The following is a 45,620-nucleotide window of genomic DNA, read 5'->3' on the forward strand; positions in this document are numbered from 1 at the left end:
GTACAAGGCTGGTATGACATCATTGGAGAAAAAACCATAGCTGATGCAATTCTGGATAGACTCATACATCAATCTCACCGACTCGAATTACATGGAGAATCTATGAGAAAGAAAAGAGGAATAAACAAAGGGTAATATTTTAAGTATATTTGAACACTAATTAACAGATGAAAAAAAGTAGTTTTTGATGTAAAATGTAGGTGGTCATTTTGCTCCGGAATTAGGTGGTCATTTTGAATTGGAATCAGGTGCTCACTTTAAATTGGAATTGGGTGGTCAATATCACTGGAATTTGCAGTAGGCTACCTAAATATTTGTTAAGAAAGTTAATTACTTTAATAATTTGCTATAGCTCTTATTTTAGTTTCATCTTTTGAGTAAATACCAAAATCTTTTATTAATCCTTTTGATTTTAATTTAGTTAACAATTCTCTATTGAAAATATTATCAATAAAAACTGGTTTATGCTGTTTTAAAAATAATTCACTATGATAATGTCCAATACCTTTTACCAAAGAAATAATGTTTTCATTACTAAATTCAGCAAAATACATATTAATTAACCGAGTTTTATTTTCAGTAGAATCTAAACTTTGTACGATGTTTTCAATTGTATTGAAATCAAATTCAATTTTTACAGATTTACTAATGATAATTTCTCCAACTTTCTTTGCAATATTTTTATGCTCAAAAATTGTTTGTTCATCTAATTTAGAGATAAACTTAAATCTATTTTCAATTGTAATTTTATCAGATTTAAGTAGCATTACAATATCATCTTTATCAATTTCAAAATCTTCAAATTTTTCATAGAATTTGTTGAAATTTTTTTCAATTAATGTTATGTGATGATTTGGAAAATGTTCCCTTAATAAATCGTAATTTGCTTTAGTTGTAGTAAGAATCATATTAGTTAAAACAACTATCTTGTCTTCATTCAAATTTTCAAATCCTAATTTATTATATCTAAAATAAATACTTTTTAATATTTTTCGATAAGTGTCATCAGTAATGTCATTACGCAATAAAAGACTTCCTTCGAATTTTTCATTCTCTTTTAATAACTTAACTTTTGATAATTCTGTATTAACATTTTCAAACTCTAAAAACTGAATTAGATTTTCGTTTATTGTGTCTTCAGATGAAGTGTAATAATCTAATAAGTTATACCATTTTGGAATTACTTTGTTATTTAATAATAGTTGTGATTTGATTTCTATATCGCTGATTTTCTTTAAATCAGAAATTTTAGTTTCAGTTTTTTTTATTATTTTGATTTTTAAATTTTTACTTAATTCTATGCTATGATTTAAGAGTTTAATTAAATTCTCCTCTTCTTCAATTTTATTTTCTTCTATCTTCAAATATACATTTTCAATATAAATAGCAATATTTAAACCAACGTATGAAATTAATGGTTCACAGTCTGATTTTAGTATTGTAGAATAATTAGAACGAATGAAATCTTCTTTTTTACTTTCCTTTCCAAATAATAAGAACATTTGTAAAAGATTATCTTTGTTTATTGAGTAAAGGTTATTCTTATACACATACTCAAACAATTCTTCTGTTACTTCACTTGGATTATCTAATTTTTCAAATTCAACATCTAGTTCCTTTAGGAGTTGGGTTATTTTATCATAATAATCGGTTTCACTTGAATTTTTAATTAATGAAAGAAAGTTTGATCTTTCTCCAATTTCAGTTCTTAATGAGTCTTTGTTTTGACTTTTCAAAATTGTTTCATTTTTTGAAAACCTAATGATAAGATCTAGGTATTTAGTTACCCTATCCTCACTATACTTACTTTGCGAATAAATAAAGTCCCAAAAATCTGTCCAATTCTCTACCAATTTTTCAATGAAAATTTCAATTGGTCTATCTTCATTTTTAATGTATTCATCTACAAACTGTATTGACTTTTCTTTTTCGTTACTTAACAATTGAATTATTGAATCATATTTGTTGGAATATGTATTGTAGTTGTTTCCTAAATAATCTAATAAATCAAAGTTTAATATTGTTTCTCTGTCAAAATACTTCCCATCGATTTTCTCAACTAAATTTTCAATTTTATATAATTTAAAACTGAATTCTGTAGAGTTTCCACTCATAACATTTCTTCTGAAATACAAATCATCTTTTGTTATTGATACTTCGTGAAATAAAGAGATATAGTCGTTGTAGTTTTCATTGATATAACCATTCAAAATAAAATTCCTCAATAAACCATTATTCGAAAAACCGTTTAGGTATTCGTTAATATCAACTTCATGGAATATTTTTTTTAAATCCCAATTTTCGATTTCTGATTTCTTTGTTTTCAATTTATCAATTTCCCTCTTCAACAAATCAACTCTATTGTTGTGCTTTGATTCGATTAGTTTAACTCTTTGCTGATAAGTGTAATTTGGATTGACATTTTTTTCAATTTCTGAAAAAATATATTTTAATTTTGTATTACCTGATTCTGAATATAAAGTTCCATTATAATGATTGTAATTAGTATAAAAGATATTTTCAGTTAATAGGTTTTCAAAACCATTATCTTCTAATAATTCATCAATTTTAATATTATATAATGCAGTTCTTGCAGGAAGTTTTGATAAAACTTCATTTATATATACTGCCCTTAATTCCGTAATATCTCTTGGTGAGTGATTTTCAATATCTTCTATTTGAGATTTCTTAAGTTCAATTTCAGCATCTATTTTATTGATGAATTTCTTTATGTAACTTCTCTTATTTTTGATTAACTCATATAACTTCCCTTCTTTTTTGTTGAGCATCGTAAAGTCTTTGGGGTCAATATTTTTATAAGTTATCATCGCAAATAACTCATCATTTTTCGTAATGAATTCAGGCTTTAACGTTTTTCTATAGATTACAAATTCGTGGAATATATTTGTAAGTAAACGCATGTCAATATCATCAATAAAAGTAGTTACATCGGATATAAATTCTTTGGTAAATATACTTTCCTCTAATCCAGATTCCTTAATTAATGTTCTTAACTGTTCATCAGCGTTTGATGAATTAATAAAAGGAATAACAGGAATTATGTATTCAAAGAATTTTACTCTTTCCTTTTTATCATCAAATAAATCATCCCCAACGGCATAAACAAAATTGATTTCTCTTTCTATGAGTTTTGAATTATTCAATAGTATATTAATTTCTCTAAGTTTTGTAAATATATCAGTACTATCAAATCTATCTAAATCTTCAATCAAAACTACATTATACCCAGTTACTTCAAAAAAATATAAAATTTCCTCTAAATGTTCATTAAAAACTGATTTATTTACATTATCCCCTAATTCTAATTCTCCTTTTATGTTTACTTTATTGATTTTGGAGTTACTGAATAATTTTATAATTAATTTTGATAATAAACCTAAACCTATAAATGCTATTACAAATACGAATAGAGCAAACCAGTCAAAACTATCTTTAGTACTCCAATTTTCTGGACTAATTTTATCTAAATAATCGTACTTTAATAGTAAAACAGAACTTGAAATCCACAAAATAAAACCGATTGATATACTCCAAATTTTCCAATCAGGAATATTAATAATTCTTTTAAAACGAGATTCAGGAATTTCTTCTGGTTTAACGTGATAGAATATTTGTTGTAAAATACTAACTTCTAATAACCTTTCTAATTCTTCTTTATGTTCTTTTTTCTCAGCTACTGTTAACGTATCATCACTCTTTTTTTTATTAAAAGAAGCTAATGAAATATTTAAGAATTTGTATTTAGGATTTAGCTCTTTAAATGTTCCAATTATTGTACTCTTTCCCGAGCCGTATCCACCAGTGAGTGCAATATTATTAATACCCTTTGTATCTATTGTTTCATTTAGTTTATCTAAATAAGGCTGAATCTTTTCGATATCTAAGACATTTGTTAAAACCTTTGGAGCAAGCGAACTAGTTAAAGTATTCGGCTTCTTAACTTCTTCCTTTTTAGATGCAAATAGATTATGTAGATAATTTTTCATAGAGCGAAATTTATGTTGCCTAAGCAAATATAACATCTTATTGTTATAAATAAATAAACTTCAGTTAATGAGAAAAAAAAGACAAATTAAAGTATCATTTTGTGCATTGATTTTATTAGTGTCTTTACTGAGAATAAGTGGTGTAACCGAATATGGGATAAGAATAGTACAAATTACTATGTAGTTGGGCTCTTTTTTTAACATTAAAAAAATGGAAATTTTACAGGGATAAGTATTGGCAGTTAAAAATTTTTGAGTTGTAAAAATATGTCTTCCCCTCCTTTAATTTTGTATTTGGCTTTAATCCGCTAGATAAATCAATCTTAAAAATGGAAATGAATGCTAATGTATTTTCTAAGAGAGTAAATAGATTAAAAATTTACTCTCGTTTTATTTTTGAGAGTAAAATTTGTCCTTGTTCATTTCTACGGTTATACTATCGTTGAATTCAGTCGTAATATAAGTTGAATAATTTTCAATGTTTAAATTCGATTAGTCTAAAATGTTTCGGATTTTCTCAACTTCTATAGTAAGTACTGCAACACATTTATTATCACTGCTACCTAAGGTCAAACAATTCCCTTAACTGCCACTTTGTAATAATCTTACCGATTGCAAAAGATATTTGTCCATAAATCCTGCAAAGCGTAGGAATACAGAATAATAAAATATTCAAATCATGGGAAATCAAGTTAAAAAAGTAGTGTTGGTATTGGCTGTACTATCAACAATTAGTGCGATGGCACAGGGAGACGGTTCAGCTGGTATCACTGAAGCCACTCAAATGGTTACGTCCTATTTCGATCCTGCCACACAACTCATCTATGCTATTGGAGCCGTGGTAGGTCTCATTGGAGGGGTTAAAGTGTACGGCAAGTTCAGTAGCGGAGACCCCGATACAAGCAAGACTGCAGCAAGCTGGTTCGGTGCCTGTATCTTCTTGATTGTTGCGGCTACTATTTTGCGTTCATTCTTTCTTTAATCCCTTGCCTTATGAATTACAATATCAACAAAGGCATCGGAAGAACGGTAGAGTTTAAAGGGTTGAAAGCACAATACCTGTTCATATTCGCAGGCGGACTGCTAGGAACGCTTATTCTGGTCATGATACTTTACATGGCCGGGGTCAATTCCTACATCTGCCTGTTTCTTGGAACTGGTGGTGCTTCGCTGATAGTATGGCAGACCTTTTCACTGAACAAAAAGTATGGAGAACATGGTCTGATGAAAATCGGTGCAAGAAAAAGGCATCCTCGTTACATCATCTGTCGCAAGCCTGTACATCGCTATTTAAAGTTCACCCCTAAATCGAATGCCGTATGAGGAATGTAGCCAAGACCACAACGTTGGAAAATAAGTTTCCATTACTAGCGGTAGAAAACAACTGTATCCTGTCAAAGGATGCAGACATTACGGCCTGTTTTGAAGTGCGTTTGCCGGAACTGTTTACGGTAGCTTCTGCGGAATACGAAGCCATTCATTCTGCTTGGCACAAAGCCATCAAGACGTTGCCCGACTATACCGTTATCCATAAACAGGACTGGTATATTAAGGAAAATTATGCACCCGATATTGCTGATGACGGTTTGAGCTTTTTGGGCAAATCCTACCAACAGCATTTTAACGAACGTCCTTTTCTTAACCATTATTGCTACCTGTTCCTGACTAAAACCACTAAGGAAAGAATGCGTACGCAGAGTAATTTTTCATCACTTTGTAAAGGTGCTCTCATACCAAAAGAAATCAGGGATAAGGAAGCGATTCATCGTTTTATGGAAGCGGTTGCACAGTTTGAGCGTATTGCAAATGACAGCGGATTTATCGGGTTACGACGCCTAACGGAAGAAGATATCATCGGTACGGATGAAAAACAAGGATTATTGGAACAGTATTTAACGCTGTCAAGGAAAGCCGTAACACCAATGCAGGATATAGCAATCGGAGCTGAAGAAGTGCGCGTTGGTAACAAAAGATTGTGCCTGCACACTTTATCCGATACGGACGATCTGCCTTCAACTGTATCAGCAGATACCCGTTATGAAAAACTATCTACCGACCGGAGTGACTGTCGTTTGTCGTTTGCTGCTCCCGTGGGATTGCTCTTAAACTGCAATCATATCTACAACCAATATCTGTTTTTGGATAACAGCGAAGACAACCTGCAAAAGTTTGAGAAGTCCGCAAGGAATATGCACTCACTGGCTCGATACAGTCGTGCCAACCAGATCAATAAAGAATGGATAGAGCGGTACCTGAACGAAGCACACAGTTTTGGACTGTCGTCCATCAGAGCACACTTTAACGTTATGGCTTGGTCGGATGACCCTAGCGAATTCAAACAGCTAAAGAATGATAGCGGTAGTGCTTTGGCACTGATGGAATGCAAACCCCGCCATAATACCACCGATGTGGCTACGCTCTACTGGGCAGGAATGCCTGGAAATGCCGGAGATTTTCCAAGTGAAGAAAGCTTTTACACGTTCATTGAACCCGCATTGTGCTTCTTTACTGAAGAAACCAATTATCATAATTCGCCATCACCATTTGGTATCAAGATGGCAGACCGTCTGACTGGAAAACCTATCCATCTTGACATTTCCGACCTGCCGATGAAGCGAGGTATTATCACGAACCGAAACAAGTTTATATTGGGTCCTTCGGGAAGCGGTAAATCTTTCTTTACCAACCACATGGTTAGGCAATACTACGAGCAAGGCGCACACGTTCTGCTGGTAGATACGGGTAACTCATATCAGGGATTATGTGAACTTATCAAAGGAAAAACCAAAGGCGAAGACGGGGTTTACTTCACTTATACAGAAGACAATCCTATTGCCTTCAATCCATTCTATACCGATGATGGAGTGTTTGACATAGAGAAAAGAGAAAGTGTCAAAACCCTGATACTTACACTTTGGAAACGTGATGATGAACCACCAACCCGTTCCGAAGAAGTGGCATTATCCAATGCGGTAAGTGGTTATATAGAGCGTATCAAACAGAATGATGCATATCCTTCATTCAATGGTTTCTATGAGTATGTGCAGGGCGATTATCGTAAAGTACTACAAGAAAAAAAGGTCAGGGAAAAAGACTTTGACATCGCTAATTTTTTGAACGTACTGGAACCTTACTACAAAGGAGGTGAATACGATTACCTGCTCAATTCCGATAAGCAGCTAGACCTGCTTTCCAAACGCTTCATTGTGTTTGAAATTGATGCGATCAAAGACCATAAAATTCTCTTTCCAATTGTGACTATCATCATCATGGAGGTGTTCATTAACAAGATGAGACGATTGAAAGGTATCCGCAAACTCATTCTGATTGAAGAGGCTTGGAAAGCGATTGCTAAAGAGGGAATGGCAGAATATATAAAGTACCTCTTTAAAACGGTCAGGAAGTTTTTCGGAGAAGCCATAGTAGTAACGCAAGAGGTAGATGACATCATCCAATCACCCATCGTCAAGGAAAGTATCATCAACAATTCCGATTGTAAAATCCTGCTCGACCAGCGCAAGTACATGAACAAGTTTGATGACATACAGGCAATGCTTGGCTTGTCTGATAAAGAAAAGGCACAGGTACTTTCCATCAATATGAATAATGACCCATCACGGCTCTACAAGGAAGTTTGGATTGGTTTGGGTGGAACCCATTCTGCAGTTTATGCCACAGAAGTGTCCGTTGAAGAATATCTCGCCTATACCACCGAGGAAACGGAGAAAATGGAGGTGATGAAGCTTGCCGGTGAACTAGATGGAAATGTAGAGCACGCTATCAAACGGATAGCCCTACAAAGAAGAGAAAAGTAAATACAATTATTAATCATTTAAAAATCGAAGAACAATGAAAAAAATACTATTCATGGTGTTGACAGCACTAATATTGGCTGTAGTACCGTCCGCAAAAGCCCAATGGGTGGTTACAGACCCCACAAATCTGGCTCAGGGAATTGTTAACAGTGCCAATGAAATGGTACAGACTTCATCCACGGTATCCAATGTTATTAAAAATTTCAAGGAAGTGGAAAAGGTATATAAACAGGGCAAAGAATACTATGATAAGTTGCAAGCTGTCAACAATTTGGTGAAAGATGCCCGTAAGGTGCAGCAGACAGTACTGCTGGTTGGCGATGTTTCCGAAATGTATGTTCAGAATTTTGGCAAAATGATGAACGATCCCAATTTTTCTCCTCAGGAATTGATGGCTATCGCCAATGGTTATGCAGCACTGCTCAACGAAAGTACAGCACTGCTGAAAGAGCTCAAACAGATCGTAAGCTCTTCCAGTTTGTCATTGAATGACAAAGAACGTATGGATATTATTGACCGTGTGTACAAAGAAGTGAAGGAATACCACAGCCTTGTACGCTATTACACGAACAAAAATATCTCAGTAAGTTTTCTAAGGGCAAAAAAGCAGAACAATACTAAAAGAGTATTCGAACTCTACGGAACAGCTAACCAAAAATACTGGTAAGTTATGGAATTTAATAATCTTCACGAGGTTCTGCGCTCCTTGTACGATGAGATGATGCCACTGTCCGCAGATATGGCGGCAGTGGCTAAAGGAGTGGCTGGTCTGGGAGCTTTGTTCTATGTAGCTATTAAAGTATGGCAGGCACTAAGCCGTGCAGAGCCTATTGATATGTACCCTCTGCTCCGTCCTTTTGCATTGGGTCTTTGTATTATGTTTTTCCCGACCATGGTACTTGGAACCATCAATGCAGTGCTAAGCCCAGTGGTGCAGGGGACACATGCCATTCTCGAAAATCAGGTTCTTGACCTGAACGATTTGCAGGAAAAAAAAGATCTGCTGGAGCGTGAGGCAATGCTCCGCAACCCTGAAACCGCGTATCTGGCATCGAACGAAGAGTTCGATAAAAAACTGGAAGAACTGGGTTGGTCGCCATCTGATTTGGTCACGATGTCGGGCATGTATATGGAAAGAGGGATGCACAGCATTGAGCAGTCCGTAAAAAACTGGTTCAGGGAATTGCTGGAAATTCTATTTCAGGCAGCTGCTCTAGTAATTGACACCATACGTACTTTCTTTTTAATTGTGTTGTCCATTTTGGGTCCGATAGCTTTTGCTATATCGGTTTGGGATGGTTTTCAATCCACACTTTCGCAATGGCTTACTCGATACGTTAGTGTATATCTATGGCTACCCGTTGCCGACCTGTTCAGCTGCATGCTTGCCAAGATACAATCCCTGATTATAGAAAGGGATATCGAAATGCTTGCTGACCCGACTTTCATTCCCGATACGTCAAATACCGTGTATGTGATTTTTATGATCATTGGCATTGTGGGATATTTTACTATCCCAACCGTGACAGGCTGGATTATTCAGGCTGGTGGGGCAGGGAATTTTACTCGTAATGTAAACCAAACCGCAATGAAAGCCGGAAATATTGCTGGAGCCGGAGCTGGCTCGGCAGCAGGAAATATTGGCGGGCAATTACTCAAATAATGTAGAACGATTAATCAGTAAAAAATGGAATTTAAAACGCTAAGAAATATCGAAAACAGTTTTCGCCAAATCAGGTTGTACGCTCTTGTATTTGCCGTTCTCTGCATCAGTGTTGCAGGATATGCAGTATGGCAATCTTACCGCTTTGCAGAAGAACAGCGCCAGAAGATCTATGTACTGGACAATGGCAAATCACTAATGCTGGCACTTGCACAGGATGCGTCCATCAACCGACCGGTCGAAGCAAGGGAACATGTAAGACGTTTTCACGAACTGTTCTTTACGCTGGCTCCCGATAAAAATGCTATCGAAAGTAATATGAGCCGGGCGTTTAACCTTGCCGATAAAAGTGCTTTTGATTATTACAAAGACCTTTCGGAAAAGGGATATTACAACCGTATTATATCGGGCAACGTACAGCAACGTATCGAAGTAGATAGTGTGGTCTGCAATTTCGACACCTATCCCTATGCGGCACGTACCTATGCCAGACAGTTCATCATCCGTTCCAGTAATGTGACCAAACGTAATCTGGTTACTTCCTGTTTTCTTGTGAACTCTGTCCGTTCGGACAATAACCCGCAGGGCTTCAATATCGAAAAGTTTACTGTTGTGGAAAACAAAGATATAGAGGTCATTGAACGCTAAAAACGTAGGATATGAAAAAATTACGAACTGATATGGACAATTGGTTTGAGAAACTGGATGAACGTTGGCGAACACTGCCTTTAAGAAAACAGCACAAGTACACGCTTTACTTTTTTGCGGGGTATCTGTTGCTTAGCGCAGGGGTTATTTTCAAAGTATGGTATGATACCAGCAAGTCCAATAACGATATGGTCATTGAGCATATCGAAAATCCTGTTTTCAAAAAGAAATGAAGTCCTGCACTCTTGCAGGATACAGTATCAACAATTTTAAAAAATGACATTCATGAAAGAAAATGAGAATAAAAAAACGGTTGTTCGGGTAACGGAAGGTAACCCAGCAGCAACCGAAGATGTTTTGCAAGAAAGTACACAGAACAAAGCCCAAAAGCTTAAAAAACCACTTATATTCGGTTTGATGGGTGTTGTGTTCATCGGCTGTATGTACTTGATATTTAAACCGTCTTCCGAGAAAAAGGAAATCGATAAAATCGGACTGAACGAGGTTGTACCTCAGGCTACTGGCGCAGGAATGCCTGCCGATAAGGGTAAGGCATACGAGGAGGAAATGCTAGAACGTAAGAATCAGGAAAAGAGGAACGCTCTCACATCTCTTTCTGATTACTGGAATACCGACGAAAATGTAGAAGCGGAGGAGGAGCTACCTAAAGAAGAAGAAAGCTACAGCAGTGCCAACGGATCTGGAAAACAAAGTAATCCCGCTTTAAACAGTTACCGCAACGTGCAAAGCACATTAGGCTCTTTCTATAAGGACGATAATTCTGAGACGCAGGAACTCCGCAAGCAATTGGAAGAATTAAAGGAAAAACTGGCTGAGAAAGACGTTCCAGCCAAAGTAACGGTTGATGATCAATTAGCATTGATGGAGAAATCCTATCAGATGGCTGCAAAATATCTTCCTTCAGGTACAAATATGGGGGAAGTTGTACCTGCCAATGATGCTGTTTCTAAGTCGTCTTCATCTACACAAAAAGAGCAGTTCGTGGCATTCACTTCTGCAAGAAAGAACACCGTATCTGCCTTGTACCGTGAGCCTAACGATAGTGCCTTTTTAGCAGATTGGAGTCAAAACAAGAACAGCGGTTTTTATACTGCCAGTGCTTTAGAACAAGTGGTACAACCCAAAAACAGTATTAAAGCCTGTGTACAGGAAACGCAGACCATTATTGGTGAAACTGGAGTACGATTACGGTTACTGGAACCCGCCCAAACGCCTAATCGTAGCATTCCCAAAGGAACAATTTTAACGGCTAATGCCAAACTTGAGGGAGGACGTTTACAGCTCAAAGTTACTTCCATAGAACTGGACGGAAATATCCTCCCGGTTGATATTACGGTTTATGATCTGGACGGTCAGCAGGGTTTGTATGTGCCGTATTCGCCCGAAATGAATGCCCTTGGCGAAATGGCTGGCAATATGAGCCAGCAATCCGGGACGAGCCTGATGCTTACCCAATCGGCAGGACAACAGGTTGCCGCTGATTTGAGCCGTGGTGTAGTACAGGGCATTTCGGGCTATTTCTCCAAAAAAGTGAAGACACCGAAAGTTACCTTAAAGGCAGGGCATCAACTGTTCCTTGTTTCCAAAAAATAATGTTAAACATAAATAGAATTAAACAATGAAAAATTACTTAAAAACCTTTTGGGCATTTGCCATGATTATTGGCTTTGCAGTATCCTCTTTTGCACAGGACAGCGCAATAACTCCTCTTGCTTTGGGTAAGATAGAACCGTACCTTATGAAAGTTACTTATGACAAGACTTCGCATCTGATTTTCCCGACCGCTATCCGCTACGTGGATCTGGGCAGTGAATACTTGATTGCAGGAAAAGCAGAAGATGCCGAAAATGTACTACGTGTAAAAGCATCGGTAAAAGAATTTGAACCGGAAACCAATTTTTCGGTAATTACCAATGACGGCCATTTTTACAGTTTCAATGTGAATTACAGCTCATCCCCGGAGGTGTTGAGTTATGACCTGCTAACAATGCAAAAGACAGAGGACAAGGCTAATGGAAGTGATGTACTTTTTGAAGAGTTGGGTAACAACTCACCATCTCTGGCAGGCTTGTTACTGGAAACAATTTACAAAAACGATAAAAGCATTGTAAAGCATATCGGGGCGAAAAGTTTCGGCATACAGTTTCTCCTGAAAGGAATTTACATCCATAATGGTAAATACTATTTCCATACGGAACTCGCAAACCGTACCAATGTTCCTTTCCAGATTGATTTTATAAATTTCAAAGTGATGGATAAAAAGATTGCCAAGCGAACCGTGGTGCAGGAAAGACCAATGATGCCATTACGCACTTACAAGCCGCTGGACGAGATTGGTGGGAAAATGACCGAACAAAATGTGTTTCTGTTGAATCAGTTTACCATTGCCGATGACAAAGTGTTATTAATTGAGATTTTCGAGAAGAATGGGGGCAGAAATCAAACACTTCAGATAGAAAATTCAGATTTGATCAAGGCTCGCTTGATTAACAATATGCATCTAAAATTTTAGTAATCCATTAAACGTAATAACAGAAAAATGAAAAAGTATATTTATACGATGATGTTTGCCTTTATGGGTATTACTATCGCACAGGCACAACGAATGTTGCCTAAACAGAAAGGATTGGAAGTAAACGCAGGAACTCTATCTAATAATAATCCTAGCAGGAACTACTACTTTAATATAGGTATGACCGTAAACGGTAACAACGGCAATTATAAGCTTTGGGCTTTGGAATATACCCATCAATATTATGGATACAAAGATCTCGGTATACCGAACGAAACCTATACAGCCGAAGGCGGTTACAGTTTCTTCCTGCTGGGTGATACCCGTAAGAACATTACCCTGAATGCAGCAATAACTGGTATACTGGGTTATGAAAGCATTAACCGTGGCGAAGCTTTGTTGTATGACGGGGCAAAAATACTGACTGAGGACAATTTCATTTACGGGGCAGGCGGACGGCTGTCTTTTGAAACATACTTGTCCGACCGTTTTGTGATGATTCTTCAGGGTCGCACAAAAGTTTTGTGGGGTACGGATCTGGAACAGTTCCGACCTTCAGCCGGTCTGGGATTGAGGATTAACTTTTAACTTTTAAAATATAAAACAATGATAGCATTTTTCAATAAATTCAAAATTGGCTTACTGCCAATGTATGTATTATTGGCAATCCTGATAAATTCTGTTACATCCTGTGGCAAAGACGAATTGGAAATACAAGATGATTTCCCTTTTGAGGTAAAGGTGATGCCAGTACCCAAAGAAATTGCTAATGGCAATTCCGTTGAGATTAGGCTTACGATACAGCCAACCGGTAATTACAGTAACACACAATATTTTATTCGTTACTTCCAATTTGACGGACAAGGAACTTTGCATTATTACGATGAACCTCCGTATCTGCCCAACGATTTGTATCCGTTGCGGGCTAAGCAATTCAGGTTGTATTATACTTCGGGCTCCACCGTCTCCCAATCCTTTGATGTATGGATTTCGGATAATTTCGGGAACGAAAGGCAGTTGAACTTTGAGTTTAACAGTAGCGATTAACTGCCAGGTATTCGTTTACGTTTATATTATAAACATTTGCATTTAATCACAACCCGAAGTTGATCTTCGGGTTGTTTCATTTCCTGTTTTCCAGACGTATCTATAATACAAACATTGGATAACTCCATAAACCTTACTATCTTTAAATAAAATATAGAAAAAAGACTTTACGAAAGAGGATATTATTTCAGTGATAAAGTAATTTAACTGCATTCCTATGAAAGATGTTATAGCACGTACCAATAGATTTTATATCGAAATGTCCCGAAGAGTACTTTCTGAAAAGGAATATGATGTATTGCTGAAGCTCCTGATAGAAAAAATGACACTACAGGAAGTGGCCTCCATTTATGGGGTCACCGGTGAAAGCATCCGCCAAATTTACGAAAGTACATATAAAAAAGTACAGAGCGTAACCCAGTTACTTGCTGAAATTGAATACTATAAGCAAAAATTAGAACAGTTAAAATATGACTTTAAATGCGAGACCAAGCAAATCAAAAAAAGTAAAAATAATACTGAAATTGTCCTGCATATAATGCTTTATGAAAGCCATTTTCCTTTTAGTAAGAGAATGCATAACATGTTCGAGGTTTTGGATATTCAAACCATAGGACAACTAGCCGAAATACCTCTAAAAAGTTTTGGGTGTTTCAGGGGATTTAAAGAACAGTGCAAAAAAGAACTGACCGCATTTATAGAGTTTGAAAACATTGAACATCTTTTTGAGGGTTTTTCTGTGTGGAAAAAACAGCCAATCCAGTAATTTGGAATGACAGAAAATCCAGTTATAGTAAGGCGACGTTCTTTTGCTTCTTTTCTTTGGTGGCTGATGTGGAAAGAAAAGAAGTCGGCTGAAACAACGAAAGGGATAATGAATATCCCTTAGAAATAAGATTCCAACCTGTTTGGTAAAATGCGGAGTGAGGAAGTGCGAAAGGTGCATTTTGGTAAAGTGGTTGCACCGATTTGGCGCAAAAAGACTGTCCCGACCATCGGAAGGGAGTGTCTTTTTGCCGCCCGATTTTGACTATCAGGCGACTTTTATGGGATGGGTGCGAAAGTCCTTTAGATTGTGAAAAAATCCCCTGTACGGTGTCATACCATGCCGAAATAAGTTCCATAAAAGGGAGCATCCCATTTGGGTTAAAGAGGAATTGATAAACAAATCCTGTTTCTCAAGTGCTTCTGCTAAACTGCAGCTTGGCGTGTCATCCTCTTGTTCGGACTGCTTTAATAACTCTCCAAATTCTTCGGTAATCATTGGCAGGCTTGCCACCGTTTCGTATTTCTCCGAATTGGGTTGATGAATGTTTCCTATGGTAGACAGCAACACTTGTCCTGTATGCTGGCTATTGCCAAAATCCAGCCAATATTTCGGTTCGTCCCTGTGGTGTCTGCGGTTGCCTATTTCTTTCAGTATTTCAGCAACGCCAAACCTTGCCTGTACATTATCCACGCAGGTAATGTAAATAGTTGCCTGTGCTTCTTCGGGTATTCTGCCCGAACTGTCCTTTTCAAACTTTGCGGTTTCGGCTTTCCAATTCGTCCCTGAAAAGCGGTTTACACGGTTGATTAGTGCAACGGACTTGTACAAGCCTGTTTCACTCTCTGCAAAACGCTGTCTTCCTAAATTGGCATTGGTTACAGTATCATCATCCCATAGGCGGACACGTAAGCCTGCGTGTCCCAATTCGATTAAGCTGTGGTTCATTTCCATTAAAGCGGTCAGAACCTTTGAGCCTGTCCCACCTGCACCGATTAAGTTTACCGTAATGGGATTGGTAGGGCTTATCAGATAGTTATCGGTAAAATGTACTTTTAGTTTCTCGGTATTCATCACAATAGATTTTTAATGGTTTTGTTGTTCTTTTTCAATACATCATTAGGAAAGGCTTCGCTAGTTTCAATCAATTTTTTCCAAAGGCTTACGCAATTCCCTTTTATGGGACTGTGTTCTCCTAATAGATGGCTGAAATAGCTATTAAAAAAGTAGTCTTCCCAAGCACTTATAAATTCCTCCACGGAAGCGGAATTTTTAATGTCTATACTTACAGTTCCCATACACACTTTACCGTCTTCATAAATGTTGAAGAAAGGAGCAAAATACAATGGTGTATTTTCTGTTGGTCTTCTGTCAGTAGTAATAGCAAATAGTGCTAGGCTGTTTTTACTGGCATACCAAAGCATTGATGGTACATGTGCTTTGCCGTTGGGTATGCCCAAACCCTTCACAAAATAAAATTGCTGTTTCTGTGCTTTGGTGTACCAAAGTACCGTGCCTTTTTCGCTCGGATTGATATGCAATATATTGGTCGGTAAAATTCCTTTTGGCTTTAAAAAGGCTTTGTCCTTTTCTTTGTCGGTGTGTAACGCCTTTGCTAACACTTTAGCTTCATTTACGGTCAATGGATGGGCATTGACAGGATTTCCGTTTTTGTCCATATCAAAATGCTCCACGTACATATTGGTATTCGTTCCTTTGGTTTGATAAAAAACCAATGCGGATTTTGGGTGGTAAAGCGTTCCAAAATTCTCAGTTATGTCATTTATGTTGTTCATTTTCTAGAGGTTTTATAGTCATATAATAGTGTGCATAGTTCATCCAAAAGGGCAAATAAACGGTTCTCAAAATCAAGATTGGTTTGTGTTATGTTGCTTCCGTCAAAGCGTTTGCAAATAGTAGGTTCTTCCATTGCTCCATACTCGTTAAACTCATTGTTAATGCTGTCGGTAAGCCTCTCATACAGCCAACCTGTGGTATCTGCTATAAAGGAGATATACTTTTCCATTCCAACGGTTTCGGAGTCATTCTCATCATTATAGGGGTCTACTTCGGGTCTTGGAGCGTTTCGAAAAATGCTCTCGTGTGGATATTGCGTATAGAGAACAAAGGCATCGCAAGCCACTTTTTGACATTCCAAGTCGAATGTATCACGGCTTTTAAAGTGTCTTAAGCGTTGTTCAAATATCTGTAAATTGATACGGTTGAATAGTTTTTGTTCTATCCGTTCGCCTATCCATTCGGCTTTTACAATCTCTGCAATACAGCTATTTGTTTCTTCGGTATAATCATCCTGTTCAATCCAATCGTTCATCATTTCGTACATCCAATACAGATAGCTGTTTTCCTGTCTGTAATAGGGTATATCGGCAATATGATACAGATAACTGCAAACCGAAACGAGCAATTGAGCCGTCTTTTTACGCTTTGGGTCATTGAGCATTTGAAAGAGTGGAACAATTGGAATATAGTACAGGGTTGTACCTGTGCCGTATCGTTCCTCGCTTGTAAAAAATGTTTTCTTACTATCCTGTACCAAACGTAAATTATCCCAATTGACATTGTTCTTTTTTAACTTGTTTTCCGCATCCCACATAGCCAAAGCTATATTATAGGGATAGCCATAATCTTTCGTTTGTAACGGTTCAATGCCGTAATGTTCTGCAAGTTGGGAAAGGGACTTGTAAAAATCCCTCTCTATTTTTGCTGTTTTCTTACAAGCTTGTACGGATTGAACTGTTTTGAGTTTTGGCAGAAACGCACACTTTAGAAAACCATTGGCAGCATTGCTATCGGTACGGATTTCTGTTTGTCTTTCTGTACTTCGTTTGTGTCTTTGGCTCTCTGCATACATTGTGCGAACTCGCCCAATTGTCGGTGCAGTTGCCGTTGTGTTTTTTGTTCGGGTATGCTGATAGTTCCCGATAGGATATTGCTTTGCATAGTTCATCGTTTTTAATTTTTGGTTTAACCTTTTGTTCCCATTACGCTTTCCAATTTGTATTCTATCCTATCATCACGGATAATAGGGGCAGATACTTTTGCCGTGGTTAGTATGGGATACGTATTGGCGTAAAAATTCAATACCGCTTCCACACTCCAACGTGGTTCGGGGTCGGTCAGTCTGATGTCCTGTCCTTTATCTTTAAGTATAAATACTCTTTCTAACTGTGTTGCTAATAACATAACTCTTGGATTTTGTATTAAACATTAGGTTGCTCTGTCGCAAACAGACCTGTTGAAGAAAATTGGTTTGATAGTTCCGATTTGCGTTTTCGTATCTCGTCCGCTTTTTCGGGGTAGTCGGTAATTTCGGGTACTTTCATCCACGCATCACGGAATTTGCCTTCTTTTTCCAATTCATCCGCTTTTGCCATTCCCTCTTTAAATTTCTTGTCTTTGGCTTCCTGTTCCTTTTTCTCTTTTTCGCCTTTTTCCTTTTCCATTGCCGATTGCTTTTTAGCTTCTTCCAACTGTTTCATAAAGGCTTCCATATTTACCATTAAACCCGAAGCGGTTTGTAAAGGTGTTGCTATCTGCTGAAAAAATCCCTCATCCAATTCATCTGCTGTTCCCCTTAAATTAAGCGGAGGTATCAGTTGTTTTGCAGTATCTCCGCATTGTTCGTTTTGGAGAATAACCGATACAATAAGGTTGTTTTCTGCTCCCTTTGCTATGGTTAGGTGCAAATCTCCTTGTATGTCCATTTGTGCTATCTGATTGAAAAAATTTGTGTTCATCGTTCTAAAATTTAATTGTCCATTTTTTTTAATGTCTTCACATTATAAAGTTTTTTAAAGGCTACCACCATTTAAGACGGTAGCCTAAGGGTATTTAATTAAGGTTTAAGATTTCCGCTCCTTCTGTTGCAAAAGAGGTACACAGTTCAAAAGCCTTTTGGGTTTTTAGCTGTGCCGTACCACCCATTACAATACTCTGTAGCTTGGCTTCATTATCTTTGTAATTGCGTACATTCTGATAGTATCCTGTCACGGCGTTATACGCTCCAAACAAAGTACCTTTGGTTGTTTCCATCTGCTGTGTATCACTAAGCATAGCGTAGGTAAAAGCATCTTCTACTGTGTTTTTGAACAAGGTGGAAACTTCATCTTCCGCACCTTTTTTCAATAAATCAAATGTTTCCTTATTTGGACAAAGCGATAATTGGATTAGCTTTTTTACCTCTTGGTCAGTTACCTTTACTTTAGCCCATTGGTTGAATATGCCCTCTAATTGGTTGCTCAGTGTATTTGCCAATCCCATAACCTTGTGAGCATCATCCAAACGCTGTTTTGCTCCCGAAGTATGTTTGATGCGTACCACGTTACTCATCGAACGAAGCGAAGCATTAAGGGTGTTTTGGCATACGATTCGGATAGGTGTAAATGCTGCGGTAATGCTTCCGCTGCCATCGTGCGAAGTAGTCAAAAAAATGTACTTTTCGGTAACATCGTCTCCATTGCCTACTCGGATGTAGTCGGGCAGTTTTGCGGTGATAAAAATGCGCTCCCCGTTGCCCAATGCTCCTGCGGTTTCATATAATATGCCTTCGTCACCGCCTACAATGGCATCGAAGAAATTGAACGCTTCACGGTTTTGTACAATGTGGTAATCCTTGCCGACTACTCCCAATACCGCATTGTTATCGGTGCGTATGTTGGCGAAATAGTTAGGTACTTCCAATTCGCTGTTGCCTATCTCTATGCCGTTAGCCGTTTCGATAATGCCGGAACCTTTTGTAAATAGGGGGCTTTTAGCTACTTCATAGTCTAATCCTGCATGTTTTATCGCTTCTCCGCTTGTTGGGTATTGCTCCACAATCTGCCCCAATCCGTGCCATGCTTTTTCTTTTACGCTAAAGAATGAATAACGTCCTGTTTCGCTGTTAAAATTGATATTATGTGCCATGATTTTAAAATTTTAAATTGTTAAAAATTATTTAGATGCTCGTTGTTAAAACGGGAGGTCGTCCTTTGTATCGTCATTGTTGTTTCCTGTAGAAGCCTGTTCCGCTTCGGTTTTCTTACCGCCCCCGTGAAGCTTGATTTGCGAGGTGTTGAAGTTCAGTCCTGCGTGTGGTTGTCCGTCACTGCCTGTCCACGCTCTTGCACTCACTTTGCCTGTCAGTTCTACCACCGTGCCTTTTGTGAGTATCTGCGCTACTTTTGGACTAAGCCAATAGGCGCAGTCGAAATACGTTGTCTGCTCTATGCGCTCACCCGCTTTGTTTTTGTAGCTGTCGTTGATGGCTACCGAAAAGTTTACTACTGTTTTGCTGTTGGACACGTTGCGTACCTGCGCATCCGCTGTCACTCTTCCTGTGATGTTCATAATTTCTACGATTTTTAGTGATTAATTTTTTTTGAAATTTTATTCGGCAATGTGAGGAGGTGCTGTTTTGTTTCATCAAATCCATTTGTAATATTTTATTTCTCATTGCTGACATTTTTTTTATTCGTCTAAAGAGCCGGAGTATGCTATGTTTTGTTTCATGAGCATAAAAAGGTGAGTGTTTAGCAATAGCAAGGCTTTGATAAAAAATACAACCTGGATGGGTGGAGATTTTTTATCAAATCTGAAGGACCAGGCCTTGCTATTTCGTTAAGAACACGGAGTTACCTTTGCTCCTGAAATAAGACAAAAGCATACTGGTTTTTGAATACAAAAATGAAGGGGAAGTAATGATGATTTGTATTAGACAAATGCAAATGAGATTAAAATTTGACAAAGGATTAAATATCCTAGCTCAATTACCGACCCATCCATTGGATTTAGTATACTCAATCTGTAAGCCGCATTAATTATTTTACCATTATGGATGAGCTTTGAAATAATAAGGTATGCATAAAATGATCTAAGTTGCCGTGGGAAAAGATTGTAATTGATTTGGAATAGGAGCGGTAGCGCAACGAGGACATGGAAGATTTAGTATAAGGGATTGAAAGAGTGTTTATCAAGCCCTATTTTTATGAATTTTCCATCGTTACCTGTCTAAAAGTAAGTTTGATTCTTGGGTAGAAAACCGGTTAAATTGACCAGCATTTTTTAGCATAAAATCGTATGAAATTGTATGCAGGATTTTATAAGAAAATTGAAAAATAAGTTTTTACCGTATATAAGTTTATAACTACTTTAGCCAATATTCAAAAAAGTCAAAAAAATACAATGTCAGACGAACAAAAGAAACTCTTAGAAACCCAATTATGGGCGATTGCCAATATCCTAAGAGGTAAAATATCAGCCAATCAATTTCAAGACTACATATTAGGTTTTATCTTTTACAAATACCTTTCGGAAAAATTAGAAAAAAAAGCCAATGAGTTCCTAAAGCCAGATGGAATTGTGTTTAATACTATTGACGAAAATAGTATTGATGGTAAAGCTATTTTAGAAGCTTTAAAAGAAGCCATTGTTGAATCCTTAGGATATTTTCTAAAACCATCCGAACTGTTTACAAATCTTGCAAAAAAAGGAAATGCAAAGGTTATTAATCAAGACGATGAAGAGCAAATTCAAAGCACTTTTATTCTCGAAGATTTAGCCAACGTTTTAAACTCTATCGAAAAAAGTACCATGGGATCTGAGAGTCAAGACGATTTTGACAACCTGTTCTATGATATCGATTTGAACTCAACTAAAATTGGTCGTACCACCAAAGACCGTAACGATGTTATTGTAAAAATACTTACGGCCCTTGACGAAATTGATTTTGATTTAGACAATACCGAAGGCGATGTTTTGGGTGATGCCTACGAATACCTAATTGCAAAATTTGCAGAAGGTGCCGGACAAAAAGCAGGTGAATTTTACACACCGCAACAAGTATCGAGTATCTTGGCCAAAATTGTTACAACTCGCAAAAGCAAGTTAAAATCAGTTTATGACCCAACATGTGGTAGCGGATCGCTTCTACTTCGCGTAGCTCGTGAAGTAGAAGAGGTTGGACATTTTTACGGACAAGAACAAAACCGTACGACCTACAACTTAGCGCGAATGAACATGATTTTGCACGATGTAAATTATCATAAGTTCGATATTAAAAACGAAGATACGCTCGAAAAACCACAACACTTAGATTTTAAGTTTGATGCCATCGTAGCCAATCCTCCATTCTCAGCAAAGTGGTCTGCCAATCCTATTTTTACCAATGACGAGCGATTCTCGCAATACGGCAGACTAGCACCTGGAACCAAAGCTGATTTTGCTTTTATCCAACACATGGTGCATCAGCTAGACGATAGTGGTATTATGGCGTGTATTGCACCGCATGGCGTATTGTTTCGTGGTGCTGCCGAAGGACACATTCGTAAATATTTAATTGAAGACTGCAACTACATTGATGCCATTATTGGTTTACCGTCTAACTTGTTTTATGGCACGAGTATTCCAACCTGTATTTTGGTATTGAAAAAATGCAAAGAAACCCCAGAAAACATTTTATTCATTGATGCCAGTAATGATTTTGAAAAAGTAAAAAATCAAAACGTACTACGTGAATTTGACATTGATAAAATTATTGAAACCTATCAAAACAGGACCGTAATAGACAAATATTCTAACGTAGCAACTCTCGAAGAGGTAAAAGCTAATGATTACAACCTGAACATTCCACGGTATGTAAACACATTTGAAGAAGCGATCGCTATTGATCTAAATGCGGTGGCTGATCAATTGCAAAGCATTGATTTAAAAATGAATGAAGTAGACAAAACCATTGCTGCCTTTTGTAGTGAACTCCAAATTAAAACCCCTTTTTAATATGGAAATAGTACAACCAAAATTAAGGTTTCCAGAGTTTAAAGGAGATTGGAATAAGAAATTGATTAAAGAAGTATTGTCAATTGGCAGCGGTAGAGACTATAAACATTTAGAGAAAGGAAATGTTCCTGTTTTTGGTACAGGAGGTTTAATGAATTATGTTAATGATTTTTTATACGATGGTGAAACAGTTTGTATTGGAAGAAAAGGAACGATAGATAAACCTATGTATTTTGATGGAAAGATATGGACAGTAGATACATTATTTTACACTAATAAATTTATCAATTCAACACCTAAATTTATATATAATCTTTTTCAAAGAATTAATTGGAAAGAATACAATGAAGCTTCGGGCGTGCCAAGTTTATCTAAAAGTACAATTGAAAAAATTGAAATTAAATTACCGCTAATTGAAGAACAAACCCGTATTGCCAATTTCCTTTCATCAGTAGATGAAAAACTAAACCTTTTAAAAGAAAAAAAAGCCCTTTTAGAAGACTACAAAAAAGGTATCATGCAAAAAATCTTCAACCAAGAAATCAGGTTTAAAGATGATAATGGTGAGGATTTTGAGGATTGGGAAGAGAAAAGTATCGGAAATATACTTACAATTGGTAGTGGTAGAGATTATAAACATTTGAATTATGGAAATGTACCTGTTTTTGGTACAGGTGGTTTAATGACATTTGTAGATAGTTTTTTACATCAAGGCGAAACTGTTTGCATTGGACGTAAAGGTACAATTGATAAACCAATGTATTATAATGGAGATATTTGGACTGTAGATACTTTATTTTATACTCATACTTTTATAGAATCAATACCAAAATTTGTTTATTATGTTTTTCAAAGTATAAATTGGAAACAACATAATGAAGCTTCCGGTGTACCAAGTTTGTCTAAAAGTACAATTGAACAAATTTTAATAAACGTCCCTTCAGTTGCTGAACAAACCAAAATAGCTAATTTCCTGTCAGCCATTGATGAAAAAATAGCATTAGTTTCCAATCAAATACAAGATACCCAAGAATATAAAAAAGGATTGTTACAGCAAATGTTTGTGTAAATAAAAACACTATAGAAAATAAAAAAATTATCGATTACATTATTTTAGAAATGGAATCAAAAGAGTTTCTAGTAATTGAGGTTTTAAACAAGATTAAAGAGGGATATCTTCCATTAGGAGGAATTGCATTGGCTGTAGATTCTGGAAAATTGACAGTATTTAAATATTTTGCTCAGGCTATGGTTAAATACGATGATAAATAAATGATATCCTAATCCGAAATACTATTAGAATAAAATCTAATTGAAAAATTGGATGATAAAAATGTATTGTTGCAGCAAATTTTTGTGTAAATACTTCGAGATTTATCAATAATCTCGAAGTATTTACTATATTTGAACTCTTTAATAATACTGTTAAGATGGAAGATGCACCGAAAATGATTTTTAATCAAAAAATATTTGCACTGGCAAATAAACCAGATGTGGTTGTTAAGATAAAAGAAATTAATAACGAGTATTTATATTGGGATAAAGTAAAATATAAAAAAATATTAGATTTAGATCCTATACAACTTTGGTCTGCCGTAAAAATGGCAAGAGCGGTAAATTACAAAAATATCTCTTTTGGTAGTTATCAATTTAATTATGTGACTACTGATTATATTCAAAAAATACTTCACTATTTTGATATGAATATCGGTGGTTATATGGGAGCAAATAATGTTGTTCCAGATGCTGATAAAACTAGATATTTGGTAAGTGCTATTATGGAAGAAGCTATCTCTAGTAGCCAGATAGAAGGAGCCAATACTACCCGTAAAAAAGCTAAAGAAATGCTTCGTAAAGAAGTAAAACCAAAGACCAAGTCAGAACAAATGATTGTAAATAATTATGTTACAATCAAACACATCACACAAAATCGCAATGACGATTTAACCCCTGAAAAATTGTTATACGTTCACGGACTAATTGCTTGTGATACATTAGACGATAAAAAAGAGGAAGGCGCATTTAGAATATCTGATGATGTACAAGTTGTCAATCATATTGATGGCGAAGTCGTGCATACACCTCCTAGCCATAAAGAACTGGAAATATTAATTAAAGACTTATGTGACTTTTTTAATGCTGATAGTAAAGAAACTTTTATGCACCCTATCCTTAAAGCAACTACTATTCATTTTATGATTGGTTACATTCACCCTTTTACAGATGGAAATGGTAGAACGGCGCGTGCCTTGTTTTACTGGTATTTATTAAAAAAAGGATATTGGCTTACAGAGTATTTATCTATTTCAAAGATTATTCAGGATACTAAAAATCAGTACGAGAAAGCCTATTTATATACCGAAGCAGATGCCAATGATTTGACTTACTTTATGACCTATCATTTAAAGGTGATGGACAAATCGTTCGAAGCATTAAAAGAATATATTCAACTGAAACAAAAAGAAAATTTACAAATTGCAAGTTTTGTTAGAATTCCAAATGTTAATGAACGTCAAGCGCAATTATTAAAAATACTATACGATGAACCAGAAAGTATTTTTACTGTAAAAGAAGTAGAGAATAGATTTTTAATATCAAATTTTACAGCACGAACTGATTTGTTAGGTCTCGTAAATCTTGACTTTTTAGATATAATTCAAGTCAATAAAGTGAAACAAAACTTTGTGCGTTCTGAAAAATTCTTAGTATTATTAACCAAATATAAAATTAAATAAACTTCGAGATTTGTAAAGAATCTCGAACTATTAATATAACATGACATCACAATCCGAATTAATTTTAGAGCAAAATCTAGTCAACCAATTAGCTTCAAATGGATACGATAAAGTAACTATTAAAGATGAAAATAATTTACTAGTCAATCTTAAAAAGCAATTAGAAAAACACAACAACAAAGTGTTTTCTAATTCGGATTTTAAGCAAATACTAAACCACTTAACCAAGTCTAACAATGTTTTTGAAAAGGCGTTATTGCTACGCGATAAGTTTGCTTTCAAAAATGACAATAACGAATTGGTTTATGTGGAGTTCTTAAATATGGATTTCTGGTGTCAAAATCAATATCAAGTAACCAATCAAATCACGGTTGAAGGGACGTATAAAAACCGTTATGACGTAACCATTTTAATTAACGGTTTGCCCTTAGTGCAAATAGAATTAAAGAAGACGGGCTTAGAATTAAAAGAAGCCTACAATCAAATCAACCGCTACCAAAAACACTCTTTCTCAGCCAATACTGGGTTGTTTAATTATGTGCAATTATTTGTAATTAGTACCGGCGTAAATACTAAATACTTCAGCAATTTCGGAAACAAAAAACCCGATTTCAAACAAACCTTCTTTTGGACAGACGAAAACAACAAACGTATTTCTAAATTAGAGGATTTTGCCAATACCTTTTTAGAGAAATGTCATTTATCTAAAATGATTACGAAATACACCGTATTGCATGATTCTGATAAAATGTTGATGGTATTGCGTCCGTATCAATTTAATGCCGTAGAACGTATTATTGACAAGGTAAAAAACAGCAACCACAACGGTTATATATGGCACACTACAGGTTCAGGTAAAACATTAACTTCGTTCAAAGCCAGTCAAATTTTGTCACAATTACCAAAGGTGGATAAAGTAGTTTTTTGTGTAGACAGACAAGATTTAGATTACCAAACGGCTAAAGAATTCAATGCCTTCAAACCAGATTGTATTGACCCAACTAATAATACTGCCAACTTAGTACGACAGTTCAAAGAAAGCAATAGCAAGCTTATTGTAACAACGATTCAAAAATTGTACAATGCTATTACGAGAGAACACCATCTTAAAACAATGGACGATCTAAAAGACAAAAAAATTGTCTTTATTTTTGATGAATGCCACCGCTCTCAATTTGGAGATACGCATAAAAAGATAACCCAATATTTTGAAAACTATCAAATGTTTGGGTTTACCGGTACACCTATTTTTGCAGAAAATGCCTCGTCTAAAAACAAGCAAAACCAAACCACGGCAAGCTTATTTGGTGAGCAATTGCATAGTTACGTTATTACCGATGCGATAAAAGATGACAATGTATTGCGTTTCTCTGTGGAGTATGTAGGGAAGTATAAAGAGCGTGAGAATTCGCAAAATGAAATTGACATTGAAGTAGAAGCAATTGATACCCAAGAATTATTACAAAGCAAAGACCGCATTGAAAAGATTACCAATTATATCATTCAGCAACATCCCATTAAAACGCAAAACAAAACGTTTACGGCTATGTTTTGCGTGAGTAGCGTAGACATGCTGATTAAATATTATGATCTATTCCTTAAATTAAAAGAAGAGGGTAAACATGATTTAAAGATGGCTACAATTTTTAGTTTCGGTGCCAATGACGAAATGATTAGCGATACAGACGATTATGATAGTAAAGATTTTAATGAGGTAGCAGAAAAGGAAGAAGTTTATAATGCCTATCATAAAAGAGATAAGCTAGAAAGTTATATAGAAAATTACAACAAAACCTTTAAAACCAATTGGACTACAAAAGACAGTCAATCCTTTTACAATTATTACAAAGACATAGCACAACGAGTACGTTCTAAACAAGTAGATATTTTATTTGTGGTTAATATGTTCCTAACAGGATTTGATAGTAAATCATTGAATACCCTATTTGTAGATAAAAATTTAAAATACCACGGTTTAATTCAAGCCTATTCCAGAACCAATAGAATTCTTGGTGATAAAAAATCACAAGGAAATATTGTCGTATTTAGGAATCTTAAAAAAGCCACTGATGATGCCATTGCCTTATTTTCAGATAAAAAGGCTAAAGAAATTATCATCTTAAAACCATACGAAACCTACGTTAAAGAAATTAATGAAGCTTACGATAATTTAACAGCAATTACTCCAACTTTTGAATCAGTTGATGATTTATATACCGAAGACGAAGAGCTAGAATTTGTAAAAGCGTTTCGTGAAATTATCCGGTTAAAAAACATAATTGCATCATTTGTAGATTTTACTTTTGACGATATTGTTTTAGGAGAACAAGAATTTGATAACTATAAATCGAAATACTTGGAGTTATCTGATAAAGGTAAAAAAGAAAAAACCTCCATACTTAACGAAGTCGATTTTGAACTAGAATTGATTCATCGTGATGATATTACAGTAACCTATATTTTAGGATTATTAGCCAAGTTAAAAGCAACAAACCCAGAGGAAAAAGAACGCAGACAAAAAGAAATACTAGATATCGTTGCAGGAGATGTCAAACTGCGCAGCAAACGCGAATTGATAGAACGTTTCATTGAAGAAAACTTGCCATTACTTGAAGATGCTTCAATAGAGGAAGGTTATGCAGCATTTATGATCGAAGAACAGCAAAAAGCCTTCAATCAATTTGTACAAGATGAAAAGATAAATGCGGACAAGCTAAAAAAACTAACAGAAGATTATTTATTCACCCAAAGAATCCCCACCAAACAAGAAGTAGTGGAAGTATTAGAACATCAACCCTCTATTTTACAAAGATCAAAAGTAGGTGATACTATTCTAAATAAATTTCTTACTTTTATCGACACGTTTTTTAATGATTAATATTTAATTTGATTGTGTAAAATAAAAATTTATGACAGTAGTAAATATAGTATTTCACCATATAATAAAAGAACTAAAAGGAAAAGCATCTTTAAAATGCTCTGATAAGTTGTTACCCATTAATGCAACTGTCAATGAATTTGTAACAAAATTAATTAAAAACTACAGTTCAAAAAATCCAACTCAAGGAACTTTTCAAGACGATCCTGATAATTATCCATTTCAAAAAAAGGTTGAATCTTATCTAAATGATGGAGATTTCTTGGCTTTTACTCAAGAATCAATGAAAATTCTGGAAAGAGCGATAGATATACCAACAACAACAGGAGGATATGTCGTTTTTGTGCATTATACTGAGAAAAATGTTGATTTTTTGATTACAGCAATGCTTGATAAAGCTGCACAATTCACAGTGGATGACGAAAATTTAGATATTGAAAAATTGATGACTCTTGATGTTGAAAAATTAGCCAGAGCTAATAGATTAAATATTAAAAGATGGCAAGATAAAGATATTTTATACCTATCGTTTATTAAAGGAACAAGAGCAGTTTCCAATTACTTTATTAAATTTATTGGCTCTACTGACATTACTTCTTCAAAAGAAAATTTTGATAAGCTAAAGGATGCTACAAATAGATATTTTATTGAAAAAAATATAAAAGCATTAGAAAAAGATAAAATTAAAGACAAATTTAAAGCCTATTTCGATGTTTGTTTTGATCAAAAAAAAGATGCTGAATTAGAGTCTATTTCCTCTCTTATTAATGACCAAGAACCAAAGGCTTTTTTAGATTTCATAAAAGAAAAAGAACTAGAAGTTAGTGGTAAAATTGCTATTCATAGAAAAACTGATTTTGATTCTTTTGTTAGAACTAAAATTGTTGAAAAAGGATATACGTTGTTTTTTGATAAATCATTGATTAAAACAAATAAAATAACACACATAGGTAATCAAATTATTATCAACGATGTTCCAGATGAATTGATAAAATTAGCTTTTGATGATGAAAAAACTTCTTGATAGTGTAGTTCAGGTTAGAAGACTTATAGATTTACAAAGTGCTGATTCAATTTCTACAATAGGTTTCCTTGTTATTACTGAAACAAATATTGAATATTTTGATTCATTGCTTGATAGTGAAATAATCGATATACTAAGCGTTGGTGAACCAAATGAAATGAAGAGTATAATGAAGGAGGACATTCCTAATTTTATCAACCAACAAGTTTATTTGGACATAAGAACAGGGAATATTAATTGCTATTTTGAAACGGTAAATGATTTTCTAAATGGTAATAAGTTTAAATTAAAAAGTGAGTTATTCTACATTGCTGAAAATGATTATTATTCAGAAGAATCAGCAGTTGTAAATGAAATAGTTAATAACTACAATAAAAACATCGAACTTATTGATTTTTTAAATTCATTATCTCATACTCATCATCTAATAGGAAATCAGCTGAAATATTATTTTTACAGGATTTCAAATAGTATTGTTGAAATTGATATAAAATATTCAATTCAAGATTTAGATTTTTTTTCTGAATTAGAAGGATTTCAGGAATTAAAAAAGGAATTTTTAGACCCGATAAGTCATAAAGACAAAAAGGAATTATTTGTAAATGAATTGGTGAATTTTATAGAGTGCAATTCAAGTGATTATTTGACAATTGTTAAAAATTGGAAAACTATTCTAAATTCTTATAATAAAAGCTATAAATTATATCTGGCTGGTTTTTCATTTGAGAAAATTAAAACATCTTCAAATGAACATTTTCAGAAATTATTAGATCGTATCTATGATTCAATAAGTAAAGTATCAGGATATATTTTTGGAATCCCAATAGGCTTTATTTTATTATTGAATTACTTTGACTATAGCGGTTTGTTAATATTCAAAAACGTCATAATTCTAATATTATCAATTCTTTTTTTTGTTTTGATATGGTACATTTTACTAAAAAATATTAAAGAATCAATAGATGCAATTGAAGAAGATATTGACGAATTTATTAATCTGATTAGTACAGTTATTGTGCTTAAGCCTATTAAAGAAAAATTAGAAAGTCTTAAAAAGGTTTCTATAAAAAAACAACGAAATAAATTACTGATAGTGAAAGGAGTTACAATATCAATATTTGCCCTAACAGTTATTGTGTTTTCTTATATATTCTTAGATATAAGTATTTATTTGTAAAAGGTTTTTATTAGATACAAAGTGCTAATGACTATAGCACTCATATTTTGCTTCGTTGAATGGTATTATAGTTTCTATCATAATTTAATTTTTTAAATTATAAATATATAATTATGACGTTCTTCAGTTAAGTCGTTGGTCTAGTTTATATATTTTAAATCAGTGGTTTAATTTATTTTGTAAGAAAATTTAGATATTTTTTTGTTTAAATGGTAAAATGCTACGATACTGCCATTTAAATTTTGAGCACTTTTAAAAATTTTGATAGTTGCGGGAAAAATAAAAAAGCCTGCAAGAAAAAAAATGTAGTCTTTAAATCCTCGCTCGCAGCATTTTGTCCGTTTTTATAAAAAATCTGCAATATAAACCATTTGCCTTCGACTTTAAAGTGGCTTTCAAAGCCACTTTAAAGTAAAAGCTAAGAATTCATTTTCTTTTTTTAACCAGTTTTAAAAAAAATTATTTAAATGAAATTTTATTAGTTGTTTCTCTTTTTTTCTCATCGATGATTTTTGTATATATCTGCGTTGTCTTTATGTTTTTGTGCCCCAGCATTTTCGATACCGTAAAAATGTCGGTACCTGCTGCCATCTGCAATGTTGCATACGTATGACGAAAGCAATGAAATGTAATATGTTTCTCAATTGATGCGTCGTTAACCCATATAGGCAGCAACCGGTCAACATCCCATTTTTTTAAATCATAAAAGACTCTCTTATATTGATCCACTTTTTCACCTAAAAACTCGAATGCTTCGGGGGATATAGGAAGGGTTACTGGTCGATCAGTTTTTTGCTGCTTAAATCTTATGTAATATCCTTCACTTTTACTGTATTGTACTTCTTCCCATGTAAGTTTTGATATATCGGAATAGCGCATGCCTGTGAGCAGAGAAAAAAGACTGACACGTTTTACAATTTCCTTTTTACAAGGGGTTTTAAATAGCCTTACAGCTTCTTCCATGGTTAGAAAATTCCTTTGAGACTCTTGTTCCTTTATGCTTTCAACCGCAGCATTAACATCCGTTTGAAGTAATCCTTTTTTGTAAGCTTTTCGAAGAGTAGCTTTGATCTTATTGAAATAAGTTAAAGCTGTATTCTGAGCTAAAAACTTACCCTTTTTCCTGATACATTTTGCCTTTAAGAGATACTCCCTAAAATCTTCTATAACAGTCACATCGATATCCTGTATCAGTAAATCCTCATTTTTAAGAAAATTTTCAAAGTGGATAATGGCATAAGTCCAGATATCACCGTTATTACCCGTTTTATGCTCTGCAACAAGCTTGAGATACTGCAGAAATGATTTTTCGCCAATCTCTTTAAGACGAAGTTGCTCTAACTCAAAAGGATTGTAGATCTGTGACTTATTTACTTCATTAAACCTATTTGCACAGATAATTTCAGCTTTATAGAGATTCTCAGAATTCATAGTCTTGTCAACATTATTTTTTGGTTTAGGAACGAGGTATAAACTTAAATACTCCCTACGGTAAAGTTTATGAGTCTTAGGATTGTAAACCGGAGGGAAAAAATCAAGATATAGTGTAATCTTACCACTTGGCAGCATCCTTTTTCTTAGCGTAACATTTATATTTTTCATCTTCCCGCAGCATTAAAAATTATATCAATATCCTGTTTGGATACACAGGTGAATTTTCCAACGGAATATTTTACTATACCCTGCCGTTGAATCAATAGATAGAGCGCTCCTGAAGAAATATTATACTTCTGTTGAATTTCCGTTATAGTATAGCAATTGTCAAAACCAGGAAATTGCTGTCCAGTTTTCAAGGTCACATCCTGTATAGGAATTGCAAAAAAAGCTTCAAGATCGCATCTGCGGATAACAGTTCGTTTGCCAAACTTTGCAATGTCCAGCTGTCCATTGTTAACTAACCTGTAAAGCGTACTTCTGCTGATTCCAAAAAGAAGGGTTGCCTGAGTAATTTTTAAAAACTCAAGAGGCTTTATTTTTTCCAAATCTGTGTTTAAAAGCTGAACGATCTCGTTATTGCTTTTTTCTACTTTTCCTTTGCGTACCAGTGATTTATAACCACGGCTGTTGCAAATGTGCGAACAATACCGTGTGCGCGTTGTTCTGGCTGTGAACTGTTTTTTGCAGTGCTCACAAATTCTGATAACCTCAATGTTAGAACTCATAATGTGACTAATTTTGTGTCCCATTGTGTCTATGTGTCTCTCTGTGTGTCATAATTTCGCCAAAAAAAAATCCAACAAGGAAAATTATTTTCGTGGTACAATAATGGTACAAAAAGGAACAAACTATCTGCAAATAAAGCTAAATAAACAGAAAGAAGAATCCCAGTTAAAATGCCGTTTTATGACATTTTAACTGGGATTCTTTGTTTTATTTTGTGATGTTTTGTGAAACCTATTTTCCGATACAGAAATTAGCAAAAATATTTCCCAAAAGCTCATCATTAGTTACCTGTCCGGTAATGGTCCCAAAATGAAACAAAGCTTCCTTAATATCAATCGCCATCAGGTCGCTGGACAAGTTAGTTTCCAGTCCGTATTTTACTTTCTGGATTTCGTCCAAAGCTTTAAGCAAGGAATCATAATGTCTTGTATTGGTAACGATTGTCTCATTATTTCGCAAAGCGCCGGTATTTACAAACGAGAGTAATTGATTCTTTAAATCTTCAACTCCGATATTCTCTTTGGCACTCAATAAAATTTGTTCTACGTTTAAAGTTTCAAGCTGTTTAATAATGGCATCTTGTTCTTCGTTCGAAATTAAATCAACTTTATTGATTACAATAACTAATGGTTTTAGCGGATATTTATTTTTAATTTTCTCTATTTCGATAATGTAATCTGAACCTGAAACTTTAAACTTTAAACTTTCAAACAAATATAAAACAACCTGTGCCAGTTCTATTTTTTCGAAAGTCTTTCTGATGCCAATGCTTTCCACAACATCTTCCGTTTCTCGGATTCCTGCCGTATCAATGAATCGAAAGCCGATGCCGCCAATCACTAATTCATCTTCAATGGTGTCACGTGTCGTTCCTGCAATTTCCGAAACTATCGCGCGTTCTTCATTCAACAAAGCGTTCAGTAGCGTAGATTTACCTACATTGGGCTCGCCCACGATAGCAACAGGAATTCCATTTTTAATCACATTTCCTATCGCGAACGAATCGATTAAACGTTTCAGTACAAACTCAATTCTGTTTAGCAATTCGTGAAATTGCGTTCGGTCCGCAAATTCAACATCTTCTTCGGCAAAGTCGAGTTCGAGTTCAATCAGGGAAGCAAAATTTAAGAGTTCTTCTCGCAATTTGGATATCTCATTAGAAAAACCACCTCGCATTTGCTGCATTGCAATCTGGTGTGACGCTTCATTATCTGACGAAATTAAATCGGCAACAGCTTCTGCTTGGGATAAATCTAGTTTTCCGTTCAAAAAAGCTCGTAACGTAAACTCGCCCGGATCGGCCATGCGACAGCCTTTTCGAAGTAATAATTGGATAATTTGTTGTTGGATATAGATAGAACCATGACAGGAAATTTCGATAGTGTTTTCGCCCGTGTAAGAATTAGGGCCTTTGAATATAGAAACCAGGACTTCATCCAATGTTTTGGAATCATCCATGATATGTCCTAAATGTAATGTATGGGTTTTTTGTAACGTTAAATCCTTCTTTTTCACAGATTTAAAAACAGAATGACCAATAGTAATGGCGTCGTGCCCTGATATTCGGATTACGGCAATTGCTCCAGCTCCCGAAGGAGTTGCTAACGCCACTATAGAATCGTTTGGAATCATTTTTTGAATCAATTTTATGCAAAAGTAAGTAAAACTTGTAACGCTGCAAGATTCCCTTTTAAAACCAGTATCTTTATTTGCAATTAAAAGTGATTCTATGAGAATTTTATACATATTAATTATTTTTTTGTTGTAATTTTATGTAAATAATGGACTAACAATTAAGTAAAATACGCCATGAAAAAGATCTTATTTCCCACCGACTTTTCGGATGTTTCCAATAACGCATTCATCTACGCATTAAAACTGGCCGACTCGATAAATGCCGCAATCATTACGATGCACGTGTATCAGCTGCCGCAAGCCAACTACATTAATGTGGCGGAATACTTGCATGAAATTTATGATGTTACCGAGTTAAGCAATTTTGAAAATTATAAAGATGAAGTACCAATTTTAAGAAGGATTGCTGAAGAAAATAATTTGGGACATATCAAAATAAGTCACGCCTTAATTTTGGGTAATCTGATTCATGAAATCCAAAAAATCACGCAACAAGAACATATCGATTTTGTGGTGATGGGAACCAAAGGGGCAACCGGACTGAAAGAAACCTTTCTGGGTACAGTGGCAACTAAAGTGATGAATGATGTAAAAGCCGTAATTTTGGCTATACCGGAACGATGTAAATATCAGCCAATAAAAAAAATACTCTTTATTACGCAGTATAAACCGGAAGATATTGATTCTTTCATGAGAGTGATGGCTTTTGCCAACATCTTTCAGGCGCACACGGATTGTTTGCGTGTAGTTCCGCCAAATCATGATGACAAACACGACAACATGAAAGATTGGAATACATTAGTTGAAAACCATGATATTACCTTTCATACCATCAAAGGAGACGACGTTGAAGGTATTATTTTAAATTTTATTGAATTGCATAAAATTAATATGATTGCAATGCATGTGTACCGCAGGAATTTTTTCGAAAAACTATTCCAAACCAGCCTTTCAAAAAAATTGGCTTTTCATATCGATATTCCTATTTTGGCTATTCATGAGTAAAACAGGTTGCTGAAATCTAACCATTTAAAAATTAACAAAATGAAAAAAATTCTATTCCCAACCGATTTTTCCAAAGTAGCGACTAACGCCTTTGTACATGCCTTAGAGTTTGCGAAAATAGTGAATGCCGAACTGGTGCTACTGCACACTTTTCAATTGCCAATATATGACAATCAGTTTTTTCCAGAAAATTATGCCGTTATTTTCAATTCATTGGAACTTTCTCAATTTGATATGTTTAAAGATGAGATCCCAAAACTCCGCGCTATTGCTGAAGAACGCCATTTAAGCAACATCAAGATGACCCACAGGCTGATGGACGGTGATTTGATTTTTAATATCAAAAAAGTAATTAATGAAGATAATATAGATTTTGTTGTAATGGGTACTTCGGGAGCCACAGGCTGGGATACATTTTTCATGGGAACTAATACGGAATCTGCTATTTCACGCATCGATGTCCCAATGTTGTGTATTCCGATAGAAGCTAAATTCAAGAAAATTGAGATTATAGGTTTTACGACCCGCTTTAGACCAAAAGATAAAAAAGCGTTGAAAATGGTCTTGGAAATTGCTAAAAAAACCAACGCCAAAGTAAAATGTCTATATGTAAAAACCAACGAATCGGATGTTTCTAAAGATACCGTAGCCAAATGGGAACAAGAATTTATACAGGAACCAATTGAGTTTTTTGTAGTTCATAGTGATGAGGTCAAAGAAACTATATTGGACTTTATTATGTACAAAGAAGTTGATGTACTGACTATGCTTACCTATAAAAGAGGTTTTTTTGAAGGATTATTCAAACCTAGTTTAACAAAAAAAGTAGTTACCAATTTTGATATTCCAATTTTAGCTATTCATATCGAATAAATGCATTTTAAATTTAAAGTGGTAGTTGAGACTTCATTATTTAACATAGTAAATTGCTTCTCTGCTCCATAAATAATTGTGTAAGCACTATATTTGTCGTTCATCAAATAAAATATGGAAGTTTACAAACAAAAAAAAGAAGGCTTTACAACAGCATTAATCAAAATAAATAAAAAGTACAATACGATAAGCATTTTAAGAATGCTTGCTATTGTACTTTTTCTAGTTTCAATCTATTATTACATCAAAACAAGCGATATTTTTTTTGTCGTTTTGGCTGTTTTTCTTTTTGCTGTATTTGTAACCTTGATGCGTATTCATTCCAAATTACTTTTTCAGAAGCAAGTCAATCAGGCATTGGTGGATATTAATGAAAATGAAGAGTCCTATCTCCAAAGAAATAAAATACCTTTTGAAAACGGAGAGGAATTCAATGATTTTCATCATCCGTATGCCTATGATTTAGATATTTTTGGCGAGCATTCTTTATTCCAAAATTTGAATAGAACTGCCACTTACATTGGAAAAAAAACATTGGCAAACCAACTTTTAACCATTCTTCCAAATGATGAAATTGCCAGAAATCATAAAGCGGTAAAAGAATTATCTCAAAAGGTAGATTGGCGTCAGGAGTTTTTGGCTTTCGCCAAAATAAGCAATGACAAGCAATCTAATTATGAAACTTTGCTCAAGTGGAGTATTTTCAAGAGTACGCCTTTTTCAAAAGTCAGTATTTTTATTTCTTACTTTTCTCCGTTTCTTTTTCTGGGCGTTTTGGTTGCATATTTAGTAACTTCTAATATTATTTTTGCAACTGTTTTGTCTTATTTGTTTGTTTTCAATTTAATTATTTTGGGTCGATTTATGAAGAGAATTCAAGTTGAAATTGCCAATTCATCTGCTATTGATAAAACCATCCATCAATATAGTTTGTTGTTGAAAAAAATCGAACAAGAATCTTTTCAGTCGGAGAAACTGATCGATTTGCAACAAAAGCTACTGTTTAAAAAAGAAAACGCGAGTGTTCATTTGAAACAATTAGCCGGTTTGTTTTCGAAAATGGACAGTATCTCAAATTTCGTCACGGCTATCGTGTTCAATGGAACGTTTCTTTTTAATTTACATGTCTTAAAATCCCTAATTCAGTGGAAAAAAGATCATGCTCACGCGCTCGAAGATTGGTTGGAAGTTATTGGCGAATTCGAAATGTTGAATAGTTTGGCAAATCTTTCCTTTAATAATCCGGAGTTTACGTTTCCAACATTAAATACTAATTTTGAAATTGATTTTTCCAATTTGAGTCACCCTTTATTGAATGAAAAAACAAGAATAGGGAATGATGTCACTTTTCATCCAGAATCCTTCATGATTTTAACCGGTTCCAATATGTCAGGTAAAAGTACGTTCCTGAGAAGTTTGGGAATAAATATGGTTCTAACAGGTGTAGGCGCGCCGGTTTGTGCCAGTCAGGCCAATGTACATCCACTGCCAGTATTAGTTTCAATGCGATTATCAGATTCCTTATCGGATAGCGAATCGTACTTTTTCGCTGAAATTAAGCGTCTTAAACAAATTATGGACGAACTGGAAAATAGACCTGCTTTTGTTTTATTAGATGAAATATTACGAGGAACCAATTCAGATGATAAGCGCAACGGAACAATCGAAGTAGTTAAAAAAGTGATCGGTAAAAAAGCCATTGGCGCTATTGCTACTCACGACATTGAAGTTTGTCTGACAACAAATGATTATCCAAACATACTGACAAACAAATGCTTTGAGGTAGAAATCATCAATAATGATTTGCATTTTGACTATAAACTCCGCGATGGAATTTGTAAAAACAGAAGCGCAACATTCCTAATGAAAAAAATGGGAGTAATTTAATCTCAGATTAAAATTCAGGAAAAAATATTTATTTTTTAGTTAACTGTTAAATGAAAATCTACATACAAACTCCATTCAGCTTACTGAATGGAGTTTGTTTTATGTCTAATTTATCCCGTACTGAAATTTACGAATTACTAAACTGCAGATTACTTAAGTTTTTGTAGATACCATTTTCTAAGGCAAGCAATTCTTGATGCGTTCCCTGTTCAGTAATTTTTCCTTTATCCAAAACTAAAATTTGATCTGCACTACGAATGGTCGAAAGACGGTGCGCAATTATAATACTGGTTCTTCCTTGCATTAAAATTTCTAACGCTTCTTGGACTAATTTTTCACTTTCACTGTCTAATGATGATGTGGCTTCATCCAAAATCAAAATACTCGGATTTTTTAGCAAGGCTCTGGCAATGGCAATACGTTGTCGTTGTCCGCCAGAAAGTTTAATTCCTCTTTCTCCAACTATAGTTTCAAATTTTTCAGGAAAGCTTTCAACGAAATTATAAGCATTGGCTTGTTTTGCAGCGGTAAGAATTTCTTCTTCCGTGGCATTTGGTTTTCCATAAGCAATATTTTCTCTAATGGTTCCTCCAAACAATATTACGTCTTGGGGCACGATGCTCATGTTACCACGAAGGTCTTCTAAATCGAAGTCGTAAATGTTTTTGCCATCTACTAATATTTCTCCTTCATCAATATTATAAAAACGTAATAATAGCGAAGCAATAGTCGATTTTCCAGTTCCACTTGGGCCTACAATGGCAATTTTTTGGCCAAAATTAGCAGTGAAACTAACATCTTTCAATACTTTGATCTCTTTTCTGGAATGATAGCTGAACGCTACATTTTTGAATGTAACATTACCTTTTATTTTTTGGGTTTTAGCAACATCTTGAACTGAATTAATTTTTTCAGGAGTTTCGTCCAGTAATTCAAAAACTCGTTCTGTTGCGCCGATTGCTTTTTGGATTTGGGCATAAAGCTCTGCAATTCCTCCGAAAGAAGCTCCAACAAATGTAGAATACAGTACAAATGAGATCAGTTGTCCCACACTCATCTCTCCGCTAATACTTAATCGAACACCATACCAGACTACGGCTACGATGGCTCCAAAAAGACAGAAAATAATGAATGAAGCAAAGTAACCACGGTATTTCCCGCCTTTAATAGCTATTGTAACAACTTCCTTTATTTTTCCGTTGTAACGGGCAATTTCGTACCATTCATTGGCGAAAGCCTTAACAATACTGATACCTTGCATGGTTTCTTCGACAATTACCTGGCTTTCGGCTACTTTATCCTGAACATTTTTTGAATATTTTCGAATGAATCGTCCGAAAATAACTGCCGCTACAGCGACAAGCGGAACTACAGATAGCATCAACAACGTCAATTTAATACTTTCATTCGCCAATAAAAGAACGCCACCAACAATTAAAATAAATTGTCTAAGGAATTCGGCGATTGTTGATGTTAAAGTATCTTGTATTTGGGTTATATCAGAACTGATTCGGCTGTTTAATTCCCCAACACGCTTTTGCGAGAAAAAGGACATCGGTAGTTTTACTAAATTACTGTAAAGTGCGACTCTAAGATTGGCCAACGTGTTTTCAGTAAAATTGACAAATAAATATAATCTGAAAAACGAAAATATAGATTGAAGAAATAAGATTATAATCAAACCTCCAGCAATCATGTCAGCCTGCGAGTTGTCTTTATTTTTTACGCAGTCAATAAGCATTCCCATTAATTTCGGAAAAGCAAGAGCGGTTGCTCCGGTAAATAATAAAAAAATTAAACCTACATAAAATTTCCAACGGTGATTTCCTGCATATTGAAATATTACGGTTGCTTTTTGGAGTGAACTTGCAGTAATTTTTGATTTTGGTAAATCGTTTTCTTTGAACCTGGCCATTATCTATTGTTTATAGCGCAAATGTAAGACTATAGCGAATCAATACAAAAAAATACTAGAGTTTCATGCTTAACATAACGTACTATGATAGAGCGTAAAAGCAAATAGACTCAATATTTTATTCATTTTTTTTACTTTTTTGCTTGCAGATACGAATTCTAACAGTATATTTGCAATCGCAATAAGGAAATGAAAATGACTCTATTGTTTAGGGCGATTAGCTCAGCTGGTTCAGAGCACCTCGTTTACACCGAGGGGGTCGGGGGTTCGAACCCCTCATCGCCCACTGTGAGGGATTACCGAAAGGTTTTCCCTCTTTTTTTTGTATATAAGACATCCCTTTTCCTCCATTTTACTGGCATTATGAGAAAATATATCTAAAATTGTAGGTGTTCGATATATACCCTCTTGGTAGTATAAGTTACCATTGAACACCATGTTTACAAACTCACGCTTTTGTAAAGTATCTGACCTCGTGTAGGCATGTTTAATATCACCCAATATATCCAGATTACGGTCTAAAATCTTGAAGGCCTTTCCTTGATTTGGGCTAAGCCTTTCTATTGCTGCCTTAAGGGTCAATATATGGTCACTGTAGGTTGAATACCATCTTTCGTAGGTATCCTTGTTTATCTCGTCCCTAAACCATTTTTCTTCTACTGCATTTAATAGCTGCAGTATTTCCTCCAGCTCATGTTTTTTGTCTGCTACTTTTTTCTTGTTTGCCTTTACTTCCTGTTCAATTGAGGCGTAACTGCCATCTCTTATCTCTTTAATCTTCCTTTCGGGAACGCTCATGAGATCGCAGACGTTTAAGAATTGCTCATGTGCTTTGATAGCACTAATGTTGTTATGCTTTGAATGCTTGCATTTATAATAGTAGAAGTATTTTCCAGATTTACCACGAGAAGGCGCACCAGTAAGCGGAGTTCCACAATGGCATTTTACAACGCCCCGTAGCGGTATTTCATCATCGATAACTACCTTTACTTTATCAACTTTCTTCATTTTAGACTGCACCATTGTCCATGTTGTCTTATCAACTATTGGCTCATGAATGGCTGGAAAAAGACCTCCCGGCAGATCTTTGAACGGTTCAACCCTTACAAGCCCTGCATAAACAGGATTTGCAAGCACACGATCAATAGCCATGTTGCCTTTCCTGTCAAAACCTGATTGATAAGCTATTTCTTTGATTTTATATAACGGCACATCACGCAGATACATATCATAAATTGTTTTGACAATTTTAGCTTCTATCTCATTTACTTCAAGGTGCCGCTGTTTTCCTTCTCCAACCTTGCTGTAGCCGAAAGGTTTTTCTCTAGTAAGGAAACGACCTTCTTTTGCACGAGCTGTATAGAGTCCGCCACGCACTTTTATACTCCTGTTGATATTGTCTTCTTCAGCTAGCAACAATTGTAAGCCTGCTCGGAAAAAGCTTCCCGGTGTATCATAATCAAAAACGATCCCTTCGGTCACGCTGATAATCTGAATACTGTATTTTTTTTGGAATTGTTTGACCAAACTCATAGCTTCACCAGCATCCCTGCTAAAGCGGTCAAGCTGGTCTACAAGAAGGTAGTCTACCGATTTATAATGCTTGGCAATGAATGCCTGTAATTTTATAAAATCTGGACGGTCAAAAGTCTTGGCACTTTTACCTCTGTCAATGAACGAATCCACCAACTGTATATTATTATATTGCAGGTATTGATCGGTATACAATTCCTGTCTTTCAATCGAGCCATTGCTTTGCCCTAATTGACTAAATCTTAAATATCTAATCGCCCTCTTCATATAATTCTTTCAATGTTAATGACACAATAATTTCAATCATTAAATTTACGAATTTTTGTTCATTTTCCCGCTCTATATCTTCATAATTTTTTAAGATATATTCTTCTACATCAGTCTGTTTGATAAATTTCTGTTTCATTTTTGTACCTCCTTTTACTTTTGGTAAAACAATAATTTTTAATCTGCACATGAATTTAATACCATAGATGACTTAAGAGTAAATACAGTCTCACCGAGGAACTCTTTGGCTGCATTAGTCTCAAAGCAATATTAGGAACAGTTATAAAAAAAACAAAGACAATCCCTCCTTATCGTCGGGACAGTCTTTGTTTTTAAAAAGAGTTGGTACAGCCAATTTGATGAATCACTCCTTTGTCGTGAATCAACAAAAAGGCTGGCGATTAAAATTGATAGTAGGCACTATCTTTTTTTGCGTCTGGCTTTCTTTTTCATTTGGTTGGCAAATAATACTTCATCATAGTCTTCTGCTTTTCCATTGGATAACAACCCTCCAAAGACTTCTATAAGGCTGCTTTCTTCGGGGCTATTGGACAGATCTTCCTTGGCCAAAAAGCCAAACAGATTGTTTGGTTCTTTGCTATTTTCATCTATAGTGGCATTGTTCTTTGAAGCACCATTTCCCTGTATAGGCTGCTCCATTTTATTGCCATTATTCCACCAGTCATTGAATACGTTAGCCGAAAGGTTTTTGCCTAATTGCGAACCATTCCACACGGATTTCGAACTATGGTCAACAAAGGTTATTCCATAAACTCTGCCTTGCGTATTTCTTCTTACAACGGTATTTATACCTCGTTCCAACAACCATTTTTTGAATTCTTTTTCATCCGATGCCGTCTGCAAGCACATCTCAATGGTTGTCTTAAGCAAAGCTTTGGATGGCTCATTTTTTAACAATTCTTTGGACTGGGCATAGTGTTGTTGAAGATGAAAATATCCTGCCTGTTTACCGAACAGCGAAGCCTTAAAGGGATTGCTTGCTTTTTCTCCCTTTTCATTTATTGCAAAATATACCAGTCCTTGTTTTGGGATTTCATTAAATTCGCCCTTGACTTCTTCGGCGGTAATATTGAAAAGGGAAAGCAGGGCATTGTAGGTTCCGAAACCCTCAAATTTGTAGTACTTTGGTAAATTACGGATTACCGAAGCCATCTGGCTCTTTATATCTCCAGCCTTATAATCAACTGGTTTGAATATTTGATTTTGTGGATTTTGCTTTTTCTCGATAGCCGATATCAAGGAGAATTGTTTTTCCAATTCCCGACAGACATTCATCGAATGTCTTTTTTCAAATTTATCCGATATTTTCCTGCCATTTTCATCCACACAAACTGATACGATATGAATATGGGTCCGCTCAATATCTGTATGCTTGAATACCACAAAAGGCTGTTCAGCGTAACCCATTTTCTGCATATACTTTTGCGCCAGCTTTTCAAATTGTTCATCACTTACTTTATCCTTCGGATCAGGATTGAGAGAGATATGTAATATTGATTTTTCAGTCTTTCGGTTGGCCAGCAGGTACGGTTCAAAAGAACGCAACAGTTGACTGGTGGCAAAACTGCCATCGGGGGTTTGAATTATCTTATTGGTATACAAAATCTGTCCATTATCTTTTTCCACTTTAAGCTGATTGTACACCAAAGCACCATACAGATTGCTGCCTCTTCCGATTTTCGCTATCATTTTTTTAGGTATTTTGCTTCAAATTCCTGGGTTAGTAGAATGATTTTTTGGCACAATACCGCCATTTCTGCTGTCTGTTTTTCCAATTTATAGAGATAGGCTGCGGCTTTCTTTTCAGAAAAATTGCGGTACAGTATTTTTACCACTTGGTTATAATTGGTTCCTACAGTCCTGAACTGTCCGAATAGGGTGGTCAGGCGCATATAGTAATCCATGGTTGCCTTGTCAACCATTACGGTCGTAATTCCTTTTTGGAAAACACATGCCGTAATAAAATGGGCCATTACATCCATGCGTGAAGCATCATAGAGAGAAAGGAATCGTGCATTTTCCTCAGCACTAAGGCTTATAGAATAGCGGTGAACGGCGGGATCTTTCTTGGGATGCCTGCCTCCTTTATGCGGGGTGGTTTTGCCGTTGTCTTCCATAACCATTTTTACTGGTTTCGTCTAAAGAATTTTAAAACCAATTTACTTTATCATTAGTAATGACTTCTGGATATTGCAGAATTTGGAAGCATTTGGCTTATTATTTCCGCATGTGGATTTTCGCTTTTAGGACAACCTCCGTCAAATAAAGCCACGACAGGTCAGTATGTAAGAGTGCCTCACTACGGGATTAATTTCATGAGAAACGTGAAATTATGCTCTACAAAGAAACAGTTAGCAAGGAAATGTGGGAACTTCTCCAAAGGCTTATGAAAGATGAAAAATTGAAAGACTATATATTGGTCGGCGGTACGGCGTTAGCCTTACGACTGGGACATCGCTTATCAGTGGATCTAGATCTTTTTACAACAAAAACTTTTAATTCGCAGATGATGCTCAAATATCTGCATGACACTTACGATGTAAATGAAAAGGAAAGCCAGTTCTTCCCGAACACTGTTCTTACCTACATCGATGATATAAAAGTCGATATTGTTACACACAATTACCCTCTTCTGAATTCCGTGGAAACAGCTGAAGGAGTCCGCATGATTTCCAATGAAGATATTGGAGCAATGAAACTCCATGCGATTCATCAGAGCGGAGACAGGTACAAGGATTTTGTTGACATGTACTTTATGCTTGAACGAGAACCATTAAATTTCTACCTACAAGCCTATCAGAGAAAATATGATAAGGATCCCTACTGGGCTTCCATAGGTCTGAATACATATGACAAGATTACTACCTTTGAAGGTATAGATATGCTGAAAGAAAAAGAGCAAAACTGGAAAATTATCCAAAAACGGCTGGAACTGGCAGTAAAAAATCCTTTGTATAAATTTAAATCAGAAAGCCAGGATTTACCGATTAATCCCAACAAAAAGAGAGGATTTCGCAGGTAATTCAGCAAAAAATACTTATATTTGATACTACACCAATTAAAAAAATAATGAAGCCACTAACCAAACATATACCTAATCTTCACCCTAAATTCTTCTGGGATTTTAGATTCGACAGTATTGACTGGGATGGAGGATATAAAATGGTAATTGCCCGTATTGTTGAGCGTGGAGGTCAGGATCAAATTGACGAAATCGTCCGTTTTTATGGTCGTGAAAAAGTAATTATTTCTATCCGTGACGAGATTTTCTTTCTTCCCAACTATGCCATTGACAAGGCTTTAAAATTGTTTCCTGAACTGAAAAAGGAAGAGATGTACTGCTATCTTAACCGTAAAGATAAACCCTACAGCTGGATTTAGTGAATACCTAAATCCCTAAACGGGTTTTTCTTGGTTTGTTTAATTCCTCATCTTTGCTTTGTTCCATCTTAACGCCAATATTAACTGGCTGGTTTGTACGCTGTCTCAATGATTCTTTTTCGTTTGGAGTTAAATTGTTCCTGCTATCATTGTTTACATAACGAAAAACCGTTTTTACAGACCCCATTATATCCAAAGGTTTTTCAGGCTTCTGTACTGGCTTTTTTTCACTTTCCTTAATTTTAATAACCAATAGTTTATCTAACAGTCTGTTTAGCCCTGTTTTTGTTGGGTTTTTAAACTGTTTGATAAAATTAGAGAAGAAATTGCTTAACATGTTTCCACCCCTGTCTACCTGCATAAATGGAATTTTCTTTCTATCATCCTTTTTTTTAATTTTCCTCTTTTTTTCCTCTTCAGGTTTTGGAGTTAATAATGGTTTTTTCTTTTTTTTCGGTGTTTTATCTTTATACTTATCTTTTTTCATGATATTTTATTTTCAGACAAAAGGTAATTATTAGATTTTTAGATTCTTGTTTTTGACACAGTAAGTCTTTTATTGGCATGGCATGTCAGACTTTCTACGGGTTGAACTTTATATTTTACCCAAAGAAATAATAAAAAGAAAACCAAGGTAGGACGTGCTGGATGAGCCTGTCCAAAAGACTACGGCATAATGGTTTGCTCGTTCCTCACAAACCACCCTTCGGGACTTATTCCGTTTCCTTTTGTCCTGTCTGCATCCCGTCCTTTGAAATTGCTTTCTTTTTCTTTTTTCCGATTTTCTGTTTTCTTTGGAAAAGATATTTTTATTGGTTTTGTGAGGCTCAATTATCTTTTCAAGGTTTGTCTGAAATAAAATCGCAAAGTT

At 35.2% G+C, this 45,620-nt stretch carries 43 protein-coding genes and 1 tRNA gene; 26 read left to right on the forward strand and 18 right to left on the reverse strand.

Annotated features, from left to right (window positions below; genetic code table 11):
* The coding region (locus E0F89_RS16435) for an ATP-binding protein (protein WP_165930002.1) at positions 1-135 on the forward strand (135 nt) is incomplete at its 5' end.
* 200 nt (positions 136-335) lie between these two features.
* Here E0F89_RS16435 and E0F89_RS16440 read toward each other — a convergent pair.
* Entirely contained in the window at positions 336-4,007 is a 3,672-nt protein-coding gene (locus E0F89_RS16440) for a YobI family P-loop NTPase (RefSeq protein WP_131910814.1), read from the reverse strand.
* Between the two features lie 679 nt (positions 4,008-4,686).
* On the opposite strand from E0F89_RS16440, the gene E0F89_RS16445 reads away from it, so the two are divergent.
* The 12 genes from E0F89_RS16445 (at position 4,687) to E0F89_RS16500 (ending at position 14,479) form a co-directional block, all read left to right on the forward strand.
* Entirely contained in the window at positions 4,687-4,989 is a 303-nt protein-coding gene (locus E0F89_RS16445) for a DUF4134 domain-containing protein (RefSeq protein WP_131910815.1), read from the forward strand.
* 11 nt (positions 4,990-5,000) lie between these two features.
* Positions 5,001-5,330, forward strand: coding sequence for a DUF4133 domain-containing protein (locus tag E0F89_RS16450; protein WP_131910816.1), 330 nt, complete (start codon positions 5,001-5,003; stop codon positions 5,328-5,330).
* Positions 5,327-7,822: a TraG family conjugative transposon ATPase gene (locus E0F89_RS16455; protein WP_131910817.1), complete on the forward strand. Its 2,496-nt coding sequence runs from the start codon at positions 5,327-5,329 to the stop codon at positions 7,820-7,822. The genes E0F89_RS16450 and E0F89_RS16455 overlap by 4 nt, the downstream gene beginning before the upstream one ends.
* Before the next feature lie 34 nt (positions 7,823-7,856).
* Positions 7,857-8,489 carry a DUF4141 domain-containing protein gene (locus E0F89_RS16460; protein WP_131910818.1) on the forward strand — a complete coding sequence of 211 codons (633 nt, stop codon included), beginning with the start codon at positions 7,857-7,859 and terminating at the stop codon, positions 8,487-8,489.
* Positions 8,490-8,492: 3 nt separating this feature from the next.
* On the forward strand, positions 8,493-9,485 hold the full coding sequence (traJ, locus tag E0F89_RS16465; protein ID WP_131910819.1) for a conjugative transposon protein TraJ: 993 nt from the start codon (positions 8,493-8,495) through the stop codon (positions 9,483-9,485).
* Positions 9,486-9,509: 24 nt separating this feature from the next.
* Positions 9,510-10,133 carry a conjugative transposon protein TraK gene (gene traK, locus E0F89_RS16470; protein WP_131910820.1) on the forward strand — a complete coding sequence of 208 codons (624 nt, stop codon included), beginning with the start codon at positions 9,510-9,512 and terminating at the stop codon, positions 10,131-10,133.
* A gap of 11 nt (positions 10,134-10,144) precedes the next feature.
* The gene (locus E0F89_RS16475; protein ID WP_442899841.1) at positions 10,145-10,366 is read left to right on the forward strand and encodes a nitrogen regulatory IIA protein; all 222 of its coding nucleotides are present in this window, start codon (positions 10,145-10,147) and stop codon (positions 10,364-10,366) included.
* Between the two features lie 52 nt (positions 10,367-10,418).
* Positions 10,419-11,747 (forward strand): conjugative transposon protein TraM, encoded by a 1,329-nt coding sequence (gene traM, locus E0F89_RS16480; protein WP_131910821.1) that lies wholly within the window; start codon positions 10,419-10,421, stop codon positions 11,745-11,747.
* A gap of 25 nt (positions 11,748-11,772) precedes the next feature.
* Positions 11,773-12,666 carry a conjugative transposon protein TraN gene (gene traN, locus E0F89_RS16485; protein ID WP_131910822.1) on the forward strand — a complete coding sequence of 298 codons (894 nt, stop codon included), beginning with the start codon at positions 11,773-11,775 and terminating at the stop codon, positions 12,664-12,666.
* Positions 12,667-12,693: 27 nt separating this feature from the next.
* The gene (locus E0F89_RS16490) at positions 12,694-13,254 is read left to right on the forward strand and encodes a conjugal transfer protein TraO (protein ID WP_131910823.1); all 561 of its coding nucleotides are present in this window, start codon (positions 12,694-12,696) and stop codon (positions 13,252-13,254) included.
* An 18-nt stretch (positions 13,255-13,272) separates the two neighbouring features.
* A complete protein-coding gene (locus tag E0F89_RS16495) occupies positions 13,273-13,713 on the forward strand; it encodes a DUF3872 domain-containing protein (protein WP_131910824.1) in 441 nt (146 codons plus the stop codon).
* A gap of 217 nt (positions 13,714-13,930) precedes the next feature.
* The gene (locus E0F89_RS16500; protein ID WP_131910825.1) at positions 13,931-14,479 is read left to right on the forward strand and encodes a sigma factor-like helix-turn-helix DNA-binding protein; all 549 of its coding nucleotides are present in this window, start codon (positions 13,931-13,933) and stop codon (positions 14,477-14,479) included.
* A gap of 267 nt (positions 14,480-14,746) precedes the next feature.
* Here E0F89_RS16500 and E0F89_RS16505 read toward each other — a convergent pair whose 3' ends face one another.
* From E0F89_RS16505 to E0F89_RS16535, 7 genes are all read right to left on the reverse strand, one after another.
* Positions 14,747-15,553 carry a PRTRC system ThiF family protein gene (locus tag E0F89_RS16505; protein ID WP_131910826.1) on the reverse strand — a complete coding sequence of 269 codons (807 nt, stop codon included), beginning with the start codon at positions 15,551-15,553 and terminating at the stop codon, positions 14,747-14,749.
* On the reverse strand, positions 15,553-16,275 hold the full coding sequence (locus tag E0F89_RS16510) for a PRTRC system protein B (protein ID WP_182651731.1): 723 nt from the start codon (positions 16,273-16,275) through the stop codon (positions 15,553-15,555). The genes E0F89_RS16505 and E0F89_RS16510 overlap by 1 nt, the downstream gene beginning before the upstream one ends.
* Entirely contained in the window at positions 16,272-17,447 is a 1,176-nt protein-coding gene (locus E0F89_RS16515) for a hypothetical protein (RefSeq protein WP_099715391.1), read from the reverse strand. Before E0F89_RS16515 ends, E0F89_RS16510 begins: the two co-directional genes overlap by 4 nt.
* 17 nt (positions 17,448-17,464) lie before the next feature.
* On the reverse strand, positions 17,465-17,683 hold the full coding sequence (locus tag E0F89_RS16520; RefSeq protein ID WP_099715392.1) for a PRTRC system protein C: 219 nt from the start codon (positions 17,681-17,683) through the stop codon (positions 17,465-17,467).
* Positions 17,684-17,700: 17 nt separating this feature from the next.
* Positions 17,701-18,237: a PRTRC system protein E gene (locus E0F89_RS16525; protein ID WP_099715393.1), complete on the reverse strand. Its 537-nt coding sequence runs from the start codon at positions 18,235-18,237 to the stop codon at positions 17,701-17,703.
* 94 nt (positions 18,238-18,331) lie between these two features.
* On the reverse strand, positions 18,332-19,405 hold the full coding sequence (locus E0F89_RS16530) for a DUF932 domain-containing protein (protein WP_099715394.1): 1,074 nt from the start codon (positions 19,403-19,405) through the stop codon (positions 18,332-18,334).
* A 45-nt stretch (positions 19,406-19,450) separates the two neighbouring features.
* Positions 19,451-19,828, reverse strand: coding sequence for a single-stranded DNA-binding protein (locus E0F89_RS16535; RefSeq protein WP_099715395.1), 378 nt, complete (start codon positions 19,826-19,828; stop codon positions 19,451-19,453).
* An 834-nt stretch (positions 19,829-20,662) separates the two neighbouring features.
* Between E0F89_RS16535 and E0F89_RS16540 the strand changes: the two genes are divergently transcribed.
* The 7 genes from E0F89_RS16540 to E0F89_RS16565 all read left to right on the forward strand — a co-directional run bounded on the left by E0F89_RS16540 (position 20,663) and on the right by E0F89_RS16565 (position 30,069).
* Positions 20,663-22,255 carry a type I restriction-modification system subunit M gene (locus tag E0F89_RS16540; RefSeq protein WP_131910827.1) on the forward strand — a complete coding sequence of 531 codons (1,593 nt, stop codon included), beginning with the start codon at positions 20,663-20,665 and terminating at the stop codon, positions 22,253-22,255.
* Between the two features lies 1 nt (position 22,256).
* The gene (locus tag E0F89_RS16545; protein ID WP_099715397.1) at positions 22,257-23,324 is read left to right on the forward strand and encodes a restriction endonuclease subunit S; all 1,068 of its coding nucleotides are present in this window, start codon (positions 22,257-22,259) and stop codon (positions 23,322-23,324) included.
* 50 nt (positions 23,325-23,374) lie between these two features.
* Positions 23,375-23,527, forward strand: a complete 153-nt coding sequence (locus E0F89_RS17200) for a hypothetical protein (protein ID WP_165930061.1) — start codon at positions 23,375-23,377, stop codon at positions 23,525-23,527.
* A gap of 158 nt (positions 23,528-23,685) precedes the next feature.
* Positions 23,686-24,990: a Fic family protein gene (locus E0F89_RS16550; protein WP_099715399.1), complete on the forward strand. Its 1,305-nt coding sequence runs from the start codon at positions 23,686-23,688 to the stop codon at positions 24,988-24,990.
* A 40-nt stretch (positions 24,991-25,030) separates the two neighbouring features.
* Positions 25,031-27,868: a type I restriction endonuclease subunit R gene (locus tag E0F89_RS16555; RefSeq protein WP_131910828.1), complete on the forward strand. Its 2,838-nt coding sequence runs from the start codon at positions 25,031-25,033 to the stop codon at positions 27,866-27,868.
* Between the two features lie 31 nt (positions 27,869-27,899).
* On the forward strand, positions 27,900-28,892 hold the full coding sequence (locus E0F89_RS16560; protein WP_099715401.1) for a nucleoid-associated protein: 993 nt from the start codon (positions 27,900-27,902) through the stop codon (positions 28,890-28,892).
* On the forward strand, positions 28,873-30,069 hold the full coding sequence (locus E0F89_RS16565; RefSeq protein ID WP_131910829.1) for a hypothetical protein: 1,197 nt from the start codon (positions 28,873-28,875) through the stop codon (positions 30,067-30,069). Before E0F89_RS16560 ends, E0F89_RS16565 begins: the two co-directional genes overlap by 20 nt.
* Positions 30,070-30,528: 459 nt before the next feature.
* On the opposite strand, the gene E0F89_RS16570 is transcribed toward E0F89_RS16565, so the two are convergent.
* The 3 genes from E0F89_RS16570 to mnmE all read right to left on the reverse strand — a co-directional run bounded on the left by E0F89_RS16570 (position 30,529) and on the right by mnmE (position 33,864).
* The gene (locus E0F89_RS16570) at positions 30,529-31,671 is read right to left on the reverse strand and encodes a site-specific integrase (protein WP_099715403.1); all 1,143 of its coding nucleotides are present in this window, start codon (positions 31,669-31,671) and stop codon (positions 30,529-30,531) included.
* On the reverse strand, positions 31,668-32,231 hold the full coding sequence (locus tag E0F89_RS16575) for a helix-turn-helix domain-containing protein (protein ID WP_225872934.1): 564 nt from the start codon (positions 32,229-32,231) through the stop codon (positions 31,668-31,670). Before E0F89_RS16575 ends, E0F89_RS16570 begins: the two co-directional genes overlap by 4 nt.
* A gap of 232 nt (positions 32,232-32,463) precedes the next feature.
* On the reverse strand, positions 32,464-33,864 hold the full coding sequence (gene mnmE / locus E0F89_RS16580) for a tRNA uridine-5-carboxymethylaminomethyl(34) synthesis GTPase MnmE (protein ID WP_131910830.1): 1,401 nt from the start codon (positions 33,862-33,864) through the stop codon (positions 32,464-32,466).
* 177 nt (positions 33,865-34,041) lie between these two features.
* Here mnmE and E0F89_RS16585 point away from each other — a divergent pair, with 177 nt between their 5' ends.
* The 3 genes from E0F89_RS16585 to E0F89_RS16595 all read left to right on the forward strand — a co-directional run bounded on the left by E0F89_RS16585 (position 34,042) and on the right by E0F89_RS16595 (position 37,632).
* Positions 34,042-34,872, forward strand: coding sequence for a universal stress protein (locus E0F89_RS16585; protein ID WP_131910831.1), 831 nt, complete (start codon positions 34,042-34,044; stop codon positions 34,870-34,872).
* A 39-nt stretch (positions 34,873-34,911) separates the two neighbouring features.
* The gene (locus E0F89_RS16590; protein ID WP_131910832.1) at positions 34,912-35,745 is read left to right on the forward strand and encodes a universal stress protein; all 834 of its coding nucleotides are present in this window, start codon (positions 34,912-34,914) and stop codon (positions 35,743-35,745) included.
* Between the two features lie 114 nt (positions 35,746-35,859).
* Positions 35,860-37,632 (forward strand): MutS-related protein, encoded by a 1,773-nt coding sequence (locus E0F89_RS16595; RefSeq protein WP_131910833.1) that lies wholly within the window; start codon positions 35,860-35,862, stop codon positions 37,630-37,632.
* 127 nt (positions 37,633-37,759) lie between these two features.
* Here the strand turns inward: E0F89_RS16595 and E0F89_RS16600 are convergent, their stop codons facing one another.
* Positions 37,760-39,547 (reverse strand): ABC transporter ATP-binding protein, encoded by a 1,788-nt coding sequence (locus E0F89_RS16600; protein WP_131910834.1) that lies wholly within the window; start codon positions 39,545-39,547, stop codon positions 37,760-37,762.
* A 211-nt stretch (positions 39,548-39,758) separates the two neighbouring features.
* Here E0F89_RS16600 and E0F89_RS16605 point away from each other — a divergent pair.
* Positions 39,759-39,833: transfer RNA gene (locus E0F89_RS16605), tRNA-Val, on the forward strand.
* On the opposite strand, the gene E0F89_RS16610 is transcribed toward E0F89_RS16605, so the two are convergent.
* The 4 genes from E0F89_RS16610 to mobA form a co-directional block, all read right to left on the reverse strand.
* On the reverse strand, positions 39,824-41,347 hold the full coding sequence (locus E0F89_RS16610; protein WP_131910835.1) for a recombinase family protein: 1,524 nt from the start codon (positions 41,345-41,347) through the stop codon (positions 39,824-39,826). The two genes, E0F89_RS16605 and E0F89_RS16610, sit on opposite strands and share 10 nt — an antisense overlap.
* Positions 41,331-41,537, reverse strand: a complete 207-nt coding sequence (locus E0F89_RS16615; protein ID WP_131910836.1) for a hypothetical protein — start codon at positions 41,535-41,537, stop codon at positions 41,331-41,333. The genes E0F89_RS16610 and E0F89_RS16615 overlap by 17 nt, the downstream gene beginning before the upstream one ends.
* Positions 41,538-41,767: 230 nt before the next feature.
* On the reverse strand, positions 41,768-43,057 hold the full coding sequence (gene mobB, locus E0F89_RS16620; RefSeq protein ID WP_131910837.1) for a conjugal transfer protein MobB: 1,290 nt from the start codon (positions 43,055-43,057) through the stop codon (positions 41,768-41,770).
* A complete protein-coding gene (gene mobA / locus E0F89_RS16625) occupies positions 43,054-43,485 on the reverse strand; it encodes a conjugal transfer protein MobA (protein ID WP_131910838.1) in 432 nt (143 codons plus the stop codon). Before mobA ends, mobB begins: the two co-directional genes overlap by 4 nt.
* 215 nt (positions 43,486-43,700) lie before the next feature.
* Here mobA and E0F89_RS16630 point away from each other — a divergent pair, with 215 nt between their 5' ends.
* Entirely contained in the window at positions 43,701-44,390 is a 690-nt protein-coding gene (locus E0F89_RS16630; protein WP_131910839.1) for a nucleotidyl transferase AbiEii/AbiGii toxin family protein, read from the forward strand.
* Positions 44,391-44,437: 47 nt separating this feature from the next.
* Positions 44,438-44,749 (forward strand): DUF6922 domain-containing protein, encoded by a 312-nt coding sequence (locus tag E0F89_RS16635; RefSeq protein ID WP_131910840.1) that lies wholly within the window; start codon positions 44,438-44,440, stop codon positions 44,747-44,749.
* A gap of 7 nt (positions 44,750-44,756) precedes the next feature.
* On the opposite strand, the gene E0F89_RS16640 is transcribed toward E0F89_RS16635, so the two are convergent.
* Together E0F89_RS16640 and E0F89_RS17205 are read right to left on the reverse strand one after the other, a co-directional pair.
* Entirely contained in the window at positions 44,757-45,236 is a 480-nt protein-coding gene (locus tag E0F89_RS16640; protein ID WP_131910841.1) for a hypothetical protein, read from the reverse strand.
* A 179-nt stretch (positions 45,237-45,415) separates the two neighbouring features.
* Positions 45,416-45,580, reverse strand: coding sequence for a hypothetical protein (locus tag E0F89_RS17205; protein WP_165930014.1), 165 nt, complete (start codon positions 45,578-45,580; stop codon positions 45,416-45,418).
* Positions 45,581-45,620: the final 40 nt, after the last annotated feature.

The sequence above is a fragment of the Flavobacterium caseinilyticum genome (assembly GCF_004349085.1).
Classification (GTDB): Bacteria; Bacteroidota; Bacteroidia; order Flavobacteriales; family Flavobacteriaceae; genus Flavobacterium; species Flavobacterium caseinilyticum.

What these genes read in the sequence shown, in the direction of transcription:
- E0F89_RS16440 (WP_131910814.1), bottom strand. Translation starts at nt 4,007, where the DNA reads ATGAAAAATTATCTACATAATCTATTTGCATCTAAAAAGGAAGAAGTT.
- E0F89_RS16445 (WP_131910815.1), top strand. Translation starts at nt 4,687, where the DNA reads ATGGGAAATCAAGTTAAAAAAGTAGTGTTGGTATTGGCTGTACTATCA.
- E0F89_RS16450 (WP_131910816.1), top strand. Translation starts at nt 5,001, where the DNA reads ATGAATTACAATATCAACAAAGGCATCGGAAGAACGGTAGAGTTTAAA.
- E0F89_RS16455 (WP_131910817.1), top strand. Translation starts at nt 5,327, where the DNA reads ATGAGGAATGTAGCCAAGACCACAACGTTGGAAAATAAGTTTCCATTA.
- E0F89_RS16460 (WP_131910818.1), top strand. Translation starts at nt 7,857, where the DNA reads ATGAAAAAAATACTATTCATGGTGTTGACAGCACTAATATTGGCTGTA.
- traJ (WP_131910819.1), top strand. Translation starts at nt 8,493, where the DNA reads ATGGAATTTAATAATCTTCACGAGGTTCTGCGCTCCTTGTACGATGAG.
- traK (WP_131910820.1), top strand. Translation starts at nt 9,510, where the DNA reads ATGGAATTTAAAACGCTAAGAAATATCGAAAACAGTTTTCGCCAAATC.
- E0F89_RS16475 (WP_442899841.1), top strand. Translation starts at nt 10,145, where the DNA reads ATGAAAAAATTACGAACTGATATGGACAATTGGTTTGAGAAACTGGAT.
- traM (WP_131910821.1), top strand. Translation starts at nt 10,419, where the DNA reads ATGAAAGAAAATGAGAATAAAAAAACGGTTGTTCGGGTAACGGAAGGT.
- traN (WP_131910822.1), top strand. Translation starts at nt 11,773, where the DNA reads ATGAAAAATTACTTAAAAACCTTTTGGGCATTTGCCATGATTATTGGC.
- E0F89_RS16490 (WP_131910823.1), top strand. Translation starts at nt 12,694, where the DNA reads ATGAAAAAGTATATTTATACGATGATGTTTGCCTTTATGGGTATTACT.
- E0F89_RS16495 (WP_131910824.1), top strand. Translation starts at nt 13,273, where the DNA reads ATGATAGCATTTTTCAATAAATTCAAAATTGGCTTACTGCCAATGTAT.
- E0F89_RS16500 (WP_131910825.1), top strand. Translation starts at nt 13,931, where the DNA reads ATGAAAGATGTTATAGCACGTACCAATAGATTTTATATCGAAATGTCC.
- E0F89_RS16505 (WP_131910826.1), bottom strand. Translation starts at nt 15,553, where the DNA reads ATGAATACCGAGAAACTAAAAGTACATTTTACCGATAACTATCTGATA.
- E0F89_RS16510 (WP_182651731.1), bottom strand. Translation starts at nt 16,275, where the DNA reads ATGAACAACATAAATGACATAACTGAGAATTTTGGAACGCTTTACCAC.
- E0F89_RS16515 (WP_099715391.1), bottom strand. Translation starts at nt 17,447, where the DNA reads ATGAACTATGCAAAGCAATATCCTATCGGGAACTATCAGCATACCCGA.
- E0F89_RS16520 (WP_099715392.1), bottom strand. Translation starts at nt 17,683, where the DNA reads ATGTTATTAGCAACACAGTTAGAAAGAGTATTTATACTTAAAGATAAA.
- E0F89_RS16525 (WP_099715393.1), bottom strand. Translation starts at nt 18,237, where the DNA reads ATGAACACAAATTTTTTCAATCAGATAGCACAAATGGACATACAAGGA.
- E0F89_RS16530 (WP_099715394.1), bottom strand. Translation starts at nt 19,405, where the DNA reads ATGGCACATAATATCAATTTTAACAGCGAAACAGGACGTTATTCATTC.
- E0F89_RS16535 (WP_099715395.1), bottom strand. Translation starts at nt 19,828, where the DNA reads ATGAACATCACAGGAAGAGTGACAGCGGATGCGCAGGTACGCAACGTG.
- E0F89_RS16540 (WP_131910827.1), top strand. Translation starts at nt 20,663, where the DNA reads ATGTCAGACGAACAAAAGAAACTCTTAGAAACCCAATTATGGGCGATT.
- E0F89_RS16545 (WP_099715397.1), top strand. Translation starts at nt 22,257, where the DNA reads ATGGAAATAGTACAACCAAAATTAAGGTTTCCAGAGTTTAAAGGAGAT.
- E0F89_RS17200 (WP_165930061.1), top strand. Translation starts at nt 23,375, where the DNA reads ATGGAATCAAAAGAGTTTCTAGTAATTGAGGTTTTAAACAAGATTAAA.
- E0F89_RS16550 (WP_099715399.1), top strand. Translation starts at nt 23,686, where the DNA reads ATGGAAGATGCACCGAAAATGATTTTTAATCAAAAAATATTTGCACTG.
- E0F89_RS16555 (WP_131910828.1), top strand. Translation starts at nt 25,031, where the DNA reads ATGACATCACAATCCGAATTAATTTTAGAGCAAAATCTAGTCAACCAA.
- E0F89_RS16560 (WP_099715401.1), top strand. Translation starts at nt 27,900, where the DNA reads ATGACAGTAGTAAATATAGTATTTCACCATATAATAAAAGAACTAAAA.
- E0F89_RS16565 (WP_131910829.1), top strand. Translation starts at nt 28,873, where the DNA reads ATGATGAAAAAACTTCTTGATAGTGTAGTTCAGGTTAGAAGACTTATA.
- E0F89_RS16570 (WP_099715403.1), bottom strand. Translation starts at nt 31,671, where the DNA reads ATGAAAAATATAAATGTTACGCTAAGAAAAAGGATGCTGCCAAGTGGT.
- E0F89_RS16575 (WP_225872934.1), bottom strand. Translation starts at nt 32,231, where the DNA reads ATGAGTTCTAACATTGAGGTTATCAGAATTTGTGAGCACTGCAAAAAA.
- mnmE (WP_131910830.1), bottom strand. Translation starts at nt 33,864, where the DNA reads ATGATTCCAAACGATTCTATAGTGGCGTTAGCAACTCCTTCGGGAGCT.
- E0F89_RS16585 (WP_131910831.1), top strand. Translation starts at nt 34,042, where the DNA reads ATGAAAAAGATCTTATTTCCCACCGACTTTTCGGATGTTTCCAATAAC.
- E0F89_RS16590 (WP_131910832.1), top strand. Translation starts at nt 34,912, where the DNA reads ATGAAAAAAATTCTATTCCCAACCGATTTTTCCAAAGTAGCGACTAAC.
- E0F89_RS16595 (WP_131910833.1), top strand. Translation starts at nt 35,860, where the DNA reads ATGGAAGTTTACAAACAAAAAAAAGAAGGCTTTACAACAGCATTAATC.
- E0F89_RS16600 (WP_131910834.1), bottom strand. Translation starts at nt 39,547, where the DNA reads ATGGCCAGGTTCAAAGAAAACGATTTACCAAAATCAAAAATTACTGCA.
- E0F89_RS16610 (WP_131910835.1), bottom strand. Translation starts at nt 41,347, where the DNA reads ATGAAGAGGGCGATTAGATATTTAAGATTTAGTCAATTAGGGCAAAGC.
- E0F89_RS16615 (WP_131910836.1), bottom strand. Translation starts at nt 41,537, where the DNA reads ATGTGCAGATTAAAAATTATTGTTTTACCAAAAGTAAAAGGAGGTACA.
- mobB (WP_131910837.1), bottom strand. Translation starts at nt 43,057, where the DNA reads ATGATAGCGAAAATCGGAAGAGGCAGCAATCTGTATGGTGCTTTGGTG.
- mobA (WP_131910838.1), bottom strand. Translation starts at nt 43,485, where the DNA reads ATGGAAGACAACGGCAAAACCACCCCGCATAAAGGAGGCAGGCATCCC.
- E0F89_RS16630 (WP_131910839.1), top strand. Translation starts at nt 43,701, where the DNA reads ATGCTCTACAAAGAAACAGTTAGCAAGGAAATGTGGGAACTTCTCCAA.
- E0F89_RS16635 (WP_131910840.1), top strand. Translation starts at nt 44,438, where the DNA reads ATGAAGCCACTAACCAAACATATACCTAATCTTCACCCTAAATTCTTC.
- E0F89_RS16640 (WP_131910841.1), bottom strand. Translation starts at nt 45,236, where the DNA reads ATGAAAAAAGATAAGTATAAAGATAAAACACCGAAAAAAAAGAAAAAA.